This is a genomic window from Natronorubrum bangense (genome assembly GCF_004799645.1).
Taxonomy (GTDB): Archaea; Halobacteriota; Halobacteria; order Halobacteriales; family Natrialbaceae; genus Natronorubrum; species Natronorubrum bangense.
This window is the reverse complement of sequence record NZ_CP031307.1, coordinates 115,343-172,873: the sequence shown is the minus strand read 5'-3', so window position 1 is coordinate 172,873 and position 57,531 is coordinate 115,343. Positions and strand designations below refer to the sequence as shown.

General features: G+C 58.0%; 52 protein-coding genes and 2 pseudogenes (2 of these 54 only partly in view). 29 read left to right on the top strand and 25 right to left on the bottom strand.

Annotation, left to right across the window (positions count from 1 at the left end; translation table 11 throughout):
- A pseudogene (locus DV706_RS20075) lies at positions 1–218 on the bottom strand (IS1595 family transposase) (it extends 662 nt beyond the left edge of the window).
- Positions 219–580: 362 nt separating this feature from the next.
- Positions 581–1,366, bottom strand: a complete 786-nt coding sequence (locus DV706_RS20065; protein WP_006067215.1) for an Lrp/AsnC family transcriptional regulator — start codon at positions 1,364–1,366, stop codon at positions 581–583.
- A gap of 394 nt (positions 1,367–1,760) precedes the next feature.
- On the opposite strand from DV706_RS20065, the gene DV706_RS20060 reads away from it, so the two are divergent.
- From DV706_RS20060 to DV706_RS20045, 4 genes and pseudogenes are all read left to right on the top strand, one after another.
- Entirely contained in the window at positions 1,761–4,034 is a 2,274-nt protein-coding gene (locus DV706_RS20060; protein ID WP_006067216.1) for an amino acid permease, read from the top strand.
- 83 nt (positions 4,035–4,117) lie between these two features.
- The gene (locus tag DV706_RS20055; RefSeq protein ID WP_006067217.1) at positions 4,118–5,653 is read left to right on the top strand and encodes a TrkH family potassium uptake protein; all 1,536 of its coding nucleotides are present in this window, start codon (positions 4,118–4,120) and stop codon (positions 5,651–5,653) included.
- Between the two features lie 100 nt (positions 5,654–5,753).
- The gene (locus DV706_RS20050; protein WP_006067218.1) at positions 5,754–6,173 is read left to right on the top strand and encodes a universal stress protein; all 420 of its coding nucleotides are present in this window, start codon (positions 5,754–5,756) and stop codon (positions 6,171–6,173) included.
- 167 nt (positions 6,174–6,340) lie between these two features.
- Positions 6,341–6,859: pseudogene (locus tag DV706_RS20045) on the top strand (RNA-guided endonuclease InsQ/TnpB family protein); the annotation flags it as partial.
- A 296-nt stretch (positions 6,860–7,155) separates the two neighbouring features.
- On the opposite strand, the gene DV706_RS21880 reads toward DV706_RS20045, so the two are convergent.
- Both DV706_RS21880 and DV706_RS20040 read right to left on the bottom strand, forming a co-directional pair.
- Positions 7,156–7,320 (bottom strand): hypothetical protein, encoded by a 165-nt coding sequence (locus DV706_RS21880; RefSeq protein WP_006067220.1) that lies wholly within the window; start codon positions 7,318–7,320, stop codon positions 7,156–7,158.
- 80 nt (positions 7,321–7,400) lie between these two features.
- Positions 7,401–8,639, bottom strand: a complete 1,239-nt coding sequence (locus tag DV706_RS20040; RefSeq protein ID WP_006067221.1) for an RNA-guided endonuclease InsQ/TnpB family protein — start codon at positions 8,637–8,639, stop codon at positions 7,401–7,403.
- A 212-nt stretch (positions 8,640–8,851) separates the two neighbouring features.
- Between DV706_RS20040 and DV706_RS20035 the strand changes: the two genes are divergently transcribed.
- The 5 genes from DV706_RS20035 (at position 8,852) to DV706_RS20015 (ending at position 12,050) form a co-directional block, all read left to right on the top strand.
- Positions 8,852–9,556, top strand: coding sequence for an alpha/beta hydrolase family protein (locus tag DV706_RS20035; protein WP_006067222.1), 705 nt, complete (start codon positions 8,852–8,854; stop codon positions 9,554–9,556).
- Between the two features lie 238 nt (positions 9,557–9,794).
- Positions 9,795–10,142, top strand: coding sequence for an ArsR/SmtB family transcription factor (locus tag DV706_RS20030; RefSeq protein WP_049889923.1), 348 nt, complete (start codon positions 9,795–9,797; stop codon positions 10,140–10,142).
- Positions 10,139–10,450, top strand: a complete 312-nt coding sequence (locus DV706_RS20025; protein ID WP_006067224.1) for a DUF7521 family protein — start codon at positions 10,139–10,141, stop codon at positions 10,448–10,450. The genes DV706_RS20030 and DV706_RS20025 overlap by 4 nt, the downstream gene beginning before the upstream one ends.
- A gap of 229 nt (positions 10,451–10,679) precedes the next feature.
- On the top strand, positions 10,680–11,096 hold the full coding sequence (locus DV706_RS20020) for a hypothetical protein (protein WP_006067225.1): 417 nt from the start codon (positions 10,680–10,682) through the stop codon (positions 11,094–11,096).
- A gap of 564 nt (positions 11,097–11,660) precedes the next feature.
- Entirely contained in the window at positions 11,661–12,050 is a 390-nt protein-coding gene (locus DV706_RS20015; protein WP_006067226.1) for a universal stress protein, read from the top strand.
- 51 nt (positions 12,051–12,101) lie between these two features.
- On the opposite strand, the gene DV706_RS20010 is transcribed toward DV706_RS20015, so the two are convergent.
- A complete protein-coding gene (locus DV706_RS20010) occupies positions 12,102–12,503 on the bottom strand; it encodes a universal stress protein (RefSeq protein ID WP_049889934.1) in 402 nt (133 codons plus the stop codon).
- Positions 12,504–12,722: 219 nt separating this feature from the next.
- Between DV706_RS20010 and DV706_RS20005 the strand changes: the two genes are divergently transcribed.
- Together DV706_RS20005 and DV706_RS20000 are read left to right on the top strand one after the other, a co-directional pair.
- Positions 12,723–12,938 carry a hypothetical protein gene (locus tag DV706_RS20005; RefSeq protein WP_006067228.1) on the top strand — a complete coding sequence of 72 codons (216 nt, stop codon included), beginning with the start codon at positions 12,723–12,725 and terminating at the stop codon, positions 12,936–12,938.
- Positions 12,939–13,074: 136 nt separating this feature from the next.
- Complete coding sequence (locus DV706_RS20000) at positions 13,075–14,709, top strand: cobyric acid synthase (protein WP_006067229.1); 1,635 nt, start codon at positions 13,075–13,077, stop codon at positions 14,707–14,709.
- A 21-nt stretch (positions 14,710–14,730) separates the two neighbouring features.
- Here DV706_RS20000 and DV706_RS19995 read toward each other — a convergent pair whose 3' ends face one another.
- A complete protein-coding gene (locus DV706_RS19995) occupies positions 14,731–15,120 on the bottom strand; it encodes a ribbon-helix-helix domain-containing protein (RefSeq protein WP_006067230.1) in 390 nt (129 codons plus the stop codon).
- A gap of 241 nt (positions 15,121–15,361) precedes the next feature.
- Here DV706_RS19995 and DV706_RS19990 point away from each other — a divergent pair, with 241 nt between their 5' ends.
- The gene (locus DV706_RS19990; protein WP_006067231.1) at positions 15,362–15,613 is read left to right on the top strand and encodes an MTH865 family protein; all 252 of its coding nucleotides are present in this window, start codon (positions 15,362–15,364) and stop codon (positions 15,611–15,613) included.
- A 298-nt stretch (positions 15,614–15,911) separates the two neighbouring features.
- Here the strand turns inward: DV706_RS19990 and DV706_RS19985 are convergent, their stop codons facing one another.
- The 4 genes from DV706_RS19985 to DV706_RS19970 all read right to left on the bottom strand — a co-directional run bounded on the left by DV706_RS19985 (position 15,912) and on the right by DV706_RS19970 (position 22,441).
- Complete coding sequence (locus DV706_RS19985; RefSeq protein ID WP_006067232.1) at positions 15,912–16,610, bottom strand: protein sorting system archaetidylserine decarboxylase; 699 nt, start codon at positions 16,608–16,610, stop codon at positions 15,912–15,914.
- A 63-nt stretch (positions 16,611–16,673) separates the two neighbouring features.
- Complete coding sequence (locus DV706_RS19980) at positions 16,674–18,713, bottom strand: PAS domain-containing sensor histidine kinase (protein ID WP_049889924.1); 2,040 nt, start codon at positions 18,711–18,713, stop codon at positions 16,674–16,676.
- 214 nt (positions 18,714–18,927) lie between these two features.
- The gene (locus DV706_RS19975) at positions 18,928–21,759 is read right to left on the bottom strand and encodes a DEAD/DEAH box helicase (RefSeq protein ID WP_006067235.1); all 2,832 of its coding nucleotides are present in this window, start codon (positions 21,757–21,759) and stop codon (positions 18,928–18,930) included.
- Positions 21,760–21,877: 118 nt separating this feature from the next.
- Complete coding sequence (locus DV706_RS19970) at positions 21,878–22,441, bottom strand: hypothetical protein (RefSeq protein ID WP_006067236.1); 564 nt, start codon at positions 22,439–22,441, stop codon at positions 21,878–21,880.
- A 284-nt stretch (positions 22,442–22,725) separates the two neighbouring features.
- On the opposite strand from DV706_RS19970, the gene DV706_RS19965 reads away from it, so the two are divergent.
- From DV706_RS19965 to DV706_RS19955, 3 genes are all read left to right on the top strand, one after another.
- Positions 22,726–23,625, top strand: coding sequence for a 5-oxoprolinase subunit B family protein (locus tag DV706_RS19965; RefSeq protein WP_006067237.1), 900 nt, complete (start codon positions 22,726–22,728; stop codon positions 23,623–23,625).
- On the top strand, positions 23,622–24,599 hold the full coding sequence (locus DV706_RS19960) for a 5-oxoprolinase subunit C family protein (protein ID WP_006067238.1): 978 nt from the start codon (positions 23,622–23,624) through the stop codon (positions 24,597–24,599). Before DV706_RS19965 ends, DV706_RS19960 begins: the two co-directional genes overlap by 4 nt.
- 82 nt (positions 24,600–24,681) lie before the next feature.
- Positions 24,682–24,924, top strand: a complete 243-nt coding sequence (locus tag DV706_RS19955; protein WP_006067239.1) for an acetyl-CoA carboxylase — start codon at positions 24,682–24,684, stop codon at positions 24,922–24,924.
- 58 nt (positions 24,925–24,982) lie between these two features.
- On the opposite strand, the gene tsaA is transcribed toward DV706_RS19955, so the two are convergent.
- Positions 24,983–25,471 carry a tRNA (N6-threonylcarbamoyladenosine(37)-N6)-methyltransferase TrmO gene (gene tsaA, locus DV706_RS19950; protein WP_006067240.1) on the bottom strand — a complete coding sequence of 163 codons (489 nt, stop codon included), beginning with the start codon at positions 25,469–25,471 and terminating at the stop codon, positions 24,983–24,985.
- A gap of 224 nt (positions 25,472–25,695) precedes the next feature.
- Here tsaA and DV706_RS19945 point away from each other — a divergent pair, with 224 nt between their 5' ends.
- Complete coding sequence (locus DV706_RS19945; protein WP_006067241.1) at positions 25,696–26,457, top strand: LamB/YcsF family protein; 762 nt, start codon at positions 25,696–25,698, stop codon at positions 26,455–26,457.
- A 72-nt stretch (positions 26,458–26,529) separates the two neighbouring features.
- Here the strand turns inward: DV706_RS19945 and DV706_RS19940 are convergent, their stop codons facing one another.
- Positions 26,530–27,873 (bottom strand): acetyl-CoA carboxylase biotin carboxylase subunit, encoded by a 1,344-nt coding sequence (locus DV706_RS19940; protein ID WP_049889926.1) that lies wholly within the window; start codon positions 27,871–27,873, stop codon positions 26,530–26,532.
- 338 nt (positions 27,874–28,211) lie between these two features.
- Here DV706_RS19940 and DV706_RS19935 point away from each other — a divergent pair, with 338 nt between their 5' ends.
- From DV706_RS19935 to DV706_RS19925, 3 genes are all read left to right on the top strand, one after another.
- Positions 28,212–28,703 (top strand): Lrp/AsnC family transcriptional regulator, encoded by a 492-nt coding sequence (locus DV706_RS19935; protein ID WP_006067243.1) that lies wholly within the window; start codon positions 28,212–28,214, stop codon positions 28,701–28,703.
- Between the two features lie 254 nt (positions 28,704–28,957).
- On the top strand, positions 28,958–29,908 hold the full coding sequence (locus DV706_RS19930) for a PGF-CTERM sorting domain-containing protein (RefSeq protein ID WP_006067244.1): 951 nt from the start codon (positions 28,958–28,960) through the stop codon (positions 29,906–29,908).
- Between the two features lie 199 nt (positions 29,909–30,107).
- Positions 30,108–30,323 (top strand): hypothetical protein, encoded by a 216-nt coding sequence (locus DV706_RS19925; protein ID WP_006067245.1) that lies wholly within the window; start codon positions 30,108–30,110, stop codon positions 30,321–30,323.
- Between the two features lie 25 nt (positions 30,324–30,348).
- Here DV706_RS19925 and DV706_RS22375 read toward each other — a convergent pair whose 3' ends face one another.
- The 4 genes from DV706_RS22375 to DV706_RS19910 form a co-directional block, all read right to left on the bottom strand.
- Positions 30,349–30,483, bottom strand: coding sequence for a hypothetical protein (locus DV706_RS22375; RefSeq protein ID WP_275040557.1), 135 nt, complete (start codon positions 30,481–30,483; stop codon positions 30,349–30,351).
- A gap of 143 nt (positions 30,484–30,626) precedes the next feature.
- Positions 30,627–31,301: a cytochrome c biogenesis CcdA family protein gene (locus tag DV706_RS19920; RefSeq protein ID WP_006067246.1), complete on the bottom strand. Its 675-nt coding sequence runs from the start codon at positions 31,299–31,301 to the stop codon at positions 30,627–30,629.
- A 2-nt stretch (positions 31,302–31,303) separates the two neighbouring features.
- Entirely contained in the window at positions 31,304–31,870 is a 567-nt protein-coding gene (locus DV706_RS19915; protein ID WP_006067247.1) for a TlpA family protein disulfide reductase, read from the bottom strand.
- Positions 31,871–31,872: 2 nt separating this feature from the next.
- Positions 31,873–32,610: an SCO family protein gene (locus tag DV706_RS19910; protein WP_006067248.1), complete on the bottom strand. Its 738-nt coding sequence runs from the start codon at positions 32,608–32,610 to the stop codon at positions 31,873–31,875.
- 137 nt (positions 32,611–32,747) lie between these two features.
- Between DV706_RS19910 and DV706_RS19905 the strand changes: the two genes are divergently transcribed.
- From DV706_RS19905 to DV706_RS19885, 6 genes are all read left to right on the top strand, one after another.
- Complete coding sequence (locus DV706_RS19905; RefSeq protein WP_338043271.1) at positions 32,748–33,185, top strand: DUF7350 domain-containing protein; 438 nt, start codon at positions 32,748–32,750, stop codon at positions 33,183–33,185.
- Between the two features lie 94 nt (positions 33,186–33,279).
- Positions 33,280–33,456 carry a hypothetical protein gene (locus DV706_RS21580; RefSeq protein WP_006067250.1) on the top strand — a complete coding sequence of 59 codons (177 nt, stop codon included), beginning with the start codon at positions 33,280–33,282 and terminating at the stop codon, positions 33,454–33,456.
- 1,343 nt (positions 33,457–34,799) lie between these two features.
- On the top strand, positions 34,800–36,005 hold the full coding sequence (locus tag DV706_RS19900) for a Cdc6/Cdc18 family protein (RefSeq protein ID WP_006067252.1): 1,206 nt from the start codon (positions 34,800–34,802) through the stop codon (positions 36,003–36,005).
- Between the two features lie 284 nt (positions 36,006–36,289).
- Positions 36,290–37,987, top strand: coding sequence for an alpha,alpha-trehalose-phosphate synthase (UDP-forming) (locus DV706_RS19895; RefSeq protein ID WP_006067253.1), 1,698 nt, complete (start codon positions 36,290–36,292; stop codon positions 37,985–37,987).
- A 9-nt stretch (positions 37,988–37,996) separates the two neighbouring features.
- Positions 37,997–38,851, top strand: a complete 855-nt coding sequence (gene otsB / locus DV706_RS19890; protein ID WP_006067254.1) for a trehalose-phosphatase — start codon at positions 37,997–37,999, stop codon at positions 38,849–38,851.
- Between the two features lie 179 nt (positions 38,852–39,030).
- Positions 39,031–39,384, top strand: a complete 354-nt coding sequence (locus DV706_RS19885) for a winged helix-turn-helix domain-containing protein (RefSeq protein WP_006067255.1) — start codon at positions 39,031–39,033, stop codon at positions 39,382–39,384.
- 137 nt (positions 39,385–39,521) lie between these two features.
- Here DV706_RS19885 and DV706_RS19880 read toward each other — a convergent pair whose 3' ends face one another.
- The 3 genes from DV706_RS19880 to DV706_RS19870 all read right to left on the bottom strand — a co-directional run bounded on the left by DV706_RS19880 (position 39,522) and on the right by DV706_RS19870 (position 43,332).
- On the bottom strand, positions 39,522–39,779 hold the full coding sequence (locus DV706_RS19880; RefSeq protein ID WP_006067256.1) for a hypothetical protein: 258 nt from the start codon (positions 39,777–39,779) through the stop codon (positions 39,522–39,524).
- A gap of 309 nt (positions 39,780–40,088) precedes the next feature.
- Positions 40,089–42,218 carry a bacterio-opsin activator domain-containing protein gene (locus DV706_RS19875; protein WP_049889929.1) on the bottom strand — a complete coding sequence of 710 codons (2,130 nt, stop codon included), beginning with the start codon at positions 42,216–42,218 and terminating at the stop codon, positions 40,089–40,091.
- Between the two features lie 163 nt (positions 42,219–42,381).
- The gene (locus DV706_RS19870) at positions 42,382–43,332 is read right to left on the bottom strand and encodes a transcription initiation factor IIB (protein WP_006067258.1); all 951 of its coding nucleotides are present in this window, start codon (positions 43,330–43,332) and stop codon (positions 42,382–42,384) included.
- Between the two features lie 771 nt (positions 43,333–44,103).
- On the opposite strand from DV706_RS19870, the gene DV706_RS19865 reads away from it, so the two are divergent.
- Positions 44,104–44,700, top strand: a complete 597-nt coding sequence (locus tag DV706_RS19865) for a DUF7344 domain-containing protein (protein WP_006067259.1) — start codon at positions 44,104–44,106, stop codon at positions 44,698–44,700.
- 587 nt (positions 44,701–45,287) lie between these two features.
- Here the strand turns inward: DV706_RS19865 and DV706_RS19860 are convergent.
- The 3 genes from DV706_RS19860 to DV706_RS19850 all read right to left on the bottom strand — a co-directional run bounded on the left by DV706_RS19860 (position 45,288) and on the right by DV706_RS19850 (position 50,997).
- Positions 45,288–47,120 carry a hypothetical protein gene (locus DV706_RS19860; protein WP_006067260.1) on the bottom strand — a complete coding sequence of 611 codons (1,833 nt, stop codon included), beginning with the start codon at positions 47,118–47,120 and terminating at the stop codon, positions 45,288–45,290.
- Between the two features lie 396 nt (positions 47,121–47,516).
- Positions 47,517–48,503, bottom strand: coding sequence for a hypothetical protein (locus tag DV706_RS19855; protein WP_049889930.1), 987 nt, complete (start codon positions 48,501–48,503; stop codon positions 47,517–47,519).
- A gap of 703 nt (positions 48,504–49,206) precedes the next feature.
- Positions 49,207–50,997, bottom strand: coding sequence for a hypothetical protein (locus tag DV706_RS19850; protein WP_006067262.1), 1,791 nt, complete (start codon positions 50,995–50,997; stop codon positions 49,207–49,209).
- Between the two features lie 375 nt (positions 50,998–51,372).
- Between DV706_RS19850 and DV706_RS19845 the strand changes: the two genes are divergently transcribed.
- Positions 51,373–52,680 (top strand): hypothetical protein, encoded by a 1,308-nt coding sequence (locus DV706_RS19845; protein WP_006067263.1) that lies wholly within the window; start codon positions 51,373–51,375, stop codon positions 52,678–52,680.
- 198 nt (positions 52,681–52,878) lie between these two features.
- Here the strand turns inward: DV706_RS19845 and DV706_RS19840 are convergent, their stop codons facing one another.
- Both DV706_RS19840 and DV706_RS19835 read right to left on the bottom strand, forming a co-directional pair.
- A complete protein-coding gene (locus tag DV706_RS19840; RefSeq protein WP_006067264.1) occupies positions 52,879–53,208 on the bottom strand; it encodes a hypothetical protein in 330 nt (109 codons plus the stop codon).
- A gap of 193 nt (positions 53,209–53,401) precedes the next feature.
- Entirely contained in the window at positions 53,402–54,604 is a 1,203-nt protein-coding gene (locus tag DV706_RS19835; RefSeq protein ID WP_006067265.1) for a carboxylate--amine ligase, read from the bottom strand.
- A 730-nt stretch (positions 54,605–55,334) separates the two neighbouring features.
- On the opposite strand from DV706_RS19835, the gene DV706_RS19830 reads away from it, so the two are divergent.
- Together DV706_RS19830 and DV706_RS19825 are read left to right on the top strand one after the other, a co-directional pair.
- Positions 55,335–56,405: a polysaccharide deacetylase family protein gene (locus tag DV706_RS19830; RefSeq protein WP_240756933.1), complete on the top strand. Its 1,071-nt coding sequence runs from the start codon at positions 55,335–55,337 to the stop codon at positions 56,403–56,405.
- A complete protein-coding gene (locus DV706_RS19825; RefSeq protein ID WP_006067267.1) occupies positions 56,402–57,238 on the top strand; it encodes a formyltransferase family protein in 837 nt (278 codons plus the stop codon). The genes DV706_RS19830 and DV706_RS19825 overlap by 4 nt, the downstream gene beginning before the upstream one ends.
- 32 nt (positions 57,239–57,270) lie before the next feature.
- Here the strand turns inward: DV706_RS19825 and DV706_RS19820 are convergent, their stop codons facing one another.
- Positions 57,271–57,531, bottom strand: the 3' end of a protein-coding gene (locus tag DV706_RS19820; RefSeq protein WP_006067268.1) for an alkaline phosphatase family protein. Its footprint extends 1,353 nt past the window's final position; 261 of the gene's 1,614 nt are visible here — the last part of the coding sequence; its start codon lies beyond the right edge, outside the window; the stop codon is at positions 57,271–57,273.

Sequence of the window (57,531 nt, the reverse complement as noted above, 5' to 3'; positions counted from 1 at the left end):
CTCGAGGCCGATATTCGCGCACGCAAAGATCGTGCCGGTCCTGTCGCTGAACGTGCGTCCACAATTGTTACAGCGATACCGCTGATACTCTCGATAGCTGCCGTACTTGATCACCGATTCAGACTGGCAGCCGGGCACTGGAGGCCCTCGCGCCAGCGAACCTGCTCCAGCAGGTTCGCGGCGCTCGCCTCCGAACGAAACACTTCAATTGGAAACATAGTCGGGTGATGCTGACGCATCACCCTTGCCCGCTACGCTTTCACAGCGCCAGCTCTGTTCGACCAACAATCTGCTTCCGAAGAGCGAAGTGGCTAACAGTAATCGGGAACATCGGGACAGTTGTGATTCTACTGCTCATTGGACACTCGTTCGTCGCGCTACTCGACGGTGTGTTCAAACCGACTCGAGTTCAGTAAAGTTATAAGTAGCAAATTCGGTTCGACCACAGGTCGGACACATGTCTCGGTGGTCGTCGAACTTTGACCCGCAGTGGCGACATTCATAGAGAATTGTATCTGGGTTGTCTTCATCGGTCCCGTGGCTCTGAAGGAATCGGTGTAAGTATTTGTTTACAGGCATTTTACCCGGACTCCATATTTGTCGTCGATGGCTCTCGGAACCCATCCAACGCGGGGTCACCGGAACTGTTTGGTGAGAACACTGTTACTATGTCTTGGGGGTAGATCGTGGTGTGGCCCTGTGGTGTGAGGACGTCGTCATCACGCTCGACTGCGACCACGAGTGTATCATCATCCAAGATTCCTTCTTCGGCGGCGGCTTGGAGTGTCTTTTCAGCGATCGGCGCACCTTCGTGTACAGTCACTTCGATCACCTCCGCACCGCCAGTGAGGCTGATGTAGTCTGCCAGTGGCTCCAAGCGTCGTCCGTTATCCGGACCATAAGGAGAGTAGGGGAAATGATGGTCCTTCTGCAAGAGGTACTCGTCTTCGATTTCGATGTTTAGGTTCTCAATCTCACGACCGATACGTCTAAGATCCGTCGTGTCAGAGCCGACTGCGAGCACGTGGAGATTTATTCTGCCACCCATCAGTTCCCGTACATTGATCACACCAGGAACGGCACCGAGTTGTCTTGCGGCAGTTTCGACATTTCCGAACGTAGTATGACAGAGAAAGAGGTTCATCAGCGAGTCATCAGCCCGTTCGAAATTAATAGTCGGGTGGTAGCCCTCAATCAGCCCGTGTTCTTCCAGGTTGGCGATTCTGTTTCTGATTGTCGCCCCGGTTACGCCAACCTCCCCGGCTATTTTTGGAGCCGATGCATTCCGGGCGTCGACCATCAATTTGTATATGATCTGCCGATCTATCTGGTCGAGTCGATAGTCTTCTCTCGAGCCACCAGTCATGGGATATTATTCGTGAAGCAAAACCATATACCTGTGGTGTTTTCGAATCCGAAAAGCAAGGAGGGTTTTACACAGCAGCGGTTCTGTCGACGTGAACGGTAGGGCCGTTGAATTTAACTATTCAAGTGATAGCTACGCTCGAGCATGGTCACTCTTTTTTCATCCTCTTGTATGGCTAGCTGTCTGAAGGCATCGTTTATATTTTCGTGTGACGGTCTGCTAGACACTCACACTTCGATCTCAAAATAATACGCCCCTTCTATTTTTGATGTGGAAATATAGTCGGAGGTTTTATGTTTGGTACGGGGATACGATGCTGCATGATTGACTGGCAACAGGGAACCGTGTATTATCGGTGTCCCTTTGCAGGAACTGATGGGGGAGGCCGATAGCCATGAGCGATGACGGCGCAGATCTTGCTCGAGACCTCGGCTTCCTCGAGGCGTACACGCTCGGGTTAGGGACGATGATCGGGGCAGGTATCTTCGTGCTCCCCGGAATCGTCGCGGAGAGTGCGGGGCCGGCAAGCATGATTTCGTTTATGATCGGTGGCGTGGTCGCCCTGCTGGCTGCGCTCTCGTTGTCGGAACTTGCGACGGGAATGCCGAAAGCCGGTGGCAGCTATTATTACGTAAACCACGCACTTGGCAGTTTTTTCGGGACGATCGTTGGCTGGGGGATGTGGGCTGGCCTGATGTTCGCAACGGCATTTTATATGCTCGGGTTTGGTCAGTACCTTCTAAACCAGCCGTCTGACGCACTGCTCGTCGTTCTCGCTGCGGTAACGATGGCGTCACTGCTCGTCGCGGTCAATTATCGTGGCGTCAAAGAGACTGGCTCGTTGCAGAACGTCATTGTCGTCTTGTTGCTCGGATTGATCATCGTGTTTATTCTCGTCGGATTGCTGGCTATCGATCCCGGGCTGTTGGATCCGTTTGCACCCCAGGGTTGGCCGGCTGTCGGTGCAACCGCTGGAACCGTCTTTGTCACGTTCATCGGCTTTGAGGTGATCGCCACCAGTGCCGAAGAGATTGAGGATCCTGGGCGAAACCTCCCGTTATCGATGATCGCAGCTGTCGTGACCCCGACGATCCTCTACGTGCTCGTTATGCTTGTGAGCACGGGGATCCTTGAAATTCCGGAATTGGCAGATTCCGCCGTTCCCGTTGCGACTGTTGCGGCCGCTGCAGCGGGAATGTTCGGTTCGACTTCTGTCGGCGAGTACACCCTTGAGTTTGCGACTGTCGGCTCGCTCGTTATGATCGTCGGAGCGATTCTCGCGACGGTATCCTCGGCTAACGCGTCGATCCTCTCCGCCGCGCGCGTCAACTTCGCGATGGGACGTGATCGAGTCCTCACGAACTGGCTCAACAAGATCCACACGACGTATCGGACGCCCTATCGGGCAATCCTCGTTACCGGCGGCGTGATCCTCGCACTCATCGCGAGTCCATTGCCGATCGACACGCTCGCCGACGTGGCGAGTTTTATGTTTCTTATCACTTACGCCTTGGTTCACGTTGCCGTCATCGTACTCCGCCGAGCGGAGCCAGACGGATATGAGCCGGATTTCGAGATTCCCTCGATCGCTTATCCCATCGTTCCGATTCTCGGTTCACTCGCTTGCCTTATCGTCATGCTACAGATGGCGTGGGAGGTCCAGCTGATCGGCGCCGGAATCGTCGTCGTTGGGATCCTCTGGTATCAGTTCTATGCCAAAGAGCAGGCACTCTCCACGACGCTTATTGGTGAGGCCGTTGCACCGTCTGAGACAACGGTTGACGAGGACGTCTATCGTGTCGTCGTCCCGATTTCGAACCCCGAAACGCAGCAACTGCTCATCAAATACGCAGCGGCCAGTGCCGCGAGTCAGGACGGCGAAACCGAACTCGTGGCTATCAACGTAATCGAAGTCCCGCCACAGATGTCGCCAGCACAGATCGAACTCGAACAAGAGCGGGTTGAGAGCCAACAGGCACTCCTCGAGAACGCTCGTGACGTCGCTGAGGAACTCGATGTTCCAGTCAGAACACGGGCGATTGTTGGCCGTCATGCTGGAGATACTCTTCTGTCAGTCCTCACTGAAGAAAATGCGGATCACGTGTTGCTTGGGTGGAGCGGTGAACGGCGTCGTCGAGATGTCCTCTTCGGTTCGACGATCGACCCCGTCCTCGAGCGCGCTCCGTGTGACGTAACGCTCGTCAAAGATCCGCGCGACTCACTTGGTGACATTGTAACGCTCGCCGGGGGCGGGCCACATGCGCCGGTATCTGCAGCACGCGCCCGTGAACTCATGCGAGCGTTCCCAGAGAGTACACTGACGATGCTAAATGTCCAGCCAGAACCGGATGACGATGACGTCGATCCGGTTGATGTTGGTCGCGAAATGATTGCTGATGTCGCAGCGGCCGGTGGACTTGAGGAACACGAATATGAATCTCAGGTCGTGGTCAGCAACGATCTCAGTGAGACGCTCGTCACAGAAGTCACGGAGTACGATACGGTTTGTGTCGGTGCAACGGGGTCCAGCGCTGTCGCCCAGGCGTTGTACGGATCGATCCCACAGCGTATCGTCGACGAGAGCACTGGAACAGTTCTTATGACACGTGGTGAGCAACGAGCACCGCGAACACTTCGTCAGGCAGTAATCCAGCGGTTAGAACGATGAGACACGCGCTCAAAACTGAACATCGAGCGAATGAAATGAACATCTCGTCGCCGTCAAGGCGTTCAACGATTTGAGGCACTGTAATGAGAAGACAGCTCCGAGTGGACTGGCGGGCAGGGTTGAGCCTCGTTGGAACGGTCCTCGCGGCTCTTTCGCTCGCGTTCGTCGTTCCGATCGTCGTCTCCATACAGTACGGCGCCGAGGATCTGTGGGTGTTCGTGGTATCGATGGTGCTGACTGCCGGGTTCGGCCTCTCTCTTCGACGACTTGACCCCGATCCGACTCCAGGAGCGCGAGAAGCGTTCATGGTTGTTGCGCTCACGTGGCTGTTAGCCTCGGTGTTCGGTGCAGTCCCATACGTTCTCGCTGGCAATGGGACGCTCGCCCACCCGGTCAACGCGTTGTTCGAAAGTATGAGCGGCTTCACGACGACGGGTGCAACCGTGATGGGCGATATCTCCTTTGAGACCCACTCTCGAGAGATGCTGATGTGGCGCCAGCTCACCCAGTGGCTCGGTGGGATGGGTATCATCGTTCTCGCGGTCGCCATCCTCTCGCAGATGGCTGTCGGTGGCGCACAGCTCATGAAGGCCGAAACGCCTGGGCCTGGCATTTCGAAACTGACACCACACATCGCTGAAACCGCTCGAGTGCTCTGGATCGCTTATATTGCACTCACGGTTCTCTTGATGGCGCTTCTATACGGCCTCCACTTGCTCGGTTTCGCACCGAATATGAACGTATACAACGCCATTGCTCATGGTCTCACGACGCTCCCGACGGGTGGCTTCTCGCCCGAATCCCGGAGTGTCGAGGCGTTCTCGCCCGCAGTGCAATGGTTGATCGTCCCGTTCATGTTCGCTGCAGGGGTCAACTTCGTGCTGTGGTGGCACGTCATCTCCGGTGACGCACGAACGCTGTTCCGGGACAACGAGTTCCGGTTTTATTTCGCTGCCGTCACCGTCTTGTCGCTGCTTGGAACGGTAATGCTCTTTCTCGATGCCGCTCTATCGACACCGGAGACCGGTCAAATCGGAGGTCATCTCGAGCGGTCCGCCCGCTATGCGACCTTCCAGATCGCATCCCTGACCAACTCGACTGGATACGCGAATATGGATTTCAACACCTGGAACGGGCCAGCACAGGTATTGTTGTTGTTCACGATGCTCCTCGGCGGCTCGACTGGGTCGACCGGTGGTGGTATCAAGATCCTCCGCTGGCTGGTCATTCTCAAATCGCTCAAACGAGAGCTGTTTACGACGATCCATCCCGAAGCAGTTCGCCCAGTCCGGATGAACGGGAAACCGCTCGACGAGGAAGCGATCCGTGGGATTTACGCTTTTACGCTGTTGTATCTCGCGATCTTTTTCTTCGGTTTTCTCTTGCTCGCTGCGGATGCCACGCGTGTCGGATTCGATATCGGAACGATTGACCTTGTAACTGCATCACTCGCGACGGTCGGAAATATTGGTCCAGGATTCGGTGTCGTCGGGCCAATGGGTGGCTACGTCGACTTCCCCACCAGTTCAAAGCTGCTGCTGATTCTCTACATGTGGATCGGTCGTCTCGAGATCTTCCCTGTTCTCGTGTTGTTGACTGCCGCATACTGGCGCAGTTGACCGTTCATTGGCTACTCTTGAGATCTTCTTAATCGCTCACACATACCTCGTCAAACAGTGATCTGAGAAACTATTTACCTGCCGTCAGTTACGTACAGATATGGGAACCTTCCATCATCTCCTTATCCCGGTTGCAACTGAAGAGGATGCACGGGCGACGTGTGCTGCACTTGAACCGTATCTTGACGACATTGAACGCGTGACTGCAATACACGTTATCGAAAAAGCTGACGGAGCACCCGACAAAGCTCCGTTAGAAAAACGCCGCGAAGATGCATCTGAGATCCTTGCAGTCGTTGATTCACTGCTGAGCGCGTCTGTAGCTGTTGATACACGCACGGTTTTTGCGACGGATATTGTCTCTGCACTCTTTACGGAGGCTGATGACGTGAGTGCAGACGCGGTAGCCTTCCAAGCACGAGGCGGAAGTCGTATTATGCGGCTCCTTTCTGGGGATATAACAAGTAATATTGTTACTGATCCGGCGATTCCAGTTATTTCGTTACCAACCTCACAGTAAGTTTAGTTTCACGGAGTGGTCTGCTGGCAAAACAGATCAAGTTTGTGACTACTACTTACTCGCTCGCTTACGTTCGCTCCTTGATAACAGTGATTAGCGCCTTTAGCTCAGGTCATCTACTATTCTGCCGATTATCTCCTAGTTGTATGTGATAAATATGAATGGTAATAGGTCAAAAGGTTCTGGACTACCAGCACAAGATTACGACGTGGCTCGTCCGCGAGTACGACGCGGTGTTTGTTGAGGATTTGAACGTGAAGGGGATGCTTGAGCAGTCGCATAACGCCCGCAACAAGCAGGACGCGGCGTGGCGACAGTTCATCACACTCCTCGAATACAAGGCCGACCTGTACGGCACTCACGGCGTGCAGGTCGAAGCCCGAGGCACGACGAAGGAATGTGCGTCGTGTGGTGTGGAGACGACGAAGCCCATCTGGGTGCGGGAACACTCCTGTCCGTCGTGCGGATTCGAGACGGACAGGGACGCGAACGCGGTCGTCAGACTACGTCTGACGGGCAGCAAAATCGCGTGCGATTTTGCGACGGCGATGAACGTCCTGCAACGCGGCTTTTCTGAACTAGGGCTGGGATGGCCCGAAGATACGCCCGTGGAGACTGCGCTCCCTACGGACACCCATTCGGTGTCTGCAAAGTGCGTCGTGGAAACGGGAAGCCTCGGGGCTTGACCCCGAGGCGATTCACTGTAGGTAGCCTTCAGACTTGTTAGCGAGCGAGTGGTTTGTAGGAATCTATATCCCAAAGTTGTGATCGTCAGCAGATGGTTCGTATATCGACATATGATGTATCGTCAGCAGTGAGGAGGGAGATATTAGATACAGCCCTCGAGAGTGCGATATTCGCCACTTCAGCCGAAAATAGGGGGTACTTTAGATTAGACGAGTAATCTAAAGTACTCTTTTCGACCGCGACGCCGTCCGGTCATCGGAGACGATCCGGGAATGATACCCCACCGACCGCGCGATCAGGATGGATGTTGGTGGCTGATCTTCTCGGCGTACTGGCTGGGGACGGGTATCCCACAGTCCTTGCACTTCCAGCTCCGTGTCGTGAGCCCAGGCTCTTTCTCGAGATCCTGTTTGAATTCCAGAAGCGCGCCACAGTGACACCTGTAGGTCGTCTGGGTCATACAGTATCGTCCTTGAGGAACACGTGCGTAAGTAAGCTACCATGCCCCGAAGGGCGTGGCATTCAGCGTGGACTCCCGTTCTAACCCGTCAAAGGGGTAGGCGAATACTCGCCGTTCACGTTCAACGTCCCGCTGTTCAAGCGCACGCCTACGGGTGCGCCTCCACGCCCAGACTTTTGCTGGTCGCGGAGATACTTCAAGCCGATATTCTTCGCGGCGTTGTAGTCCGCGTGAACATCGTACCCGCACTTCAGACAACCGAACTCGTCCTGTCCGTTGTTGTGTGGACGATTATCCTCGTGTGTGAACCCACACTTCGAGCAACGCTGACTCGTGTACGCTGGATTGATTTGTTTCACCTCAAGCCCTTCCGACTCGGCTTTGTACGTGACGTACCCGAACAAACGGTGGAACGCCCACTTGTGAACTGCTTTCGCGTGCGGTAAGCGTTCGCGGATGCCTTTGAGTTGCTCGAACACGATATGCGTACAGTCGTTCTCAAGAGCTTCCTCGACGAGTTCGTTCGAGATGGTGTGAAGCAGTTGTTCGAACCGCCCCGTTTGTTTACGACCGACTCGCTGAACGTTCTCGTGTGCCCACCGTGTTCCAATCTGTTGGAGGTCGCCTCGACGTTTCTCGTACTCTCGATTCCAGTGGTTGAGTTCGCCGCCGGTCCAGAACTTGCCGGTTGAGGTGGTTGCGATGTTTGTGATGCCGAGGTCAACACCAAGGACGGAGACGTGCTTGGAGTCGTCTGTGTCGGCCTCATCGTTCTCCACGGCGGGCTTTGTCCGCACGTGAAGGTAGAAACAGTCCTCAACTGTATCGTAATGGAGTGTAGCTCCCTTCACTCCGTAGTCATCGTTGAACAGGTACGCCGAGTGTGGCGTGTCACGTTGTTCATCAGGGAGGACGAACTCTGCGGTGACTCGACCGCCGATGGTGGCGAGTGTGCAGTGATCTTCGTTGACGGTGACGGTTCGTGCGTCGTAGCTGGCGAACCGCGAGGTGAACTCGGGTTTCGAGGCTTTTTTGCCTTTCTTCCAGCGTTCGACGACACCTTTGACGGCTTCTGCGGCACGGTTTCGCGCGGCTTGCACGAGGTTGGCCGGAAGTGGTGAGTCGTCTCGAACGTCGTAGTAGGTGAGGTCGTGGAGTTTCTGTTTACTGGTGATTTTCCAGTCAGGTTCCCACGCTACGTCTACAACGTGGTTGGCGGCGTCGAGGAAGTGGTCGATTGTCTGGTGGAGGAGGTCAGCGGCACTCTTGTCCACATCGAGCTTGATGGGGACGGTTCGAGTGCTTGAGTCTTCCCCCATCTGTGTTTCATATGTAGGCGCCCGTATTTATATTTGTTTGGGTTGGCGTGGGGAGTCGGCCTGCTATCGAACGCGGTTTGTTTCATCGTTGTCGGCTTCCTCCCGCGCCTGAAGACGCGGGTTTCCGCCTTGCATTCATTATGATGTGCCAGCGACGGCCATGTAGCCGACAGACACAACGGTTACGACAGCACCCACCGTGGATGAAACCAATGACCGAAACACAGCACCGAATTCCGGTGGTCGATGGTGAGGCTGTCGCTGCCGTCCACCACGAGGCACCCGGAGACGACTGGATCGTCTTCTGTCACGGCTTTCTCAGCGACAAGACCGGGAGCTACGAACATCGGTGTCAGCGAGCCGTCGAAGAAGGATACAACGCCGTCAGGTTCGATTTTCGCGGCTGTGGTGAGTCCGATGGCCAGTTCGTCGACCAGACACTCAGCGCGAAACTCGCTGATCTGCGTGCTGTCGTCGATCAGTTCGGTCCCGCATCGTACGTACTCTTTGGCTCGAGTTTCGGCGGCAAGGTCGCGTTTCACGCCGCTGCCCAGGACGGTCGTGTCGACGCGGTCGCGACGCGGGCACCGGTGACGTATAACCGGGTGTTTGATGCGTATCGGCAGGCCGTCGAACGCGATGGCGAGTGTCAGTTCGATACCGGTGACCGAATCGATAGACGATTCTTCGATGATTTCGACACCTACAGCTTCGCAGCCATCGACCTCGACATCCCGCTCGCATTCTTTCACGGCAGCGATGATGCCGTCGTCGATGTCGCTCACAGCTTCGATGCAGCGGCACAGTTCAAAACGGACGTCCTCCTCGAGACGTTCGCATCGGAAGGCCACCGGTTCTCGAGGGAAGCAGAAACACGGCTGCTCGAGCGACTGTTTCACTGGCTCGAAACGCAGTGAGGGCCCAAGGACACGACCCACGCAGACAGTTTCGCCACTGCGGCACTCCATTGATAAATCCTATTATGCGATATGATACTGCAGGCCCTGTCCTGGAACGACGGACAGACGCGACTCAGTCACCGAGGAGATGTTCGGCTTCACACGCTGCCAGCTCAGATCGAGGGACGGAACGGGATTTTCTCGTTCAGAAAAACCGGACCGTTTTTGATAGCCATGCCGGAACGATGAGCTAACAGTGAGTGAGGATACTGATCTATCAACTGTGCTTGCCGTCCTCGATGACGAGTACGCACGCGAAATCCTCACCAATACGAGCATCGAACCAATGTCTGCCAGTACCCTGAGCGAGCGGTGTGATGCGTCCCTGCCGACGATCTACCGGCGCCTCGAGCGCCTCGAGGAGTGTCACCTCGTCACAGAAGAGACGGAACTCGCACCTGACGGCAACCACTTCAGCGTCTACAGCGCGAACCTCGATCGACTCGAGTTGTCTCTTGAGGACGGCTCGTTTGCCCTCGAGTTGACGTATCGCGATGAGGACGTCGCCGACAAATTCACCCGACTGTGGGAGGGGATGCGATGAGCCAGAACGTCGTTCGGATTGACGAGGCACCCCTGTTCGAACTGCTGACGGTTGCGAGTCTCTTCCTGGTTGCACTGATCGGGACGATTATCGCCTATCAGGCTTACCGAGGCTATCGGCGCAACGACGCGTCATCGATGCTCTATCTCGCCGTCGGCTTGCTCTTGTTGACCCTTTGCCCGTTCCTGATCAACGTGGCAGTCACGACGCTCGTCGGGGCAGAACAGGTTGTAACGGCGTTTCTCGAAAACGTGAGTCGGTTAGCTGGGCTCGTCGCGATCATGTACTCGCTGTACGGGCAGCACTAGGGAGCCACACATCTCCACGGTGTGTGAAACTGATAGGGAGTGACAACGCAACTCATAGTTTGATATCCTTTCTCTCGTGTAGTTGAGAGATTGGAACTGATGAATACAAAGCGCGAATGTGGCACAGACTGGGTGCCGAATTCGACCGTTTAATTTAGCTCGTGTATTGTCTCCTGCAGTAAGTAGCGAACAAGAAGACTAATGACAAGAGACTTTAATCACTCAACTAATGCCCTCCACCCGTCGACGGTTCTTGATTGGCAGTACTGCCACGATCACACTGCTATCCGGGTGTAGTTATTTCGGCGAGGATTCGGCCACGATAGCCCAGCTGGAGGTTGAACTCGCAAACGGTACATCCGATCATCAGATGTTTCATTACGCCGTTGAGACGTCGAAGGGAGTTGACGACTGGGAATCTCATGAAGTGGAGCCACAGACTCGTGAGCCCGTCATAAGAGAAACACCGGGGGATTTCGATCCGATTGGAATTCACGGTGTCGTCGATGATCGCCCAACAAGCGGTGAGCTAATCGGAATTGGAGGGGCCGAAACCGGGGAAATCTGTCTTCGTATTCTCTTCGAGTACGGGGTGTTAGGTGAAGATTCATCGTTCTTAGAAAGCTCAAATATACGCTGTGAGTAATATGGTTCGAACTTGCAGAGTTGGTCCATTGAATTCGATGTGAAGCAAGTAGTGTCGATGTGCTGCATCTATCCTCTAAGTCTTGCACGTCGACTTTACCAGATCCATGATCTGCCACACTGGAATGTATGCTGATGGACACTAATTCCTCTGAGTACGGTCGTCAGCGCATGGGGAAGCAGTTCGACTCTCGAGAGTCGGGTACCGGTCGACACTCGAGTCGGTGTGGGCCGAAGCGGAGTTTCGGGGATTGCTGGATGGTCGGAAACCTGACGGACCGACCGCGGAGGTGGGAGGGTGCGGTCGGCCGTCGAGTGGGATGTGTCCAGCGACGATCGGTGGGGATGATCCAACTGGGCGGGTCACGCCGTGCCGAGTCGGGACGATTGTCCCCAGCCACTGCTTTCGGCTGGCACCTAATAGAGTCACAAGCGCGTTTTCTGACCTGGAAAATCCACGTCCTGAGACAGGCCGTATCGACTGTCACATCGAAGGTCGGCGCTCGAGAGGCACAGCCAGTCGAACCGCCCACAGCTTCTTTGGACTGCCGTTCGAGAACCCGATATGCATTATTTCGCCGGCACTGCATCCGTCCACACGACGGCAGCGATCTGTGACTACCTCGACGAGCGAGCGACCGCAACAGATACCGTGACAGTTGTCGCCGTCACGCCACCCGGCGACCCGACGGCACGACGAGATGCTCAAGAGGCGCTAAACGTTGCCCCCGTTCGGCTCGCGACCGTTGGCGAAATCAACACAGAGCTTCGCGAAGACGATGGCGAGCCCGCCGAGGTCCTCCTCGAGACTGCAGCCGCGGCCGATGTCGACGAGCTCGTCATCGCATCCGTCGATGGCATCTCCAACGAGTCGGCAGCGGTCGGATCGACTGCACACGCTGTGCTCGAGGCAGCCACACTGCCGGTCGTCGTCGTTCCTGGCCCCGAGTTGTGATCGACTGGTCGGTCTGTCGTCGCCGCAATACCGGTGTAGCGACGAGTCCGACTACTCGGCGACGAGAACGGAGGTCTGTGCCTCTCTCGAGACCTGTTCGGAGACGCTCTTTCGGAAGAATCGTTCGATACCACGGTGTCGGCCCATGACGATCAGGTCGACATCGTGGTCGGCAGCGTAATCGAGGATCGCTTGATGCCGAAGCCCGTGGACGACTGTCGTTTGAACGTCGTCGATTCCGGCCTCCGCTGCCTGGGTTGCAACGTACTCAACGGCTCGCTCGCCGATCGGCTCGAGATCTTCGAACGCCATTCCGGGTGCGATTTCGGCAGAGTTGATAACGTACAGCGCGTGGATGGAAGCACCGTGAACGCGTGCGAGTTCGATCGCCTCTTCGATCGCTCGCTCGGTGTTCGGCCGGCCGTCGGTCGGAACCAAAATCGTATCGTACATGGCCCGTTCTTTGACGACGGCCGAGAAAAACATCCCGCAACAGTCGGATCCTGGATGAGACGAGTTTGTCGGTCTCGATGAGTTTTCCTTGCCGAACGAAAGTGTGGTGTGTCAGCGGCGCACTCGCGCGTGCTTGCCGCTTTGGTACAAATACGGGCGTGAAAGCGACTTGCATTTGCAAGGCGTGTCGAAACCAGTCGCTGCGTTGCACAGGCATCTATGAAGGTCGTCTACAAACCCGGCAACGCCTACGAAGAGATCAACTGCTTCGATTTTCGTGAGTATGAACACGGCGTCGTTCTCCACAACGAGGCCGGATACAACATCGGCTACGTCCCTCACGAGATTCTGAGTCATATCGAGCCCCATCCGGGTGAACGACTCGAGTTCAAAGATGGGCAGCCACCTGAGCCAGCCTACGACGACGACGAGTAGCGCTGGTCGCGATCAAAGTCTGCACACCAGATCACACAAGGATTTCACACTGAGTGCTCCATCGATACGGTTGGGAGGACAATACGACTGAATCGATAGGACGATACTGTGGGCCGCGTGAGTAGTCCCCACGCGGATGACACGAACCCTTCTCGTCGCAGGGACTGCAAGCCACGTCGGAAAGTCGACAGTTGCCGCCGGCCTCTGTCGGCTGCTCGTCGATCGGGGCGTCTCGGTTGCCCCGTTCAAAGCACAGAACATGAGTAACAACGCTCGCGTCGTCGTCCACTCCGAGGCCGACCGGACTGACAGCGACCGCGCACGTACTGTCTCGAGCGACGACCAGTGGGGCGAAATCGGCGTCTCACAGTTCGTCCAGGCGCGAGCAGCCCGCATGACGCCGACGACGGACTGCAACCCAGTCCTTCTCAAACCCCGCGGCGACGGAGAGAGCCAGCTCATCGTCCAGGGGCGGGCCTACGAGCACGTTCCCGCAGGCACGTACTACGAGGAGTACTGGGACGAGGCACGCGCTGCAGCCGAAGACTCATACCAGCGACTCGCGGCCGACCACGACGTCGTCATCGCCGAAGGAGCCGGCAGCATCGCCGAGATCAACCTCCACGACCGAGATCTCGCGAACGTCGAGACCGCCCAGTTTGCCGATGCCGAGATCCTCCTTCTGGTCGATATCGAACGCGGCGGGGCATTCGCCAGTCTCTACGGCACCATCGAACTGTTGCCCGACTCACTGCGCGATCGCATCGCAGGTGCGATCATTACGAAGTTCCGGGGCGACCCGACGCTGCTCGAGCCAGGAATCGAAGAGATCGAATCGAAAACCGGCGTCCCAGTTCTGGGCGTGCTCCCCTACGATGATCCCGGCCTCCCCGAAGAGGACAGCGTCGGGCTGCCGTCGACGAGCGAACGTGGCGTGTTGGGTGACGACGACGGCGTCGCCGACGACCGCCGGATAACGATCGCCGTTCCCCGACTGCCACGAATCTCGAACGCGACAGATCTCGAGGCGCTCGCGGCGGAGCCCGGCGTCTCAGTCGTGTTCATACCGGTCGAAACCGGTCCGACGAGCCGCGACAAGCGATTGCCGGACGATCCGCTCGCGGATCTCGACGCGGACGCAGTCGTGCTTCCGGGCACAAAAAACACCGTCGACGACCTCCTGGCCCTCCACGAGATCGGGTTCGGCGAGGCACTCGCCGACTTCGACGGCCCAATCGTCGGCATCTGTGGCGGCTATCAGCTACTGGGCGAGCGGATCACCAACGCCGCCCTCGAGGGAACAGGTGAAGATGACGTCGTCGACGGACTCGGGCTGTTGCCCGTCGAGACGCGGTTCGAGGGTACCAAACACGTCGAGCAGACGACGGTGCCTGTCGACGGCGCGACACCGTTGCTTGCGGGCGCAGACGGCCCCGCTTCGGGCTACGAGATCCACGCCGGTCGAACGCGGACGCTCGAGGACATTGATCGGCCACTCGGCGAGTCGAGTGCGGCCCACGGACGGGTCCTTGGAACGTATCTTCACGGCCTGTTCGACAACGAGTCGGTTCGGACAGCATTTCTCGAGGCTGTCGCTGCGGACGCAGGGAAAGAGTGGCCTCCAAAGGGCGAGCTTGAGGGCGATGAGAACGCACAGCCAGAGGCCGGCACGACGCCGTATGACCGCGCTGCAACGCTCGTTCGTGAGCACATTGATCTCGAGGCGCTCGGCGAGCCGTTCGCGGCGGATGCGAAAACAGACGGTCAGTAGCAGTCAGCTGCCTGGAATGGCCTACGCGGACTGGCTGCGGTAGGTTCCGAGCAGTTCCTCGAGGATGATACACTCCTGGTCGGTCGGCTCATAATGCGTGTCGATGAACCGTTCTGCGGCCTCGAAGTCTCCACGAAGCCCGTGTTTTCGGATCGTGATCACGGCATCGAGAAAGAAGGTGCCGCCGTCAGTCCCCAGCGCCTTCGCGTGATCTTCCTGAGTGATATCGAGTTCGGACTTGATCTCGTCGAAGTTGAACGTCTCGACAGTATGATCGTCGGTGATCAGCGTCAGAACGTACTCTGCAGAGAAGCGGTAGAACTCGGATTTGCTCTCGAACATACCGTCGTCGACGAGGGAATCGATCTCTTCGACGACCTCGTCGGGATATCTGACGGTATCTTTCGCCATACCGAATACTGTTCGCTACTGACTCATTATTGTTTCGAAGAACTGTTTACTAGTAGACAGTTGTGCGTGGGAGATCAATCTATGGACGCATCCGTCCGTCGCAAGTGGGTCCAGCAGGAGCAAGCGCCTCAAAACGCTCGAGACAGCCTATAGCCTGCAAGAATGGCGTATTAATCGGACAGACCAGGCCGTTGCAACTACCTACAAATTTATTATTTATCATGCGCAAGTAGAGCGCGCAATGGCAGACGTAGATGAAATCCGCGAGCAGATGATCGACGCGTTCGAAGGAGCCGACTACCCAATCTCGAGTCCGATGGATCTCGTTCCGGCACTGCCGAACGGGCCCGGGACGAAATTCGAGTCTGGCGACTTCTCGGTCACGGCAATGGAACTGAACACAAAAACCTCCGGTGGCGACTTCCCCTACGACGATCCCGAAACGTTCGTCGACGACATCATCGAGGACCTCAAAGAGCAGGGCGAACTGTAACCCAGTTCGCCACACAGCGAGTGGCCGGCTGCGAGCCCAGCCGACCGGAAAGCGAGCGTAGCGATTCAGTTTGGCCTCACGTAACAGCTGCAACCAGCACCAGACTGGCCAGATCCGCGTGTTTTCGGACGAGTAGTACGTCACGAGAGCTGAACCGTCCACACAGTGAACACGGTGTAAACGGTCTACACTGTGTGCTGATGTTCTCGCCACCAATCTTCCAACTATACACAGACAACGAAAGTATCGACGCCGAAAACCGCTGTGTCGCAATCAAAACGTGGGATCTTGTGCCAGCTCACCGCTCCAGCACGAAGTTGCTCCCTGGGTCGGCTGCTGACTCGAGGACGACCGTCTCGCCAGCAGTCATCGAATCGCCGACATCGACAGCGACGTCCTCGAGGTCCACTGTAGGTGGAAAGAGCAGATCGACACGACTGCCGAATGCGATGTGACCGAGTCGATCACCGCGGTCGACGTCGTCGCCGCGTTCGGTGTAGGGGTGGATGCGTCGGGCGAACGCCCCAGCGATGAAGGTGACTTCGGCATCGCTCGTTGGTTCATCCTGATTCTGTGTCGTGTCCGTGGCTGGCTCCGCAGCCGCAGGTAGATTCGGTGACGCCGTCTCGAAGCGGACGTGAACCCGTTCGTTGCGATCTGACTCTTTCGAGAAGGCGGGACGGTTTGCACCTGAAACGTGCTCGACGTCGGTCACCGTGGCGTCGAACGGCGCACGGATGACGTGAACGTGCCAGACGTTCATGAAGACGCCCAATCGAACGCGGTCGCCTTCCTCGCGGAGCACGGAGACGGTCCCGTCGGCAGGTGAAACCACACCAGTCGGTGGCGGCGTTCGCTCGGGATCACGAAAGAACGCAAGCGTCCCAGCACTGGCTGCGAGTGCAAGGAGGCTCGCCGTCACGCTAAACACGAGTGCAAACGGCGCAACGAGCAGGGGCAAAATGGCATACTTCCAGGCCCCCGGCGCGAATTTCATGTTCCAATAGACGCAATCGGTTCGTATGGCCGTTACGATGGAGCACGCCAGCGTCGGTTCGATTCAAGTGGCCCGTTGGGCACCCTCGGCAGGTTGAAGCGTAAACGAGAACGTCGATCCGTCGCCGGGTTCGGAGTCGACCCAGATCTCGCCGCCATGGCGCTCGACGATCCGCTGACAGAGCGCGAGGCCGATTCCCGTCCCATCGTACTCCGAGCGACTGTGGAGTCGCTGGAACACCTGAAAGATTTGCGTGGTGTCCTCAGGGTCGATACCGATTCCCTCGTCACGGACCGAAACTGTCCACACCGAATCAGTTCGCTCGGCATCGATGTGGACCTGCGGTAGGTCGTCGCCGCTGTACTCGATCGCGTTCGACAGGAGGTTCTGGAACAACTGCCGGAGCTGGCCGGCGTCACCCTGTACCTCGGGCAACGATGCCGCCGTAATCTCGGCGTCGTGCTGGTCGATCATCAGTTGCAGGTCAGTCAGAACATCCTCGAGTATCGCATCGAGGTCGACGGCTTCGAGCGGCGCGCCTTTCGAGTCGATCCGAGAGTACTCGAGGAGTCCGTCGATCATGTCGCGCATCCGTTCAGCGCCGTCGACGGCGAACTGGATGAACTCTTCACCGTCGGAATCGAGTTCGTCGGCGTACCGACGCTCGAGGAGCTGGAGATAACTCGAAACCATCCGCAACGGCTCCTGCATATCGTGGGAGGCCGCGTAGGCGAACTGCTCTAACCGCTCGTTCGAGACCTCGAGTTCGGCGACCGTGTCGTTGAGTCGGCGCTCGTACGCCTGGCGTTCGAGTGCCGTCGCGATAATCGTCACAGCACTCTCGAGAAAGTCGACGTCGTGGCCGGCGAACTCCCGTTCGGTGGTGCCGTAGACGGCGAGGACACCCGGCGAGTCGGTCGTCGGTCCGATCGGAACGCCGATGCCACTCCTGATGCCGTGGGCGGTCAGTGCAGTCGAATCGGGAACCCGAGAATCGGTCTCGAACGATTCGACGACGATCGGTTCGCGTGCGGCAAGCGTGGCGTCGGGCAGCGAGTCAGTACTCGAGCGCTGGATTTCAGTCTCGAGGACAGCATCGTCACAGCCAACGTGTGAGCGAACCCGGAACGCGTCGTCGGTGCCATCCGTCTCGGCGTCGTAGACGACACAGCACTCGAGATCCAGTGCCGCAGCGACCAGCTCAGTCGCGTTCTCGAGGAGGGCATCGGTATCCCTGTTCTCGAGTGCGTGTCGACCGAGGTAGGCGATCGACTCGAGTTGGGCGACCTTCGCCTTAAGCGTTCGTTCGGCCTCCTTTCGCGGCGAAATATTACGGAACAGCCCCACGAAGTAGCGGTCGTCATCGTACCAGAATTCGTTGAGCGACACCCCAAGTGGGACCTCGTGGCCCGCCTTGTGTTGGCCCGGAAGTTCGACGTACGTCCAGTTTATTTTCTTCTCGCCGGTCTCGAGATACTGCTGTAACGCGTCGATGTGGGCCTGTCGAAGCCGTGGCGGGATGATCGTGACCTTGCTGGAGCCGACCAGTTCGTCGGGTGTATGCCCGAGAATGCGTTCGACAGCGGGATTGGCATACTGGATGTCACTGTTCGTATCCAGAACGATGATCCCATCGGGGAGCGCCTCGGCGAGCGCCTGAAACGTCCGCCCGTACGTGAACTCGGACGACGAGACGGATTCCGTCGGCGTTGCTCGACGGTTGACGAGGCCGACGATCCGTGACTCGTCGCCGTCAGTCCCGACGCGCTCGAGATGGATCTCGACGGAACGTCTCGTCTCCACACTGGTTCGAATCGAAACTGTCGTTGAGACCGGGCTCGCCGCGTCGTCGGCAACAAGTGACTCGAGCGACGGGAGATCGTCCTCGACGAGCGTCGAGAACGTGGTTCCACGCAGCTCCGGGCGGCTGTACCCGGTCAACGACACGAAGGCGTCATTGGCGTCGATGATCGTGCCGTCCGCGTGCATCCAAACGCTGGCGATACCCGCCGCTGTGAGGAGCGATCCCCTCTCGTGGTCGGAGAGGCTCGACCCATCGCTGTGGTCCGTATTTCCGGCAGAGGGAGGCGGACCGAATTCCATTGCGCATGATTGGCTTGTCGCCATCATAAGGGCTGGGTTCACCGGAAAGAACACTCTCGTTCAGCAGTGATACCGTCGGTTAGTTATGATACTGCCGGACAACACGATTCACGCACCGATCGCACGCGAACGATCGTTGCCGGGGGCAACGAGCCGTGAGACGCGGTCGGCCGGTTACTGACCGTTGTCTGGCAGTCTGACCGTCGCAGCCGCCTCAATCCCAGAACGATTGGGTTCTGGCATACTCGCGTTCTTTCGAGAGGATGTCGCGATAGAACTCGGCTTCATCCTCTCGGAGCTTGTTGATGATCCGGGCAGCGTTGTGTGGGCCAACACCGCGAGCAGCCATCGCGATAACGGCCTGTCTGCCGTGGCTCTGAACGAGGCTCGCGCTCCGATACGCGCGTTCGGTCATCGACGCCTGTTCGTCGTCTTTTTCCTCGGCGCGGACCGCCTGGACGACCTCATCGGCCCACGGGTTCAGCGACGCGATCCGAGTGGAGCCACAGTCGGGACACTCGGGCTGGTCAGCGACGCGTCTGACCTTCGTTTTCGCCTGCCACTCGGTGCAGTGGGTACAGAGCAGAATGATTCGGTCGTTTTGCAGCCGCTCTTTGACCGTCTTGATCACGCTTGCGTCCGCGTTTTCGGGTGCCAGAAGCTCTTTGCCGCTGGATCGACCACCCTGACCGACCGGCGTTCGGCCCCGATGAGTGACGAGCTCTAGCTCGTCTGACTGGAGTCGCTCGAGAACGTCACTCGCCCGGTCGACATCGAGATCCTCGTGAAACACCTCACGGACCGCCTCCTCGTACATGGGCGTGTCCTCGAGCGCTGCCAGCAGGCGCTCGTTCGACAGTCGCCCGGAGCCGGCGTTCTGCCAGCGTTTGAGCGCGCCGAATTTGGCCGACACCTGTGCGAGACGGAACGCAAGCGCATCCGAGCGCTTGAGTCCGAGTTCAATGATCGCCTCGACGTGGTCGGGATCGGTGTCTTCGAGGACGGCCAGCACGTCACTGGTCGCGACCGAGGTCGGCACCTCGAGTTCGATCCGGTAGGGGTCCGTCTCGAGACCCACGGACGAGCCAGCCTGCTGGCCGAGCAGCGAGGAGAGCACGCGACCGAGCGTCTCGTTTATCATGTGTCCAAACGGCGCGTTCAGGACGATGGTTCGGCCCTGACGCTCGAGGACGAGCCGATCCACCGTCGGCATCGGTGCCTCGGCTTCGAGCTGGCGCTCGAGTTGTCCGCAGGCTTCGGTGAGCGTGTACTCGTCGGCCGGGTATCGATGGGCGAGTTCCCTCGAGACGGCTCCAGCGTCAGCGCCAGCCGACAGCTGTGGCTCGGCCACCGCGCGGATCTCACCGACTTCGCCGGCGACGGCCGCAGGGACGGGGATCTCCTGACCGGTCCAAGACGGCACCTCCCCAGCGGGATCCTCGATCGGACTGACTTTCACGCGACACTCCTCGTCGTCGATTTCGGCGATGCGCCACATCTCGCCACGCTGGATGAACACCTCGCCGGGCTGGGCGAAGTTGACCACGAACCGCTCGTCTAACGTCCCGATCTGGGTGCTCGAGGCGATGTCGTGGACCTCGTAGGACTCCTCGTCGGGGATCATCGAGAGATTGGCGTAGACGTACTGCCAGGTGCCGCCTGTGGCCCCAAGAGAGTCTTCGCTTTCATCGAACCAGACGATTCGATTGCGATGCAGTTCCGAGACGACCTCGCGGAACGTTTCTTCGGGAAGGTCACGGAACGGGTACGCGCGCGTAACCGTCTCGTAGGCCTCGCAAAGCGGTGTCGAGCCGCGGCTCTGGACGAACCCCGGAATCTGGTTTGCGACCACGTCGAGACTCCCCTCGTGGATCGCCGCCGGTTCGACCTCGCCATCTCGAGCCCGGCGGGCGATCGCAACCGCCTCGAGCGTGTCGTCGGGCCGGGTCGTGACGATGGTCCCACTCGAGACCGCGTCTTGGCGGTGGCCTGCACGCCCGATTCGCTGGAGGAGTCGAGTCACCTGGCGGGGACTCTGATACTGAATCACGTGGTCGACGCGGCCGACGTCGATCCCCAGTTCCATCGAGGACGTACAGAGTAGGCCCTCGAGGTCGCCGGCTTTGAACCGGTCTTCGACATCGATTCGGGCCTCCTTCGAGAGTGAGCCGTGATGGACGCCGATCGGTAAGTCGAGTTCGGTGAATCTCGAGCCAAGTGCTTCCGCCGTCTGACGCGTGTTGACGAAGATCAGTGTCGACTCGTGTTTCGCGACGAGGTTCCGGATCAGTCGAACGTGGCTGGCCGTGTCGGGTTCGGTCATCAACTCGCCCGCCAGCCGTTCGTCTTCGTCGGTGATCTCGGGTTCGCGGACGGTGACGTCGATGTTGCTGCCGACGTCGATCTCCCGGATCTCGCAGGGTCGACCCCCAGTAAGGAACTGGCCGACTTCGTCCGGATCGCCGACCGTCGCCGAGAGGCCGATTCGCTGGATCGGCCCCGCCAGATCCTGCAAGCGCTCGAGGCCAACGGCGAGTTGGGCGCCGCGTTTTGACGCCGCGAGTTCGTGGACCTCGTCGATCACGACGTGGGAGACGTCCTGTAGGGCCCCCCGCAGGCGTTCCCCGGTGAGCATCGCCTGGAGGGTTTCGGGCGTCGTCACCAGCACGTCCGGTGGGTTCTCCGCTTGCTTCCCGCGCTGGTACTGGGTCGTATCGCCGTGACGGACGTCGACCGCGAGGTCGAGGTACTCGCCCCACCACTCGAGGCGTTCGCGCATGTCGCGGTTGAGCGCCCGCAGCGGAGTAACGTAGAGCGCGCCGAATCCCTCGGGTGGGTCCTCGAGCAGGTGATCGAAGACCGGCAACATCGCTGTCTCGGTCTTGCCACTTCCAGTCGGCGCGATCACGAGCGTCTGCTGGCCGGCCGACAGCGGCGGAATCGCCAGTTGTTGTGGTGGCGTCGGCCTCGAGAAGCCGCGTTCAGAGAGCGCCCCACGAACCGTCGATCCGAGGTGCGTAAACGCTGCGACATCCCCGTCAGTCATCGAAACGCGTTAGGGACGAGAGGCGGATAAACACCACGTTCTGTGCAACTCGAGCGGCTGAAGGCGAGAGAGCAGCGGCTGCAATCGATACGGCGCGGCGTCGTCTGCGCTGTCGACCTCACTCCTCGTCGTCGGTGCTGTCGCTCTCGGCGTCGGGTTCGGACGGCGAGTCGGTATCGACTTCGTCGACGAGTTCCTCCGCGACGTCCTCGTCGACTGCCATCTCGCCCGGTTCCGCCGGTTCCTCCTGAACGTCTGATTCGGCACGCTCGGCGATTTCGTCGGCCGAGCGCTCGCCGTCAGTGTACTCGGCGTTCGTCTCCGCGTCGTCGATCACATCGTCGTCATCGTCGGCCGTCTCTGGTGGCGACTCGGCGTCGGATTCGGGGTCGTCGCTCTCGGATTCCCCGATCGGAATCGTCGCGACCTCGTCGGCCCGATCCAGTGTCTCGGTCGCAGCCTGGGTTGGGTCGTCCGGGACCGCATCCGTGGCTCGGTCTCGCATCTCGTCGATGGCGTCATCGCTTGAGCCACGCACTCGAGCGACGATGTAGGCGACAAGGAAGACACCGACCGCGATCAACAGATATCTCCCGAGGCGACCGCCTAACGAGCGCCCGGCCGCTGACTCCGTCCTGAACGCCGGTACTGCTCCGCTGTCAAGAGCTGTTCGAACTCCCATTACGTGGTCTCCCACGTCGGCCGGGAAGTGCGTTGGGGGGACTCGAGTCGGCAGTGACCGACCGGGGTTGAGAAACAGCCACTCGAAAGGCGGACGACGAACACTCAAGGACATCGACAGCGGCCTCGAGTCAGGCAGACGACACCGTTTGTTACACGACGTTTAGATATTGCATGTAATTTCTTTGATCACCGACTGGTTGAATTCGGTTCGAAATCTGGCACGAATGTTATTTGCGGACCAATATCTATTCATGCGTGTACTCTGAATTGTCATCGTACAGCATGGCAAGCGAGATTACACCACAGGAACTTCCCGAGCCACGATACGAGTACGGGGCTGATGACCACGTATTCGTCGAGCTCGCGGAGGAAATGAGTTTTACTGCAAATTTTAAGGCGATGGCGATTACCCAACAGGTCGCCGAGCGAGATATTGACGGGATCATCGAGAACTGTCCGGCCAACGCCTCCTACATGCTTCGCATCGATCCCGGCGTCATCCATCCGGACGACGTAATCGCGGAACTCAAAGCGATCGAATCGGAACTGGACATCGAGAACTACGAGTGGGACACCCGCGTCATCGACATTCCCGTCCTGTTTGAGGATCCATGGACCCACGAGACGCTCATGGAGTTCCGTGACCGCCATCAGGATCCGGACGGGACCGACCTCGAGTATTCAGCCCAACTCAACGGGTTTGACGACGTCGAAGCGTTCCTCGATGCGTTCGTCTCGGCACCGCATATGGTCACGATGGTCGGGTTCGTTCCGGGGCTGCCGTGGTGTTTCCAGATGGTACCACGAGACCAGCAACTCGAGGTGCCCAAATACGTCGAGCCACGGACCGACACGCCGAGCCGTGCGGTCGGCTTCGGTGGTGCGTTCTCGGTTATCTACCCAGTACAGGGTGCTGGAGGGTATCAGCTGTACGGTCGGACCCCTGTCGAAGTGCTCGACGTCGACCAGCAGTTGGCCGACTTCAGCGACTCGATGGTGTTGCCAAACCCCGGCGACATCCTGAACTACAGACGGATCGACCGCGAGGAGTACGACGCGATCCGCGAGGAGGTCGAGGCCGGAACGTACGAGTACACCTACGAGCGCGTGAACTTCTCGACTGAGGAGTTCTTCGAATCGCCACTCGAGTACAACGAACAACTCACGGAGGAAATCGCATGATCACCATTCAGGAGGGCGGGATCGCGAGTACGGTACAGGACCGCGGGCGTTTTGGCCACTACCACATCGGCATGCCGCCATCGGGAGCGATGGATAAGTACGCCCACACGGTCGCAAACTATCTCGTCGGCAACGACGCCGACGCCGCGACGATTGAGATGACCTACCAGGGGATCACGGCGACGTTCGACAAAGATGCTGTCATCGCCATCACCGGTGCCGACATGTCGCCGAGTCTCAACGGTGAGTCGATCGGAACGTGGGAGACCGTCGCCGTCGACGCCGGTGACGAACTCGAGTTAGCGTTTGCCACCGAAGGCGCACGTGCGTATCTCGCCGTCTCCGGTGGCGTCGACGTCCCGAAAGTGATGGGCAGTCGCTCGACGTACACCCTCGTCGGGATCGGCGGTCACGAAGGGCGCGGGCTCGAGGAGGGAGACGAACTGCCGATCGGCGACGCCGACGGCACCGCGACAGAACTGGTCGGGACGCAACTCGACGACGAGTACATTCCGGCGTATGCTGACGAAGACACCGTCCGTGTCGTCCTCGGTCTCACCGGCTACCGGCTGACCGAGGAGAGCAAGGAGACACTCTGTGAGGCCGAGTGGACGGTCTCACCGGAAGCCGACCGAATCGGCTACAGACTCGAGGGACCGGAGATGGAGTTCAAAGAGCGCGAACAGCCGTTCGGTGCCGGAACCGATCCATCGAACGTCGTCGACCTCGGCTACCCAATTGGCTCGATCCAGATGCCCCAGAAACCGATCGTTCTCCTGCAAGATGCAGTCACGGGCGGAGGGTACGCGACCGTCGGCACCGTTATCAGCGCCGACCGCGGGCTGCTCGCACAGCGACAGACGCACAAGTCGGTGTACTTCGAGGATGTCGATGTCGACGAAGCACTCGCTGCCCGCAAAGAACGCGACGAACGCCTCGAGACGATTCGAGCCGAAATCGAATCGGCGGACTGACAGCCAACAGTCCGACACGAATCCGAACGAAAGCCGAAGCAAAGAAGCTAATCCAGACCGAGTTCAACACACAACACACACTATGTCCGATAAAACAACAGTCAACTCACCGATGCCGGGCGTTTTCTATCGCCGTCCAGATCCCGAGGACCCGCCGTTTGCCGAAGCGGGAGACACCGTCGAGGAAGGCGAGACGATCGGTCTCGTCGAAGTAATGAAAAACTTTCACGACATCGAAGCCGACACCGCAGGGACGATCAGCGAGTTCCTGGTCGACGACGAAGCCGAGATCGAAGCCGACCAAGCGCTCGTCACGATCGAGTGACGGCCTCGAGCGAGAAGTCAACGGTCGAAAACCAGTAGCCGGAGACAGCGCTTCGCTATCAGCAGAATCGATCGTCAGCTCGTTTTGAGTGAACTGCCGACTGGGACGTCTCGAGCCAGCCTGCGTCGACGTCATCCGGGGCGTCGAACTGGGGGACAAACGGTTTGATGTCCAACAGCGGTGTTCCGTCCACGACATCAACGCCGTTGACAGTTATCTCCCGACCGGTGACGGTGTCGATTTCGACGACTGAGAGGCCGATCGGATTCGGTCGTTGTGGCGCACGGGTCGCAAAGAGTCCTCGTTCAGTCTCATCCAGAAATGGCTCGACCGTCAACGAGACGTCGTCGTCGGACGCATGGAAATGATACAGCAAGATACAGTGAGAAAATTCCGCTAGATCCTGCAATCCCGCCGCGTACCGTGGCGCAAGTTCGACAGTGCCTGTCGCATCCGCGCCGGCCGGTTGAATCGGCATCCCTTCGGGCGACTCGAACGGTGTGTGGATCACGCCGATCGGATCGTACTCGAGTTTGTCGTCTGCCATACGTAGAGAGCAGTCGCGGAGCGACAAAGCAATGATCCATTCACACGAGACTCGAAGTGGGGTCGGTCGATGACCCGACAGGACTGTCTCTCACTCGAACAGGGAGCCGACGATTCGAATGGAAGCCGAATCGCTGCTGGATAGATGAATGACAGGTGAATATTCAGCACTTCGTTAGACAGCCTGACGGAAGATATATGCGCGATTGTGATAGAATTACACCCATGGCAACGATCGATATCAACTGCGATATGGGCGAGAGCTTCGGCAACTGGCAGATGGGAAACGACGAGACCGTCATGCCCTACATCACGTCCGCGAACATCGCCGGCGGCTATCACGCGGGAGATCCCCACGTCATGCGCGAGACAGTCGAGTTGGCCGCCGAACACGACGTTGGCATCGGCGTTCATCCTGGCCTGCCGGACAAAATGGGGTTCGGACGCCGGAAGATCGATGCCAGCCCGGAGGAGGTACGGGATTATGTCGTCTACCAGCTCGGTGCGCTGACGGCGTTTGCACGCCGCCACGGGGCGACCGTCCAGCACGTCAAACCGCACGGAGCGATGTACTCGATGCTCTCAGAAAGTCCCGACCACGCCCGTGCGGTCATGGAGGGCATGCTCGAGGTCGACGACGACCTCATCTATCTTGCCACAGATATGAACATCTACGAGGTCGCACAGGACGTCGATGGCCTCCGAGCTGTCTTCGAGGGCTACGTCGATCTGGACTACCGAGCCGATCGCTCCCTGATCGTCGAACAGACGCTCGAGGATCGCGATCCGGAACTCGTCGCTGATCGATTCGTCTCGATCGCTACCGAGGGCGTCGTCGAGGCGGCAAACGGTGAGGAGATATCGATTCCGGCAGACAGTATCTGTATCCACGGCGACAATCCGAACGCCGTCGCAGTGCTCGAGGCCATTCACGACCGCGTCGAGGAGAACGATATCGATCTCGTCTCGTTGCCCGAGCTCGTCTAACGGCATCGACACCATAGAACAAAAGACGGCGACGGTTTCTGTACAGCCTGCAAACGGGTGTGGGCCGACGACTTACTCGGCGAGCAGATCCTTTTCGACGTACGTCGTCGTGTGCTCGTTTGCGAGAAATCCCTCATCCTCGAGTAGCATCTCGTGGAACGGGACCGTCGTCGGCACGCCCTCGATGGTGGTCTCCTCGAGAGCACGCTTACCGCGGGCGATCGCTTCGGCTCTGTCCTGACCAGTGACGACCAGTTTCGCGAACATCGAGTCGTAGAAGGGGGCGATCGAATCGCCCTCATCGACACCGTCATCGACACGCACCCCGATCCCGCGGGCCGGCCGGTAGGTCGACAACGTGCCAGGCAGCGGAATGAAGTCGTTGTCGGGGTCTTCAGCGTTGATCCGGAACTCGATGGCCGCGCCACGGGGATCGATCTCGTCCTGGGGGAAGCTGAGTTCCTCGCCGGCAGCGACGCGAAGTTGCCATTTGACCAGGTCGATCCCGGTGAGCTGTTCAGTGACGGTGTGTTCGACCTGAATCCGAGCGTTGACCTCGATGAAGTAGAACTCACCGTTCTCATAGAGGAACTCGACCGTCCCGGCGTTGACGTAGTCCGCCGAGGCAGCACCCCGACAGGCGGCTTCACAGAGTTCCTCGCGGGTGTCTTCGTCTAATACCGGCGACGGCGACTCCTCGAGGAGTTTCTGCTGACGACGCTGGATGCTGCAATCGCGCTCACCGAGATGTCTGATATTACCGTGTTTATCACCGATAATCTGCACTTCGATGTGCCGTGGATCCTCAAGGAATCGCTCGAGATAGACGCTGGGGTTGTCGAAGTACGCCTCTCCCTCACGAATCGCCTCCTGTAGTTTCGACTCGATCTCCGAGGAGTCGGTGGCGATCTTGAGGCCGCGACCGCCGCCGCCGCCGTCGGCTTTGATCGCGATTGGATAGCCGTGTTCCTCGCCGAACGCCTCGACCTCGGCTGGCGACGACACCGGCTCTGTCGTCCCTGGAACGATCGGCACATCCGCTGCCTCCATAATCTGTCGAGCTTTGGTCTTCTCGCCGAAGTTGGCCATCACGTCACTCGGTGGACCGATCCACTCGAACGCGCTGTTTTCGACGTTGGCAGCGAACGATTCGCTCTCTGCAAGAAAGCCGTACCCCGGATGAATCGCATCAGCGTCGGCCGCACGCGCAGCCTCGAGGAGCGCGTCCTGGTCGAGATAGCTCTCTTTTGCTTTCGAGCTGCCGATATGGTAGGCGTCGTCGGCCAGCCGAACGTGTTTGGCGTCCTCGTCCGCATCGCTGTAGACTGCCACTGCTTCGATACCGAGTTCCGTGCATGCCTGGATGATTCGAACGGCGATTTCGTCGCGGTTCGCGATCAACACCCTTTCGAACACAATATAGCGTATTGGGAACCATTGGCAAATAAGTCTAACTTCTCATGTGTTGTTGGATGAGATTCATATGAAAACAGGATTGTGAGATTGTAGATACTAAGCAATGCGGCTCACGGGAGGTCATTCGACTCAGCGAAGCTCAGTTCCACTCGCGGCGATCGCACGGCTGGCGTTCACAAGTGACGGGCTGTACAGCCCGTTCGTAGTCGAGACCGGCGTCGGCGTGTCGTAGTGGATCATGGGTACTGCCGACGAAGTATTCTCCTGCAGTTGATTTTCGTCCGAACAGGTGCCGTTCGTTCGAATGGTGTTTATCCAGCCGTTGCTTCACGCGAGATATGGACGAGCGCAGCATTCGTATTCTACAGGCGATCGCGACACTCAAAACGGGAAGCCCAGACGAAATCGCGGCGCACACCGATATCCCGAAGTCGACGGTCCACTATCGGATCACGAAGCTCAAAGAGGAGGGGATCGTGCTTGACGACCTGTTCGATGTCGACCTCGAGAAGCTCGATCTCGAGATTACCGTCATTACGGAGGTCATCGCAGAGTACGGCGAACAGTACCACACACAGGTTGGTGAGAAACTCGCCGAGATCGAAGGGGTCAATCAGGTCTATTTCACGATGGGAGAGACTGACTTCGTCGTGATCGCACACCTCGCGGACCGAGAGATGGTTCACCGTCTGATCAGCGACTACGAGAGCATCAACGAAGTCGTCCGGACGAGTTCACAGTTCGTCGTCGAGACGGTCAAAAACGAGCCACACCCACTCAACGACTTCGAGTTGGAGACGCTAGTGGAGACCACAGTCGATCTCGACTGACCACGATCCGAAAGCGCGCTCGAGGTCGCATAGCGTGTCGAAATGGCTGCCTACTGTCTGTAATATCTTGTTTACTCGCTGTTAGCACGTTCATATTTACAATTAAATATGTGACTTTCACAACTGATGACACAACAACACTCACGAGTGCGTCAGCGAACGTTCGTGGGACAACAACCGAGTTGCTTCGATAAGCGCCAGCACGTGCGAGTTGGACGGGCAAACGGAGCTCACATCAGGACAGGTCGATAATCATGTCCCGATCACGCACACTTGTCGCAACTGGCCTCTTCATTTTGCTCTGTATCGGATTTGTTGGGGTCGCCGCAATTGGCGGTGCGAGCAGCGATTCGGCCGCGAACCCGGCTGCAACGCTTCCCGATTCGGACACCGAGAGCGGCAACGTCTCTGAAGATGCGTACGTCGAGCCGGCACCTGAACCGGACGACGTGTACTACGAAGCGAGTGACGGCAACTGGGTCAGTTATCTTAATCCACGCGACGAGTACCGGACACCGTATCTCGGTGACGCATCCGGAAAACTCTGTGTCACGCTGCTGAACGAAGCGGGTGAGCCAATCGTCGGCGAGACCGTTCCGAACACGACCGTGACGATCCCGACCGGTGAACCGCTATCCTGGCACGCCGATACTGATCCAATGGCCGTCAACTATCCACTCACCGACCACTACGAACGGGAACTCGACGCCGACCAGTTCGGCACGACCGACGATCTTCCACAGGGCAACGGCTACATGGACTCACACTGCATCGAGTGGCACGGCCTCCCCGAGGACGAAACCGTCGAGTACGGCGAAGTCGAAATCGAGGGCGAGCACGCCGACAAAATCGAGGTCGTCGGCTACATCCAACAGGCACACGACACGTGGGATACCGATGTCGATCCGATCGAAGATGCCGAGTCGTACGAAGACGCTGGTGGCGGCTGGACATACCACGAAGACGGCTCACATGGGCAAGCCGTTGCTGTCCTCCAACTCGATAGCGAAGTGACTGGTGCCGATGGTGAACCCATAGCCGACGATTCGAACGCGAGTGACGACGACAACGACTCGGCGACCACAGGCGAGACGAACGACGATGATGGCGGAGCCGACGACGAGCTTCCTGGCTTCGGCATCACCACCGCGATTGTCGCGCTTGCACTCATCGCGCTTGTCGGTTCTCGCCGCTTTACGCACTAACAGCGACCCTCCGCTGGCTGTTTCTCATCGGAACCCACCTCGAGGGGACTGTCACAGTTCCCCCGTTCGAGCGCGTTCGTCGTTCATGCTCTCGAATCGGTTCGGGTTTCGGACGAATCCAACGTCGCCTGCCCCGCCTGGAGCGTTGCAGCGAGTCCAACCAGTGGGACTTTGACAATCCACTCGAGAGAGCCTACCAATGACAGTCACCAACGAATCGGACGATCCCCAAGTGCCGATCGTCTGTACTGAATGTGAAACGACCTCGCGTGTGCCACTGGCCGACGTGGCCGACGCAGTCGACAGACACAACGAGCAGCTTCACGATGGCGACGAGGTCGCCGCCGTCGATCCCGATGTCGCCGACCAGATCGCCGACCTCGTGGCCACCGAACTGGGACTGCTCGAGGAGTAGAGTCAGGTCAAGCCAGCCAGTGGACTCACTTCTGCCAGAGCGACGAGCGAATCGCCTCGAGGATGGAACGTGACTCGTCGTCCGAGTCATCACGTTTGGTCACGAACCCATTCTCGTCCGCCGAGTCGTCGAGTCGGACGTCGGGTCGTTTCGAGTCCATGAGTTGACGGTACGACGAGGAGGAGAACAAACGGTCACCTTGCAAACGAAACGCCGGCCGGCGGTTCGATCCATCCCCGTGGCGTGTAATGTGACAGGAGCGTGCGACCGTGAGCAAAACGAGATGAAGGCGACCGATCGTGCTCAGATGACGTCGAGAATGACGATTGCGAGATAGAGCTGTCCGAGGCCAGCAACGATCATGACCCCTCCTGCAATACGTTTGAGAGTCTTGCTGTGTGCGGCCAGCCGGCCGGCACTTGCGACCAGTCCCATCCCCGTCGCGACGGTCAGCGAAACCATCAGCAACACGACGCTCCCGACGTAGGTGCCGATAACGATCGCCGCTGACAGCGGCGGCAGGGACAGTCCTCGAGCCACCACACCGACAAACAACGGTGCAACACAGCCCGCCGCTGCCAGGGCGTAGCCGGCACCGAAGATACCGAATCCGAGCACACCTGAACGGCGTTTGGGGAGTGCAAACGACAACGAGGGGGCACGGTCGAGGACGATCAACACGCCGAACACGACCAGGATTGCGCCGACGATCGGCTCAAACAAGGTGATGTTCGACAGTGTCGAGTGGCCGATCCAGAACGCTGCACCCAACAAGAGCACAAAGGTCACAAGTACACCGACACCCGCGACGAGCCCACGGCTGAGCGCGCCGGAAAGCGATGCCTCCTCTCCTTCGGTCTGGCTCACATAGAACCCGACGTATCCCGGCAAGAGTGGGTATGCACAGGGCGAAAAAAACGTTGCGACGCCCGCCGTCAGCGCAAACGCGATTGTCGGGAGGAGTGCTGCATCAATCATGATTACTCCTCGGCCTCGAGCACCTGTTCGATTCCATCGACCAGTTCGTCTGCAGTCTTGACACCGGAGTCACCCCACTGGACTCGTCCCGAGGTGTCGAGCACGACGGCCGTTGGGAATCCGCCCTGAAGATAGCGAGCCGTGAGTTCGGATGCTGGATCGAGAGCGAGCGTCCAGTTGCCGTCGTTTTCCTCCCACCACTCGACGAGTTCTGCCTCGGTGAGTGCGCCGTTTTCGCCGACGTTCTCGTTAGTGATAGAACAAAACACCACGTCATCACCGATACGTTCGTTTGCTTCGGCGAGTGCCGGCATCTGTTCGATACACGGTCCACACCACGTCCCAAAGAAATCCACGAACGTCACCTGATCGGGATCAGGCACGAGCATCGTTCCGGCATCGCTTCCAGGGGCGTCGACTGTTTCGATCTCGAGTGGGTCATAAGCGTCGCCGTCGGCGTCCTCATCAAGCAGCGACTCGGTGGACGGAAGCCCATACACCGCAATCGCACCAGCGCCGGTGACGACACCAACACTGCCGAGTCCGGCGAGAACATCTCGACGGCGCATTCTTACTCCACCCCGATGATCGTCCGCATCTCTTCGACGACCGTTTCGGGACTAACTGCACGGTCGGATTGGACCGCACCGTCGTACGCGCGTTCGACGATGCCGTCCTCGTTGACGAGTGTGATCAGGTTGTTGTGACCGAAGGTGTACTCGCCATGATCGTGGTCATCGTCGTGATCATGGTCGTGGTCGTCGTCTTCGTCGACTCGTCTGAGTGCCAATCCGAACGTATCGCTCGCCAACGTCTCGGCCTCGTCGTAAGTGTCGGGTCGAAGGAAATGCCAGTTGTCGGCCTCGTAGTCGATACTCCGTTCGGTAGCGTACTCTCGGAGGACGTCCGGCGTATCACGTTCCGGATCGAACGTAAAGGCGAGCAATCCGACATCGTCGGAATAACCGTGCTCAACAGCGTCTTCCTGTACCTGCCGCAGCCGCAAGAGCAAGGCAGGACAGGCACCGTCGGGACAGGTCGTGAAGAAATACGTCATCACGAACGGGCGCTCACCGACGAGGTCGTCAAGCGAGACAGTCGTCTCTGCGATTGGGTCGGGGATCGAAAACGACGGGAACGCTTCGCCGTGAATCGGATAGCTCGGATCACCGCGGGCTTGTTCTGGCGGATCTAAGACCGTGTCACTGTCGCCAGACGAGAGGGGGCTACCGAAGCTATCACCAAGACAGCCCGACAGACCAGCAGCTCCGGTTGCACCCAGCGCTCCAATGTACGAACGCCTGTTCATGCGTGGAACTTGGAACGAGCAAGCAAAGCCTCGTTGGTTTGTTCATGGAAAACAGCATCTCGATCTGTTGGTCGTTGCCATGATCGTTTCGACCGCCGAGCCAACAGGCGTTTTGTCACTGCCTTTCCAGCTCGGGTATACTGAATCGTCGGGGCTTCCTGCGTGGAACAACCGTGGCCGGCAGTGTTGGGGTTGCTGGCTGTCTCGAGCGACTCGGCTTCGAAGAACAGTCCACTTGGTCGAATCCACCCCTCGTCGAAACGGACACCGTCTTTCCGGTGAACGTCCAACTCGAGGTGCTTCACGATGGTGATTCGACGGGCGAACAGCGCTCTCCCTGGTCGATGCTCTTCCAGCGGATGGTTTCATTGGCGGTCGAGGCGGATACCCCGACACCATACAACGATATTATCCTCCCGCTTGCGTCGCTGAGCGTAACGATCGAACAAGATGGCACGAACGTCCTCGAGGATGAACCGCTAACGGTGTCCGTCGACACCCCACCACAGATCTCACGACACGACGGTTACGAAACGACATTTTTCGGGTTCGAGGACGTGACCGACATCGTGTGAACACACTGAAACAGAGACACAACTCATCGAAATCGGTCCGAAACTGATCGTACGACTGGGATAACTATCGGAGTGTGTCGAATACGGTCAGGGCATGTCTCAGTCAGACCACTCAGAGATGCGTATCGGGTGCCCGGAGTGTGATACAGCAATCAACGCATCCGTCCCACCGGGGCCAGGGATCGACGAAGAGAGTCACTCCCACCGGCTGCAAGGGACCGAAGCGACGTGTCAAAACTGTGGGCACGAACTCGAACTCTACTACTACTGACGATCAAACTCAGCTCCCGGCGATCAAACGCCACCACTACTGGCGAGCGCAGCTGACTCCTGACTCGAGTGTCGAGTCGGAACCGACGAGTATCGAACCAGATACGAGACTGGAGTCTCGAAAAAACATCCGGCCCGGGATCCGACGACTCCAACAAACACACACCGGGTTTCCGGTGAAATACAACCAGATGTGACTGTGTTTGCGTGGTTAAATTCGTTTTTAGATGACTTTCGATTTGGATGGCTCGTTTATGAGAGCGGCTCGAGTCGATCTGAGAACAGAAAGGGACACACCGGGTTTCCGGTGAACTGGACACAGCTACTGGTTGGGTTGGGACACCAGCCAGTGGTTGGCCAGTAGACACCGCGGCGACCAGCCAGGTACTGCGTGCACTCACACACCGGGTTTCCGGTGAAACAGGGAACGGGCGGGAGTGGCTTCGACTGATGCGCGCGCACACCGGGTTTCCGGTGAAACGGGGAACGACCAATGGGTGTTGTCCAGAACATGCCGCGCGCACACACCACGTTTCCGGTGAAACGCTCTAAAGAGGTGGGGGAGGTCACCGCTACAGAGAGGGACCTAGAGATCGCTGTTTGTTGGAGAGATAACGTCTATCAAGTATTATTTGGTTTTATTGAACATATGAAGATTAGTGATGCCTATATTCAGATGTCTCTATAGAATTGGTAGCTCCAGATAGAGTTGTTAGTCATAACCAAATCTAACCCTCATGAGAGTAGTGGCCTCAGACTTCTTGTTCTGAAACGCTCTACCTCTACTAACTAGATAGTTAGGTATAAGTAACAATAGCTAAAATAGTCCAGTAAGTCCTAAGTTAGAAAAGTATCGACGAGAAGTCGATACCCGAAAATTCACCGGAAATCTAACTCAAACGCTTCTTCGAGACGGCAGAATGTCAATTCAGACGTAATGTATCCAGTTCTGGACAACCCGTTACACGTTTTTCACTCTTGTTTTGTCGATCGCTCTCTTGACTATTCGATCGTATAACAGCCTATTCGATCTGTTTACGTTCTCTACCTCCTGTTTTGTAGATAAGAGCAGATTTTGATGATGGTTGGGTAGGTATCTGTCTGGTCAGCTTCGAAGCCCCGAAAACAGTCTAACCCCCGTTTCAACTGGAACCCCTCACCCCCCTTTTCCCCGTTTCACCGGAAACGTGGTGTGTGTGTGCTCCGTTTTTCGCTCCGAAATCCTGGTTTTCACCCACCCGCTCGAGAACCGCTCTTTCAGCGAAATTCAGGACGCTCACCGATTTTCCGACGTCGAGTCCAAACAGTAAAGACGTTTCACCGGAAACGTGGTGTCTACAATCTATGTCGAGTTCCGGCGATGACCTCTTTACCCGTGACGATCCGATCTTCGAGAACAAGGAGTTGCTCGAGATCAATCACCTCCCCGAGGAGGGTCGAATTGTCGGCCGAGATGACGAGATCGCGGAACTCGCCAACGCGGTCAATCCCGCAATTTTCGGCCAGAGTCCGAGCAATCTCCTTATTTATGGCAAAACCGGCACTGGAAAGTCACTCTGTGCCAAGCATATCTCCGAACGACTTGTCCGTGTCGCAAAAGAAGAAGGTGTCACGGCCAAGTTCGCCTACGTTGACTGTGCCCAGGATAGCACGGAGACGCAGGCGGTCCAGACGATCGCCCACTCGTTGAACGACTCAGCGGTCACCGACGTCAAGATCCCCGACAAAGGACTCAGTACGTCGACATATTATAAGCGCCTCTGGCGAGTACTGGACACCCAGTTCGAGGTTGTTCTCATTATCTTAGACGAGGTCGACAAGCTCGACGACGACGACATTCTCATGCAACTCTCGCGTGCGGGCGAAGCTGGCAAACTCGAGTCGTGTAAAATCGGCGTGATTGGGATCAGCAACAAGATCAAGTACAAAGATCGGATGGACGAACGCGTCAAGTCAAGTCTTTGTGAACGCGAGTTCGTCTTCCCGCCGTACGATGCAAACCAGCTTCGAGAGATCATGCAGGCTCGAAGCGACGCGTTCAAAGATGGCGTTCTCGATCCGTCGGTAATCCCACGTGCTGCGGCGCTTGCCGCGCGGGAACACGGTGATGCGCGGAAAGCGATCGACATCCTGCGGTACGCTGGCGAGATCGCCCAATCAACTGGCAACGAGACCGTCCGTGAGGAGTATGTCGTACAGGCCAGGGAACGGGCTGAGACTGATCGGTTCCGAGAACTCATTCGGGGATCGACGCCGCACTCGAGGTACGTGTTGCAGGCGCTTGCCGTTCTCGCGCTCAACACCGCTGATGAGGACGGGTTCCGGACAACTCGAATTTTCGACGTCTACGAGGAAATCTGTCGTCAGGAAGGCTCCGACACACTTTCGTTGCGTCGGGTTCGTGATCTGTTGAAAGAACACGCATTTCTCGACATTATCGAACAGTCTCGCCAGAGTGGTGGAAGTGCGGAGGGAAGTTACACTGAACATCAACTGCTCGAGGATCCAGATGTCGTCCGAAAAGTACTCGTCGAGACTAACGATACATAACACATCTGTTATATAGGCGTTGCTATCCGAGATCAACCATGCTGGCCGCTCAGCGCGGATTTTTCACCGGAAATCTGGTGTCCTCTACTACCTGACCGGCGATAATATCTCTTATCTAACTATTCTTGTTCTCTCCAGTCCGTCGCCGTCTTTTCGTCTTGCTGATTGGACACTCTTGCTGGTGGGACGGTCAATCGATTTCGGCCAGTATCGGACCACTATTAGACTCCCATGCGGGTGCAAGCCACGAATCAACCCGGAACGAGGCTGTCCAATAGCAGCGAATGCGAGTTACCGACGAGCGGTTGTCGTTGACGGCTCCGAGCAATCGACAGATACGAGCCGATGGGAACGGCCAGAGGACTGACGACTCACAATCTAACGGAGTGACTGGTCTGGACTCTTTGATCGTCGTCTCGAATCGTCAGCCATATCGACACGAATACGAAGCGGTGCCAGCCGCGGCTGATGGCGATCGTGCGACCCCACCGTCGGACGTGTCGACACGGACCGACGGTGCCGTCACCGAGCCGACCAACGCCCGCATCACGGTCGATGAACCGACTGGCGGGCTGACTGCGGGGCTGGATCCAGTTCTCCAGCAGGCTTCGGGAACCTGGATCGCCTGGGGCGACGGCGACGCTGACTTCGATGTCGCTGATGAGCACAACTGTGTGGCTGTCCCACCGGACGACCCATCCTATACGCTCCAGCGGATCGACCTCTCGGAGGAGGCAGTTGATTCATACTACTATGGGTTCAGCAACTGCGTCCTCTGGCCGCTCTGTCATGGCTTCGTCGATCTCGTCAACGACCGATCGAATGATTTCGAGTGGTACCGGACGATCAACGAACGCTTTGCCGAGGCAGTGAGCGAGCACGCAACGGCTGACTCGGTCGTCTGGCTCCAAGACTACCACTTCGCACTCGCCTCACGGATGATCCGTGATCGAGTTCCGCGCTCGACGACTGTCGCCCAGTTCTGGCACGTTCCGTGGCCAACTCTGGCGACGTTCCAGCACTGTCCAGTCGGGGATCAAATTCTCGAGGGGCTGCTCGGAAACGACCTGCTCGGTTTTCACGTCGACCGATACGCCGAACGCTTTCTCGAGTGCGTCCAGCGGTCTCTCCCGGCCGCTGCTGTCGATTGGGAACGACGGACTGTCAAGTACGATGGAGAATCAACTCGCGTTGTCGCAACGCCGATGGGTGTCGACGCCGAATCCTACGATCAGGATGCACGGTCGGTTTCCTCGTCGCAGCTTTCCTCGCTGTTCGACCGGTACGACGTCTCACGCGAGAACCTGATCGGCCTCGGTGTTGACCGACTCGACTACACGAAGGGGATTCCCGAACGCCTGGCTGCGATTGAACGCTTCCTCGAGTGGAACCCGTCGTGGCACGATGAGTTCACGTTCATCCAGACGGCGACACCTTCTCGGACCGACATTCAGACCTATGAGCAACACGGTGCCCTCGTCCGGAGTGAAGTCGAACGGATCAATCAGCGATTCGGCACGCAGGCGTGGGATCCGATCGTTTACACTGAAGATTACATTTCGGCTGCTGACCTTTGTGCGCTGTATCGACGCGCAGAGCTCATGATCGTGAGTCCTCTCGCCGACGGCATGAATCTCGTCGCACAGGAGTACGTTGCGGCGAGCGTCGATAGTGACGGGACGTTGGTGTTGAGTCAGGACGCTGGTGCGCATGAAACGCTCGGCTCCCACGCGCTCACGGTCGATCCGACCGATGTCTCTGGCTTTGCCCATCAGATCGAGCGGGCGGTCTCACTGTCACCCAGTGAACGTCACCGCCGGATGCACACGCTTCGAAACCGGGTCTTCGACCGGGATCTCGAGTGGTGGATGGAAACCCAGTTTGACTGGATTCGGTATCTCCGACACAGGACTAGTCGTGATGCGGCAACTCGAGACTCCGATCCGGATGGCGATTCCTACGAACGGACGCCGTCAATGTAATCGATGTCGATGACAACCCCGCGTCCGATCGACGAGCAGCGGGCACGGCTCCGCTCGACACTCACGGCGGCATCACGACTCCTGCTCTGTCTGGACTTCGATGGCACGCTTGCTCCGATCGTCGACGATCCGGACGAGGCTGCACCGACCCCGGAGAACGAGGCTGCGTTGGCGACTCTTGCGTCGGAACCCACAGTGTCAACGGCAATCGTCAGCGGCCGCGCGTTGGCAGATGTTCGCAGTCGTATCGAGGGTCCGAAGACGTACGCCGGCAATCACGGCCTCGAACTTGCCCGCCGTGGATCGGTCGCTGTCCACCCAATCGCTCGCAAACGGGTGTCACGACTCGAGACCGTGTATGAGACACTTGAGACGGTTCTCGCGCCGGTGCCGAACTGTCGACTCGAAAACAAACGACTGACGGGGACGGTTCACGTCAGAGCCGTGCCATCCAGCGCTCGGCCAGTCGTTCGGCGGCACACGCAGGCGATCGTTGACCGGCTTGGAGGTGGTGCGCTTGAGGTTTCGACCGGGAAACGGATCTTCGAGATCGGTCCGTCGATTCCCTGGGGGAAGGGAAACGCGGTCGCGTTGATCGCGGCGGATATGCCTCCCGAGACGGTGCCGATCTATATCGGTGACGACGTAACCGATGAGTCGGCGTTCCGGACCGTCGAACACGACGGAATTGGGATTCGAGTTGGTGGCGACGAGCCGTCCGCGGCGTCTTGTCGAATCGACTCGCCGACTGAGGTGGCGGCAGTGTTAGACTGGCTTGGTTCAGTCGGTGTTGACCTTCTCGAACGGGATGTCACTCGGTCGAACGCTGTCGACGGGTCGTCTCTCGACGGTGGTCGGCTGTGAACAGGCAACTCCCGAACTGACCGATTGCTGTCGGTCGTCTACTGGTATTTGATCTGCGTGCGACATCCTGTTTCGATTGTGAGACGCTATTCCGATGATCCTCCGGATAAAACACAAACAAAGAAGTCGAAAGTATTAGTTACCACTGGAAATAGAGTACTTAGTGAGAGTGAACGATAGTGAAACTACGTCAGCCTACTGATTTCTTGATTCTCGAAGAACTTGAGGACAAGGGGCGAAACGTTGCAACGAATCTCGCTGCACACACGGGGAAAAGCCGCAAGAACATCAACACTCGGCTGCCTGTTTTGGAAGATTACGGCCTTGTATCCAAGATCGGGCCAGCAGAACGGTCTGGCTTGTACGAGATCACGCCGATGGGAAAAGCAGCAGTTGTCTATCGTGATCAGTACGACGACGTCGATGATTTCGAGTCGCTCATCGAGGGGCCCAACGCAGGTAGCGTCGAACAGAATGGCGGCACGCAGGCCGGTTTCGTCCGTGGCGAGGACGAAGTTGACGACGACGAATAATCGTCTCTCCCGTCGTTTGTCGTCAATAGCGGTCCCCAGACACGCTTGTCTGGTGTGCTGTAGTCTCCTTGTGCATGTCTTGTGCGCCGCGAGCGGACGACGCCCGTGGGCTACCAGCTCAACTGGGCGCGGTGTGATTACTTCGGTAGTGGGCCCCGCGTATCGACGATACGAGCGCCGCGGTCGTCGATCCGGAGTTCCGCCCACTCGGGAAGGGTGTCGGTCGGTATTAAAAGCAGCAAATTCCCGTCTCCCGTTTCCACCAGTCGCCGATCCGGATCACGCTGCCGGATACACGGCTTCCATCGCTCGGTACGGAGACGCCTCGCAATCTGACAGTCGGTGTAGTAGTGGCCGTTCGATCCCTCATAGAGCGAATCGACGGGTACGTCCATTACCACGGCTGTGTATCCCCCGTTGGCTGGCCGCTGGAATCCGTCGTCCCCATTCACTCGAACGGTGTCGAGTTTTCTGCATCGCCATTTGGGTTCACATAGAGTACTTTTATTATCTCATGAGTGTCGGTATCGATGATACATCTTGCGCGAGGTGAAAACAACGGCGGCTACCGAGTCGACACCACTCGTATCCCGATCAACGCCGCCGGCGTGCTCTGTTCCTCATCAGTATCACACTGTGTCAACTGCCAGCAGCCCACCGCGCGAACCCGTTCGTATCGACAGTGAACACACACGCGTTCGGCGTTACGATCGTTCCTCGGTAATTTCGAAAAACTCGCTGAGAACGCTTTTGAGCCCTTTCCGCAGATGCTGGTGCATCGTCGGCGGTGAGACGCCCATTGCTTCGGCGACATCCTCCCCGGTACTCTCACGTGGCCACTCGAAAAAGCCGCCGTAGTAGGCGAGTCGCAACGTCGTCAGCTGTCGATCGGTGAGCTGATCCAGAATCCGGTTGCATCGCTCGGCTGCCGTTCGCACCGGCCGATCGACTTCCCGCCGAGCGACGAGTTCCGTATCATCGTAAATAACGGTCAGTGCATCCGCGATCTCTCGGACGTCCGCACTCTGTGACACTTCTACCAGACAGGTCCCAACACCGTTTTCAACGGTAATCTCTCTGATCGTTGCCCCGTGGTTTGCCAGCGCGCGGACACCCGATTTCGAGAGGGACATCTCGACCGTGCAGCTGTCGTTCCCGTCGTGAATACGCCGACACTCTTCGATCGACTCGTGTGCGGCTGCCGCTTCGAGAACGGTTTCACAACCGATCCCCTCGACGGTGACGTACTGGACAGTGTGACCGTCTGAGGTCGTGCCGGCCCACTCGAGCGAGCAGGTACAGTCGTACTCTCTGGAGAGACCGAACGAGAACGTGTCTCCGTCGTCGATTCGAAACTCGAGTTCGATGACGGTATCGGCAAACAGCAGTTGGCGGTTCCGGACGGCCATGATGGTAAAACCGATCGTCTCGCCGAGCAGCCCGAACCCGGCCCGTTCTCCCTCACTAAACGCTTCTGCACGGTCTGAAAGGACAGTTAAAACGCCATAGATCGACTCGTTGTGGCTGATTGGAACGGCGATTGCGGATCTGACCCCGTCTTCCCGTGCACCATCCTGCAGCTGGTCGGGGACGGTTTCAGTTTCCGAAATCGCTGTCTGTGTCTGGATTGTTCCCGTCTGGACGGCTCGTCGAGCCAGCCATCCATGATCGACGGTGGCGTCGGTGACGTACTCGAGATACGTTTTGGCACTGCCGGCCCCTGTTCGGTACGCAAGCGATCTCTCGCCCGTGTGTTCGGCGATCCAGGAGCCACAGTACAGCTCGGAGTCGACGAGTTGATCACAGACTTTGTGCTCGATCGTCTCTCTGGAGTGGGCCTCAACCAGTGTCTCGATCACCTGTCCGACGACCGCATTGATTTTGTTGAGTGTCTCGAGTTGGTTTTGTCGCGATCGGAGTTCGCGCTCTCGTTCGACCCGTTCGGTGATATCTCTTGCAAGCCAGACAACAGCGCGTTGCCCCTCGATCCGTTCGTTGATCGGGACGACTCGCGCCTCATACCGTCGATCGCCATCAATCGTTTTGACTCCGTACTCGATCGACTGGATATCATCGGTCGCGAGCGTTCGATCGATACACGTCTGTAACTTCGACGCCATGTCCGCTGCAAATACGTCCTCAAGTTGGTTCCCGGTCAACTCATCGCTCGATACCGTGTACAGATCGGCAGCTCCTGGACGGACACTCGCCTCGACGTAGGTCCCGTCGGCGGTGATGACAAACGCCTCGTCGGGGAGCTCGTTCGCGAGCACTTGGTGATACTCGTTTTCGGCTGCTCCGTGCGTCGATTCGTCTGCTGTTTTCTCGGCTGTTGACGCTCCTTTTGTTGACGTCTCCGCTGCTGTTTCTGCTATTGACGCTCCCGCTGTCGATTCGTCTGTGTGCAATTCCACAGCATCTTCCGCCCGACTCGAGTCGACCGTCTCGATAATTCGCTCGACAGGATTCTCCTCGCGGTCGGGCCGCACGTAGTCGTCCGCATCCGCTCGCACTGCAGCCGCGGCAAGCGCCTCACTCCCTGACGGTGGAACGACGATTGTCGGAATCGACGATGTGGCGTCGTTGATTCGCTCGAGTACTGCCGTTGTCCGCTCCGGACATTCGAACTCGAGGGTAACGGCAACGGGCTCGTTTGCGCCGTCTTCATTTCGAATTTCGGGGGCGACAGTTTCAGAACCAAGCACCGCCTCGAAATCGGCTGCTGGCGAGACCGACTGAACGTCAAACGGTGTGGCTTCACGGAGTCGCGTCTCGAACGAACTCGAGTGACTCGCCGTCACATGGAGGATTGAGCCGGATCGGTTCTGGGACATGATGATCTGAGCTGGCGGTTGCCAATCGTAATTAGCTGGCGTCGTCTTTCTGAGACAAGACAATGACAGAACAAAAGACTACTGGTCAGTTACCCTCGCCGGCAAACGGCTATACGACCGCAGCAGAACCGAGCGGATGCGTCCTGAGGGTACGTCTCCGTGATCAGGCTGGCGTCTGATCGATCGCCTCGAGTTGCTCGCGATATCGATTGCGAACGGTAACGACGGTCGTCTGTGCAGTGTCGGCGACTGCTCGCTGTGGAATCGTCTCGTCACAGAGGAGTCCGGCGGCGTAGATGGCCGCGGCGGCGAACCCGGTTGGCGATTTCCCCGAGTGGAGTCCCTGTTGGGTCGTTTGGTCGATAATCTCGACGGCTTTCGTCTCGACGTCTTTGTCGACGTTGAGTTCAGAGCAAAAGCGGGGGACGAACTGACGAGGGTTCGTCGGCTCCAGGTTGATGTCGAGTTCGTCGGCGATGTATCGATACGTCCGTCCGATCTCCCGTTGGTCGACCCGTGAAACAGCGGTTACTTCTTCGAGACTGCGTGGAATGTCTTCCTTTCGACAGGCGGTATAGAGGGCGCTGGTCGCGACCCCTTCGATCGATCGACCGCGGATGAGATCTTGCTCGAGTGCCTGCCTGTAGATTACGCTTGCAGTCTCTTTGACGGGTTTTGGGACGCCTAAGGCACTGACCATCCGGTCGATCTCCGAGAGGGCGTATTTGAGATTGCGTTCGCCTGCGTTTTTCGTTCTGATCCGTTCCTGCCAGACACGAAGCCGATGGAGCTGGCCGTGCTTGTCGGCCGACATCGAGTGTCCGTTGGCGTCTTTGTTCCGCCAGTCGATCGTCGTCGTCAGCCCTCGGTCGTGCATCGACTGTGTGAGCGGTGCACCGACTCGAGAGAGTTCGTTGTGTTCTTGGGCATTAAACGCCCGCCACTCCGGGCCGTAGTCGATCGGATCTTCGGTTAAGACGAGCCCACACTCCTTGCAGACTCGCTCGCCGCGGTCCGGGTCGTGTACGATCGTCTCGGTCTCACAGTCCGGACACAGCCCGGGCTCTGTCTTTTCTGCTTCTTTCTCTGTATGATCGATGAGGGACCGCGTCATCAGTAATAAATGCATCCGTGCAGGCATTGTAAGGGGGTAACATGGTTTCGTGAGAAACCCGGACTTACTAGTGTGGTCGGTGACGTTTGACGAAGAGAAGGAAGACAGCGATTCAGCGTCGCTGTGCCCGATCAAGCGATCGACTGATTCGTGCCGAAGCCGTGTCCCATCGGTTCGCTGTGGGCGAAGCGTCCTGCCTGACGTCCTCGCCCTGCCATGTGCAATGTGAGCTACCCACATGAAATGTGGGTATAGTTCCGGTGATTGCCCACCGTAAATCACGCATTCATTCCATAAATTCAGCTTTTTGAATCGAACTGTCGCTCGTCTTTATGTTCGAGGCAGCAAACGTTCCGTACCAGTGTCGTGTCGCACCCTTCCCGTTTGGTTTCCGGCCACGTTTCGGCCCCTCCACTCCACGCTCCAACGACTATACGATCGTTTCATCCGTACGCAACCGATACACACGCACAACCGTCTGATACTTGGCCTCCCGGCTTTCGACGGCAAACGGGTCTCGACTCGGCGGTCAGCTCCGACACTCTCGAGGCCGAGAAGTCGATCCGTACCTGCTTTGCAGCCGGTGCGAAACGTGGCTGTGCTTAAGAGTGTCAGTATTGGTGTACAACTTGGTGTGTCAACCGTGATTGCGACTTGCAGATCAAGAACGATGCCGCTCCCGTCGACTAAACAGTATAGCCACTGTTTTGCGTTCCATAATTTACCAGATACAGGCTCAACTGGGATTCCTGAGTCCGGAGGCCACGAATAATGTCTTCGATAGACACCTCGCTTCCCGATGAAATCGCGTCAGTGGCCGACTCAGGCGAGGAACAACGACTCTCGAAAGACGTTATTTTCGAACTCCTGAAAAACCGACGTCGCCGCGAAGTGCTTGCATACTTGCTCGAGGCCGAGGAAACAGTGACACTCGGTGAACTCGCCGAGCAGATCGCCGCCTGGGAGAACGATACTGACGTCGCCGCACTCAGCTCTGATCAGCGCAAGCGGGTGTATGTCGCCCTCTATCAGACTCATCTTCCGAAGATGGATGACGCTGGAATCGTCGAGTACGACCAGGATCGAGGGCTGATCTCGCTTGCGGACAATGCCGATCTATTGATGATGTATCTCGATACGGATACGCATCGACAGGATCGGTGGGATCGATGGTATGCTGCACTGAGTGTCGTCGGTGCAGCGCTTGTTACTGGGGCCTTTCTTGGCCTGCCACCGCTGTCGGCCATCCCCACGCTCGGTGTCGCTGGTATCGTTGTCGTCGCGTTTTTCCTCCTTTCGGCTGCACACGTCGTTACGAACCGTCAACAGGAACGCACTGTCGACGGCAAACTATCACGCATCAAGTAACTGCTCTGAAACGTTCTTCAGCCCCGCTTACAGGCTCGGCCACTAGCGCCGATGACTGATCCAGCGGTTTCAGACAGGTCGATTATGGGGGAAGAAGGACTTTTATTCACGGATCCCGAACGGACGACTGGCTCCCGACGACCGTCATCCAGTACCGGAGCAGTTCGCGTGCCAGCAGCTGTTCCCGTTTCAGGCGCGGGGGCCGTTTTTAAATCGAACTCGTCTCGACAGTCGACACGTGTCTCGTCGCTTCCGACAGTTCATACTGCCGGACAACACGATTTACGCACCGGTCGCACGCGAACGGTCGTCGCCGACGGTGACGAGCCGTGAGACGCGATCGGGCGGTTACTGACTGTTGGCTGGCAGTATCAGGCCGTATCCAGCTCCATCTCGATTGGCATCGCTTCTGGGGCGTTGGTCACAGCAAGTGGCGTCATCGATCCACGTGAGACGATCGCACAGCTTACGTGACTGTCCCGCTTGCTCTATCGCTCAGACGGAGAGCGTCGATTGCCGGATTACCGCGAGAAGTGAGAAGACTGGTTTTCGATACCGGTTATCGGTGTACGAGCACAGCGAGTCCTTTACTGCTCGCGAACGTTGTACTGGACGTCAACGGTCGCGTCGCCACAGAGCGTGAACTCCTCGATATCGCCGTCAAACCAGTAGGCATCGAGCCAGTTACTGACGGCGCCGCGAACGGCTCGGCCCTCGACGACGTCCTCGTCGTCGATCGTGGCGTCTCGGTAGGTCGACTTAACAACGGCACCACTGGCCTCGAAGGAGTACGTACTTGGCTCCGAAGCGTTCGTTCCGTCGATAACGAGTGCGTGAGGGAGTACCTCGTGGTCGCCGTAGTCGGCTGGATCGATTTCCTCTCCATCGAGGCTGACTGTCGCCTCACCATCGATGAGCGTGACGTCTGTCAGTGCACCCGAAAATCGGAACGTCTGGGTCCCGTCGGTGACAGTACTCTGGCCTGTCGAACCCGAAACCGTCGTCGCTTCGTCTTCGGGATCATCGTCGCCAGCGAGTTCGATCGTCCCTTCGACCGTAATCTCGAAACTCGTCGGCGACCCCTGGCCCTCGACCTCGAGGACGTGTGGGAGGTCGTCGCCGTAGTCTGCCGGATCGATCGCTTCGTCGTTGACCAGCACTGTCGCCGGGCCGTCGACGGTGAGTTCCTCGAGGTCGCCGGAAAAGCGGAACGCGTCTTTCCAGTCTGCGACGACGCCGCTTGCAAGCGAGTCTTCGATCTCGGCTTCATCGTCGATCGTCGCGCCCTCGTAGTTCGATGGTTCGACATCGCCGTCGACTTCGAACTCGTATCGGGTTACGTCCGAGTCGTCTCCGTCGAAGAGGATGACGTTTGGAAGCTGATCGTCGTCCTCTTCATCGGCTTCATCGTCGGTGCTGTCTGCGCCGCCCGTCCCACTGTCGGCGCTTGCAGTTCCCGACGCAGCTGCCTCTGCCGAGGTCGGAACGCCGTCGGGGACCGAGAGATCCGGCGAGGTCGAGACGGCGTCACCGACGGAGACGGTCGACCCGCTCGCACGCTGAATGTCTCCTCGGTAGCCACCGCTCTCGAAGTTGACGCTGCCGGGCGAGCCGTTCGCGCCGGCGACGAGTGAGTAGGGGTACGGTCCGTCGGCGAAGTGTGAGTCTCGAATCGTCACGGTGCCGCCGTTCCAGACCCATACCGGCCGACCGTTGGTCTCGGTGTAGCCACCGTAGCCGGGGCCGTAGTCGGTGTTGTCGTTGTACGCGACACAGTTTTCGATCACGTCATTGCCGCTTGCACAGCGGAACGTCGTGACGCCGTTGTTCTTTCCAAAGCAGGTATCGAAGTGGACACTGCTCGGTCCGGATGCGGTGTTTGAACAGTAAAAGCCGTTGTTCGGGAATCCTTGGACGTTGCAGCGTCGGAACGTCACGCTTGCGTCGTTGCCGCGGTGCATGAAGACTGCACCAGGCCCGTGGACGAAACTCGAGCCTTCTTTGGTCGCCCCATCCCCCATATAGATGTTTTCGAAGAGAATGTCACCGCGATCGGCATTGATCGACACCAGGAACTGATCGCCGCGATAGAGGCCTTCGAACCCGATGTTTCGAATCACTGAATCTGCCCCCGTAACGTTCAACAGGACACTGTTACCCGTTGACACGTCGATGAGCTTGTTCTCGAACGTCTCTCCGCGGCCGATATTGATCACCTGGCCGCGTGCGCGGATAACGTCGTAGTCGTTTTCGTCGGCGCTTGCGCTTGCTCCGAACGCCGCTGCTGCTGCGGTCGTTGCACCGGCCAACTTCATGTACGACCGCCGGTGGAGTAATCCGCTATTACCGCTCTCGTCCGCCGACTGGTCCTCGCTGTCAGCGGATTCGCTATCGTTCAGTACCGAAGATTCGCGTGCCATGCAATCGGGTAATATGATACTACCACCATAAACTTTCTCTTCTATCTTACTTAAAATTTACAGACTTTGTATACTCTGTGTATGTTCTATAAAGAAATGAACGCAGTTCTATCACGATATTTTATATATTGTGGGACGATCGCGATTTCCCGAGTAAGACAGTTTTACCGCTGTTTTGCACTCGAGATGTCCCACTCTCTGGTTGGTAATATACTATTACTACTCGATTCTGACTCCTGATTACAGCGCCAGTGAATACCGAGCAAAAACAGTTCGACGAAGTCGGTCAAAAACACCTGCCCGAATCAGCGAAGTGGAGGATGCGTCAGCAGGGTGGAGGGTACGTCAGTGAAGTGGAGGATGCGTCAGCGGGAATCTGTTTTCAATCTCGCAGCGTCAGTTGCTGCCGGCTGCTGCCTCTTCAGCGCTGGTCGGTGTTCCGTCCGGAATGAACGCCTCGGGATCGGTGCCCGTGTCGCCCTCGAGTTGGACGGTCGAGCCAGCGTGTTCGGCGATGCCGGCTGCGTCGTCGTAGTCGGTATCGCGGACCACGACGTTCGTACCCTGACCGTTGGCACCGGCGTCGATTGCGGTGTGCTGGCCGTTCATCTCGATCTGGCAGCCTTCGACTTCGATCGTGCCGGGCGACCAGGCCCAGATGCCACGGCCCGCATAGCCCTCGTTGCCGACGTACACGCTCGAGTTCGTCACCTTGCTGCCTTCCGTTGCGAGTCGGAAGTGCGAGACATAACAGTTGGCAGCGAAACAGCTGTCGATGTGGATCGTGCCACCGCCGGCGTTGCCGGGCGCGGAGGCGTAGATCGCGTTGTCGGCGAAGCCCTGAATGTTGACGTTCTCGAAGTCGATGTGGCCGGCGTGGTCTGGGTTGACCCAGAATGCAGTTTGCCCGTGCCCGGACGAACTTCCGTTTCGCTCGTCGGAGCCGTCACCGAGGTAGACGTTCTCGACCGTGCTCGAGCCACCGGAGTCGGAGATACCGAACGTCGCGGAGCCGGTTCCGGACGTGTTCTCTCCTTTGAAGCCGATGTTTCGGATCGTCCAGTCACTGCCGCTGGTGGTAATGACGATGTCTTGGCCGGTCGTCATATCGATCAGTTTGTTCTCCCAGGTCTCACCGTCACCGATGGTGATGGTCTGGCCACTGGCTTCGATCTCTTCGTAGTCGCCTTCTGCGGCAGGCGTGCCGGTGGCTTCGGTCTCCTCGTAGTCGTCCTCAGCGGCGGTTGTGCCGGTTGCGCCGAGAGTGGCTGCTGCAGTTGCGACCGCAGCGAGCGAGCGCACGTAGCTGCGGCGGCTTAATCCACTGTTACGGCTTGCATTCGGCGTAGTGTCCGTCTCAGACGTACGGGGGTTCTGCGCCATACACTTGCGTAACCTGCCCTTACAGCCATAAACTTTTCTTTGTCGTTGTAGATAAAATTTACAGAATATATTTCTAACGTTGCCTAATACAACATATTTTGTGACTTTTCTTCCACGAATATATGAATGACTAGCCGGCAAATCGCCACTCGAGTAAGACGATTTTTCTGCAGAAATATCATCTTACGACGCTCGAGAAGCAGTCTACTACCTGATTCGTGATCGTCGCGATCGACAGCGAGACGTCGACGCCGTTTGTTTACGAGGCCGAACTGATGGCGAAAGTCCGTTATTACTTGGCCGAAACCGACGTGGGAATGGAATGTGGGTCGGTCGGTGACCGACCAGCTGTCGAGTGGGCGTAGCCACGACGTTCTGTCAGTGGAGGAGTTGCCTGTGTTGAGTTGGGACGGTAAGAGTGAGTAGATGAGTGAAATAGACTCGAGAACAGACCGCTGTTTGTTGACTGACTGCTGGTTGATCTCCGTTTTCGATCGGCGACAGGCCACAGCAGGCTCCCCGTGGAGTGTCGCGTGGATACCGTCCCGTGGTGTTGATTTCCTTCGTCGTCAGTGACCGGCGGAGTGGGATGTTCTGGAACGCTGGGGTGTCTCGCGCGTGTGCGCGAAACTAAAAAGGCCGTATCGGTATCAGCCCCCCTCGAGCAAAAGCCGTGATGATGGCTTGACGTGACTTCCCCGTGTTACTCCGCGCCGGCAACAGCGTACATTCGGAACTCGTCGTTCGAAATCACCTTGTTGGTCCCTGGGGAGGTTTCGAACTCCTCGAGTGACGCCTCGCTGTGATAGAGTTCCTGATAGACTTCGATCTCGCGGGTAATATCGTACTGCGTCATAATGAAGTAGTAATCCCTGTCGTGGTACGCCGTATCGTAGTTGCCAGCTTCGAATTCCTCTGGGTCGACGTCGCCGGTCGCAACTGTTGCACCGCTCAGTGCCTCGTCAGCTTCCACTCCGTTGAGGCCGTGGTCGTACCGATAGGGGTCATAGCCCATTCCCGCGTGGGGAATGTCATCGTCGGCATGTGCCAGACCGGTTTCGTAGCCGCTGAATTTCTGATCGGTGATGTGTTGTCCGGGATCGTAGATCATCGGTGAGGCGAACACGGTCATCAGTCCCAGCACGAGACAGGCACCGAGCCCAACTGCTGCGACGGCGTTGCCTCCTGGTCTCGTAATATAGTTCGAGAGCCCGCCGACAGCACGTGCGATGGCGACTCCTGCAAGGATCGTCAGGATGACGGCGATAAAGCCGAGTTGGCGAAACGACATCACCGGAGTCCCAAGAAAGTAGACGGCGAACAGTCCGGTCAGTGGCACCAGCGAGAGCGAGAGATAGTTGACTATCGCTTTCGTTTCGGGATCAAGACCGGTCCGGCCGAGCCACACCAGCAAGATGAAGAGTCCGACGACCAGCGAGATCAGTGCTAGATCGAGAAACATCGTGACGAACAGTTCGCCGAGACTGCCGCCGATCTCTGCAAGCGAGGAGTCACGCTGATCGACTTCTGCGCCACCACCGATGTCTTCAGCGAAGATCCCGGTAACGAGCCCGACGAGGGCGCCCCTGAATCGTTCGTTGCTCGCCGCCCAGAGGGTAAAGACGACCCCAAGGACGACCGTGTGTGCGTACATGGTTGGATGGTCGAGGATCGGATGATCGTCGTAACGACGTCGGACGACGAACTGCACGACGCTGATTGCTCCGATCAGGATGACGATGTTGACCATCTGCTGTGGGTGGACCAACAGAAGTCCAACCCCAGACAGGAACAGCAGGAGGCTAAACGGTGAGAGGCCAAGCGGTAGCCGCTCGATCGCGGCTCGGCGACGGAGATAGGCAAGGACCGCGAAGATGACAACGGGAACCAAAAAGAGGGCGTTCGAGTTCGTATGGACGCCCATGTGCGTCGCGATGTTGTTGATCGGTAGTATCATCCAGGAAACGATCGCCCCGGCTCCGATTGCCAGACTGGCTCCGGTCAGCTCTCGAACGACCAGTGGGATGAAAATCAGGAACGGAACGAACAGGATGATCATGGTAAAAAGCAATCCGCGTTCGATCGGGATGCCACCGACGTAGTGAAAGACCGACCCGATCGAGTGAGCGGCGGGATAAAATAGCTCGTGGGGAGCTAACTCACCTCTGGTGATATCCCGTGCCCATCCGAGATGCGTGAGTGCATCCCCCATCCCGGAAAAGCGGTAGTTCCTGATCACCGGGAGACTGACGATTCCCGTGACCGTCGTTGCACCGAGTCCGATCCCGAGCGCCTGTTCGCGGCCACGACAGATCAGTACTGTACTGACGGCAATCGCCAACGCGATGGCGAAGGCGACCCACGTTGCCGTCGGTGTGCCCGTATATATCGACGACTCGTAGCTAGTCGCAGGGTTCGCCCGTGCCACAAGGAGTCCAACCGCTGCTGCAAGAAATCCTACGGCGAACGTCACGTTGAGTGTCGACTGTTTCATCTGCTCTCGAGGGAATCGCGCTCCGTTCCAATGTCGATACGCATGTCTTGAGGAACGGTCCTCGAGCCAGCGGTTTGTTATCCGGCTCTTATTTTGCTGGGAGACAGCCCCCCCCTGTTCGTTCTCACCGGCCCATTGGTCGCCTCTGTTTCCGCAGTTGCCACCAGAGCCACCGTAGAGGCGTCTTTCGTCTGTTTCGACTTCTGAACCGATGTACGCAACCCTTATCGACCGTGAACTGACGTGTATGGGTTGCATTTTCGATTGTCGAACCATCAACGGTTCTGATGCTTTTTGTACCCGTCCGTAATCCGTCGAGATGACCGCAACCGGTGCACGCAGTTTCGTCACTGTAATCCAGTCCGACCTATCCCTATGTCATCCATCGTCATCGACCACGTCAGCGCCGACGGCACGACCCTCGAGTCGGACGTACGGACGTCCGCCGACCTCGAGCGGTTTTTTACGAACGAACCGTTCCGAACCGATTACGACGTCCCCATCGAGGACGTTCCTGAGGGTATCCTCGCAATCCCAGTCCTCGCACAGGTCTGTCCTGTCGCGTGGGCGAATGGGGCCGACGTCTACGTCGACGAAGTGGATACAACGTTCGCGAATGCTCTCGAAGACGTCAAGACGACGCTGTGCTCGATGCACGAGTTCCTCGAGGGCGGCACGCTCTATGCAAAAGAGACGGTTGATATCGATCCCGAGGCGAGCGGCGAGAGCGGACTGCTTTTTACCGGCGGCGTCGACTCGACGTGTTCGTACGTCCGCCATCGCGATGAGTCGCCGACGCTCATCAGTATCCGTGGCTGGACGATCACGCCCGAGCCGGCCGACGACGACAACTGGGACCATCTCCACTCGCGTGTCTCGTCGTTCGCCGACGACCACGAGCTCGAGACGGCGTTTCTTGAGTCGAACATGCTTTCCTTTCTCGCCCATCCGATGTTGCTGGCCCACTACAAACGCTACGTCGACGGCGCGTGGTACAGCTCCGTCGGCCATGGCCTCGGGCTGCTTGGTCTCTGCGCGCCGATGGCCTACGCCCGCGGTATCGAGGATCTCTACGTCGCCGCAACCCACTGGGAGGGGATCGACCTCGAGTGGGGATCACGGCCCGATATCGACAATCACGTCCGGTGGGCTGGCACCCAGTGTCACCACGACGGCTACGAACTCACTCGTCAGGAACGTCTGGACGTCATCGCGGACTACATCCGAGATGAGGCGCCAACGCTCGAACTCCAGACCTGCAACGACCGGATGGACGGCAACTGCGGAGAATGTGAAAAGTGTTACCGAACTGCTGTCGGACTGTCGCTCTCCGGACTCGAGCCGACGGCACACGGCTACCCATTTTCAGACCAAGACTACCGTGAGATCCGGACCGCACTCGAGGACGGGCAGTGGGTCCTTGGGCAAGACGAGCGTCATATGTGGGCGGACATTCGGGAGCGAGCGCGCGAAACGGAGCCCCGATCCACCGAAGCGGCGGCGTTTTTCGAGTGGTTCGAGCAGGCTGATCTCGACGATCTGGTTTCTGAGTCCGAACCACCGCTGTCACACCGACTCCTCCGCGCGGGCGCGAGAAATGCACCCGCTCCCGTCTATAACACCGTCTATCCTGCCTGGACGACGGCGAAGTCGGGACTACGACGCGTTCGCACCAGCCGGTAACGGACTCGTGTCGGGACAGTCTCTGGGCGTCGCCACTGGATCGTCCTCCTGCCCGCGTGGCCCCGTCAGCCGGCGTGGACCACAACATCGATCGCATGAACCAGCCGAAACCGTCAATACCGGGCCGAGAGCCGCGCTCGAGTCATCACTAACTGTGTGACTTACCAGCAAAACTGCGCCCTATCCGGCTCGATCGAACTACCGTTCTGGAACGCCGTAATCAACGTGGACGTCCGGGACGCTCGCGGAATCCGGTGCTTCGACGCCGTTCCAGTCGACGACGTGGACGTTCGTCACCTGTCCGGCAAAGCGGAACCGCTGAACGCCGACGTCGATCGCTCCTTCTGCGACGCTTCCCGAGACCACCGTTCCCTCGGCGAACGGATCGTGCGCGTCCATCTCGATCTCGCCGTCGACGGTAATTTCGAAACTCGAGGGAACGCCGCGGCCGATGATCGTCACGAGATTCGGGAGCGGTTCTGATTCTGACGTGGCAACCTGGTTCTGTACCGGTGTGTCGCGTGCCATACTTCGGTAAGTCTGTCTCTGCGGCATAAGCCTTCTTGTCGAAACATTGGTAGCTATGTGAGAAATTTAGGCAGTCAGATACAGCATGACGAGAGGATAGTCATCCAGGACTTGATAACAAACGGACATGGGATCCCTCAGTTGGCGGTAGCTAATCGACATTCGGCGCCGTGTTGTCCGACAAATCGGTCGCCTACCGGAGCGCCGAGAGCGTGTTCCAGAGATCGCGAACGAATGGACGTGGATCGTCGCGACTGAGGTAGTCAAATCGTGGCTGGTCGTACAGCGACCACGCTACGTCTGTTACTGCCTCCGTCACTGATGGCTTCTCGACGAGGTCGATATCTTTTGTGAGCACCGAGTGGAGATACAGCAGTTCGCCACGGAGGAGATGGCCACCGATTCCCGACTGATACTCGTGGTCGATCAGGTCCTGTTCGCCGTTTGCCAACAACCAGTAGTAGTAGGGGAAGTCCGAGCCGGTCTGAACGGAGAACGGAAGCGACGACCAGAATCGTGGGTTGACTTCCATGAGTTTGAACTCACCCGTCTCCTCGTCGTGCAGAAACTCGACCATCGCGAGCCCGTGCCAGTCGAGTTCGTCGAGCAGCCCCAGCCCGGCTTCTTCGAGGGCCGGAATGTCGACCGATTCGCGAAAGGAACTTGGGCCGCCAGCGTAGCTGTAACCGCGTCGCTGTCGGTGCTGGAAGGTCGCCAGTGGATCGCCCTCGTCGTACAGCGCGAAGAAGCCGTACTCTTCGGTCGTCGAGACGTACTCCTGGACCAGCGGCACGTGGTGCATCTCCGTGTGAATGTCTTCCGTTGTGGCACCTCGGGTTGACTCGAGATACTGGGTCGACGGCGGTGCGATACAGGTTTCGGGCGTGTACTCGTCGACGTACTCGTCTCCGAGAATCGTATACCGTGGTTTGACGATCCACTTGCGCTCCTGGTCGGGTTCCGTCGTAAACAGAGCCGTTTCCGGCGCTGCGACACCCGCTGTGTCGGCTGCATCGAACAGTCGCATCCGATCCTGTGCTCGTGCGAGCGTCTCAAACGTCGGCCATGGAGTGCTCACGTACTCGGCGAACTCGTCTCTGTACTTCGATAACACGTAGATGTCCGGCTCCCGAACGGGAATGATCGTCCGCACGTCCGGGCGCATGGCAAGCGAGCGCAGTGCCTCCTTGTACGCCACGAGATCCTCGTGTGGCGACGGCACGCGCACAGCCTCGTCACAGTACTTCGACTGAAATGCCGGGGTTGTTTCATCACTCGAGACGACGATTGTCCGGATCCCACGTCTGCCGAGCGATCTCGCACACGCGACCGTACTCGGTGCGGCGATCCCCGGAACGACGACTGACTCGTTCCCGTTCCAGGCGGAGTTGTCCATACGAACACTCCAATATGGGGTAGAAATGTTATGTCGTGGCTAACGTAACTCTTGAGGGCCTCAGCCGTCGGCTACGGCGGTCTCGAGATCGATCAATTCCCCGAAACCACGATGAGCGCGTCTTCGACGGTAGCGGCGTCCATGTCGAGACCGGGTGTTGTGAACCCGGAGCGAGTCGGCAACGAGCAAGCCTCAGTGCGGTTCTCCGAACGCAGTAACGGTGTTCCATTCCGGCTACTCGTAAGCGCTGACGTGACACGGACTACTGTAACGATGTATCGGCGCGATCGCAGGACGTGTCGCGGTCGCGCCGGAAATGGCTCACAGTGGACCGTCTGAGTGAGTAATTTCACCTCCGTTCGGTGTTGATCGTCCGTGAACGGATGTCGACGAACCGACGCCGATCGTTGATCCTCGAGAATACGAGCGCTGCGACCAGCGGAGCGTCTGCGTTGACGTTGCAGGCACTATTCCGGTGCTGTCGTCGCGTCAGTACCGCCGTCCGCACTGTCACCGGTGTGGGCCCTTTCGTAGAGAGCAATGGCACTGGGACCGCTGGGCACCTGTTCTGCGACGCGCCCGTCACGATCCAGTTCAGTCTGTGTATGCAACGTTCTTGAACCCGAATCCGCCGCACTCGATCGGTGGTTCGCTGATAAAACTCAATCAGCCTTTTATTTCTAATTTATAATCCGATTCATACTGAAGATACTGGGCAAGTCATAAATATATGACAATGGTTGGAACAGTAACTATCAGTATCGAAATCGAACTGGGATGGGGGCTGGTTCGGTTCAATAAATTCGATAAACTCAGTGAGAACCGAGAGGCGGAAACGCGACATCTCTCTCGGTTGCTCGATCAGTGTGAAGAATACGACGTGCCGATCACGTTCAACATCGTCGGGCATCTGCTCCACGAGAGTTGTGATGGAACGCATGACGGCCCACACGATGAAGATTGGTGGGATGTTGACCCGGGTACGTCCGTCGATGAAGACCCCGAGTTTTATGCGCCGGATCTGATCGATGACATCCGCTCGCGGCGTACCGATCACGAGATCTGTACGCACACCTACTCTCACATAGAGTGTAACGAAGTTGATCCCGAAATCGTTCGGTGGGAACTCAACCGGGCACAACGAGTGCACGACGAACACGGCCTTGGAAAAACCGGTTCAATCGTTCCACCACGCCACAGCACTCCGCCATCGGATGTCCTTGTTGACACCGGGATTCGAACAAAACGGACTCCCCACTACAAGGCACACGATGAACATCACCCCGCGACAGCTGTTGGGAAGTTGTACGACATTCTTTTCGGAAGCCACCCGGCAGTAGAACCAGCCGTCAGGCAGGGCGTTCTGGAGTCGTACAGTCCGGAGTATATTACCTTTGCTGCCCCGTTCTTGCAGACGGGAACGTCTGAACCACATCCTGTGTATCGTTCGATCCCACTGTTCGTTCGACAGCGCCTACACGAACGCAACCTCAGACAAGGGATCGATGCTGCAGCGACTACTGATTCGTTCGTTCACTACTGGAGTCACCTGTACGACTTCTCAAACGAGAAACAGTGGCCACAGGCCAAATCGTTCGTTCGACAGCTCTCCGAAATACAGGAGATGGGTGATATTCGCGTCCGAACGATGAAAGATCTCCAGTACGAGTACGAACAGCGAGCACCCCACGACGACCTTTCGGCACAGGCACAGCAAGACGACCTGTGCCCGACACGAGAGGTCGGTCAACCGAAACCAGCGAACGCCCCGTTAGATCATTCCTTCGACCACGATGCATGACTGACGACGGACTCACTATCGGTATCCTGTTAGATGAACCAGTAATGGAACGGTGGGCTCTCGAGGCTGTCGAAACGGCGATACGAGACGCCGGTGTTTCGGTAGCACAGGTAATACTCCCACCAGCTGACAGTCCGGCCGACACCGATACAGCAGGGTCGTCGATTCCGTGGCAGCGATACGCCGCCGCCGCGAGGGAGTACGGTGCGTGGACACCCGTGCTGGCTTGGCACCAACTCGCCAGCACACCCTGGTATCTGGAAAAAATACCGCTCGAGGACCGAGCATGGTTCGACGATGCAGAAATCGTCCACGCTCGACCGGAGCCTGCTGATGGCATCGGTAACCGGCTTCCGGCGGCAGCGATTAAGCGGATCGAGTCGGCAGAGCTGGATCTGCTGTTTCGCCGTGGGTTCGGTATCATCAAGGGAGACGTCCTATCAGCGCCGTCACACGGTGTATTAAGCTACCACCACGGCAACATCAGGGAGTACCGAGGTCGCTCACCCGGTGTCTGGGAGTTTGCGAACGACGAGCGGACTGCCGGTGTCACGCTTCAGCGGCTGACTTCGACCCTTGACGGTGGCGAGATTGTCGTTGAGAAGACGATCGATATCGCTGACTGTCGGACGTGGCAGAGTGTCAGACAAAGACTCTTTGACCATTCTACTGACATGCTGACAACTGCGTGCACTCGACTCGAAGATCCGGAATTCGGATCCACGCACACTGACGAGCTCGGGCCGCTATACACGTGCCCGGGGCTGGTCGATACCGTCCGGATCGAACTCAAAAATATCAGGGGAAAAGTGCAAAACCACGTCATCGAGTGATCGTCTCCCGATTTGGGTAATCCTCGCCTCCATTACTCGAGATAGCCGAGATCTGCGAGTCGTTTTTCGACATCGTCGTCCGCTGTTTCGACCGACTGTGTCCTATCGAACCGTGGATACTGCTCCGTTCCGGCTGCGTCGACACACGGCAGCGGTGTGCCGTCCATCCGCTGGTCGAACGGAATCCCGAACGTCGAGAGGACCGTCGGAGCGATATCGAAGAGGTGGGCGTCCCCGACGCCCGCTGTGGGCTCGATCTCGTCGCCTCGAGCCGCGACCGTTCCCTCGAGTTT

Bases quoted from the DNA above. Each gene is read 5' to 3' on its own strand.
- DV706_RS19985 (WP_006067232.1), bottom strand. From the start codon at position 16,610: ATGAAATTCGCGCCGGGGGCCTGGAAGTATGCCATTTTGCCCCTGCTC.
- DV706_RS19880 (WP_006067256.1), bottom strand. From the start codon at position 39,779: ATGGACGTACCCGTCGATTCGCTCTATGAGGGATCGAACGGCCACTAC.
- DV706_RS19910 (WP_006067248.1), bottom strand. From the start codon at position 32,610: ATGAACAGGCGTTCGTACATTGGAGCGCTGGGTGCAACCGGAGCTGCT.
- DV706_RS19900 (WP_006067252.1), top strand. From the start codon at position 34,800: ATGTCGAGTTCCGGCGATGACCTCTTTACCCGTGACGATCCGATCTTC.
- DV706_RS20000 (WP_006067229.1), top strand. From the start codon at position 13,075: ATGACACGAACCCTTCTCGTCGCAGGGACTGCAAGCCACGTCGGAAAG.
- DV706_RS19870 (WP_006067258.1), bottom strand. From the start codon at position 43,332: ATGACGCGGTCCCTCATCGATCATACAGAGAAAGAAGCAGAAAAGACA.
- DV706_RS19835 (WP_006067265.1), bottom strand. From the start codon at position 54,604: ATGGACAACTCCGCCTGGAACGGGAACGAGTCAGTCGTCGTTCCGGGG.
- DV706_RS19855 (WP_049889930.1), bottom strand. From the start codon at position 48,503: ATGGCGCAGAACCCCCGTACGTCTGAGACGGACACTACGCCGAATGCA.
- DV706_RS19825 (WP_006067267.1), top strand. From the start codon at position 56,402: ATGACTGACGACGGACTCACTATCGGTATCCTGTTAGATGAACCAGTA.
- DV706_RS21580 (WP_006067250.1), top strand. From the start codon at position 33,280: ATGTCTCAGTCAGACCACTCAGAGATGCGTATCGGGTGCCCGGAGTGT.
- DV706_RS19925 (WP_006067245.1), top strand. From the start codon at position 30,108: ATGACAGTCACCAACGAATCGGACGATCCCCAAGTGCCGATCGTCTGT.
- DV706_RS20035 (WP_006067222.1), top strand. From the start codon at position 8,852: ATGACCGAAACACAGCACCGAATTCCGGTGGTCGATGGTGAGGCTGTC.
- DV706_RS19955 (WP_006067239.1), top strand. From the start codon at position 24,682: ATGTCCGATAAAACAACAGTCAACTCACCGATGCCGGGCGTTTTCTAT.
- DV706_RS19840 (WP_006067264.1), bottom strand. From the start codon at position 53,208: ATGGCACGCGACACACCGGTACAGAACCAGGTTGCCACGTCAGAATCA.
- DV706_RS21880 (WP_006067220.1), bottom strand. From the start codon at position 7,320: ATGACCCAGACGACCTACAGGTGTCACTGTGGCGCGCTTCTGGAATTC.
- DV706_RS19970 (WP_006067236.1), bottom strand. From the start codon at position 22,441: ATGGGAGTTCGAACAGCTCTTGACAGCGGAGCAGTACCGGCGTTCAGG.
- otsB (WP_006067254.1), top strand. From the start codon at position 37,997: ATGACAACCCCGCGTCCGATCGACGAGCAGCGGGCACGGCTCCGCTCG.
- DV706_RS19965 (WP_006067237.1), top strand. From the start codon at position 22,726: ATGGCAAGCGAGATTACACCACAGGAACTTCCCGAGCCACGATACGAG.
- DV706_RS20025 (WP_006067224.1), top strand. From the start codon at position 10,139: ATGAGCCAGAACGTCGTTCGGATTGACGAGGCACCCCTGTTCGAACTG.
- DV706_RS19990 (WP_006067231.1), top strand. From the start codon at position 15,362: ATGGCAGACGTAGATGAAATCCGCGAGCAGATGATCGACGCGTTCGAA.
- DV706_RS20010 (WP_049889934.1), bottom strand. From the start codon at position 12,503: ATGTACGATACGATTTTGGTTCCGACCGACGGCCGGCCGAACACCGAG.
- DV706_RS19895 (WP_006067253.1), top strand. From the start codon at position 36,290: ATGCGAGTTACCGACGAGCGGTTGTCGTTGACGGCTCCGAGCAATCGA.
- DV706_RS20015 (WP_006067226.1), top strand. From the start codon at position 11,661: ATGCATTATTTCGCCGGCACTGCATCCGTCCACACGACGGCAGCGATC.
- DV706_RS19920 (WP_006067246.1), bottom strand. From the start codon at position 31,301: ATGATTGATGCAGCACTCCTCCCGACAATCGCGTTTGCGCTGACGGCG.
- DV706_RS19975 (WP_006067235.1), bottom strand. From the start codon at position 21,759: ATGACTGACGGGGATGTCGCAGCGTTTACGCACCTCGGATCGACGGTT.
- DV706_RS20020 (WP_006067225.1), top strand. From the start codon at position 10,680: ATGCCCTCCACCCGTCGACGGTTCTTGATTGGCAGTACTGCCACGATC.
- tsaA (WP_006067240.1), bottom strand. From the start codon at position 25,471: ATGGCAGACGACAAACTCGAGTACGATCCGATCGGCGTGATCCACACA.
- DV706_RS19850 (WP_006067262.1), bottom strand. From the start codon at position 50,997: ATGAAACAGTCGACACTCAACGTGACGTTCGCCGTAGGATTTCTTGCA.
- DV706_RS19860 (WP_006067260.1), bottom strand. From the start codon at position 47,120: ATGGCACGCGAATCTTCGGTACTGAACGATAGCGAATCCGCTGACAGC.
- DV706_RS19845 (WP_006067263.1), top strand. From the start codon at position 51,373: ATGTCATCCATCGTCATCGACCACGTCAGCGCCGACGGCACGACCCTC.
- DV706_RS19930 (WP_006067244.1), top strand. From the start codon at position 28,958: ATGTCCCGATCACGCACACTTGTCGCAACTGGCCTCTTCATTTTGCTC.
- DV706_RS20040 (WP_006067221.1), bottom strand. From the start codon at position 8,639: ATGGGGGAAGACTCAAGCACTCGAACCGTCCCCATCAAGCTCGATGTG.
- DV706_RS20050 (WP_006067218.1), top strand. From the start codon at position 5,754: ATGGGAACCTTCCATCATCTCCTTATCCCGGTTGCAACTGAAGAGGAT.
- DV706_RS19995 (WP_006067230.1), bottom strand. From the start codon at position 15,120: ATGGCGAAAGATACCGTCAGATATCCCGACGAGGTCGTCGAAGAGATC.
- DV706_RS19915 (WP_006067247.1), bottom strand. From the start codon at position 31,870: ATGCGCCGTCGAGATGTTCTCGCCGGACTCGGCAGTGTTGGTGTCGTC.
- DV706_RS19830 (WP_240756933.1), top strand. From the start codon at position 55,335: ATGACAATGGTTGGAACAGTAACTATCAGTATCGAAATCGAACTGGGA.
- DV706_RS19935 (WP_006067243.1), top strand. From the start codon at position 28,212: ATGGACGAGCGCAGCATTCGTATTCTACAGGCGATCGCGACACTCAAA.
- DV706_RS19980 (WP_049889924.1), bottom strand. From the start codon at position 18,713: ATGGAATTCGGTCCGCCTCCCTCTGCCGGAAATACGGACCACAGCGAT.
- DV706_RS22375 (WP_275040557.1), bottom strand. From the start codon at position 30,483: ATGGACTCGAAACGACCCGACGTCCGACTCGACGACTCGGCGGACGAG.
- DV706_RS20005 (WP_006067228.1), top strand. From the start codon at position 12,723: ATGAAGGTCGTCTACAAACCCGGCAACGCCTACGAAGAGATCAACTGC.
- DV706_RS19875 (WP_049889929.1), bottom strand. From the start codon at position 42,218: ATGTCCCAGAACCGATCCGGCTCAATCCTCCATGTGACGGCGAGTCAC.
- DV706_RS20065 (WP_006067215.1), bottom strand. From the start codon at position 1,366: ATGACTGGTGGCTCGAGAGAAGACTATCGACTCGACCAGATAGATCGG.
- DV706_RS19960 (WP_006067238.1), top strand. From the start codon at position 23,622: ATGATCACCATTCAGGAGGGCGGGATCGCGAGTACGGTACAGGACCGC.
- DV706_RS19865 (WP_006067259.1), top strand. From the start codon at position 44,104: ATGTCTTCGATAGACACCTCGCTTCCCGATGAAATCGCGTCAGTGGCC.
- DV706_RS20055 (WP_006067217.1), top strand. From the start codon at position 4,118: ATGAGAAGACAGCTCCGAGTGGACTGGCGGGCAGGGTTGAGCCTCGTT.
- DV706_RS20060 (WP_006067216.1), top strand. From the start codon at position 1,761: ATGAGCGATGACGGCGCAGATCTTGCTCGAGACCTCGGCTTCCTCGAG.
- DV706_RS19945 (WP_006067241.1), top strand. From the start codon at position 25,696: ATGGCAACGATCGATATCAACTGCGATATGGGCGAGAGCTTCGGCAAC.